Origin of the sequence: Halomonas sp. CSM-2 (genome assembly GCF_002119345.1) — a bacterium.
GTDB lineage: Bacteria > Pseudomonadota > Gammaproteobacteria > Pseudomonadales > Halomonadaceae > Vreelandella > Vreelandella janggokensis.
In genome coordinates this window covers 57672-115342 of sequence record NZ_NBYR01000015.1, presented here as the reverse complement: position 1 = coordinate 115342, position 57671 = coordinate 57672, and the positions used below count along the sequence as shown (strand labels likewise).

Genomic DNA, 57671 nt, shown 5'->3' with positions numbered 1-57671 from the left:
CGCGGCGATCATCGCAAGGGTAAGGTATTTGATCCACATTGCTCCCCGCGGGCTCATGTTGACCTTTACCGCCAGCCAGGCGCCGGTCATGCTGCCCACCGCCAGCAGAAGCCCGTAGCTCCAGCGCACCTGGTCAAACCACATGAACATCGCCAGGGCAGGGAGGCTATAGACGAGAATGATCAGCACCTTGAAAACATTGACCTGAGCCAGGTCGATTTTCAGCATGCGGTACAGCACGATGATGAACAGCACGCCCACGCCGACCTGAATAAAGCCGCCGTAAATACCGATCACGAACATGGCCAGATAAATCAGCGGGGTCAGCCGGTCCTTGGTGAGCGGGCGGGTATCCAGTTTGGGCTGTGGCAGCAGCATCACCAGGGCCGAGGCGGCCATGACGGCAATCAGGATCGCCTCGAACAGCGCATCGCTAACCTGCAGGGCGAGCCACGCCCCCACCAGCGAGCCGACAACGGCAGGCACCGAAAGGCGCAAGCTCAGACCGATATGCGAGGCGCCTGCGCGTCTGAAATTGCTGATCGCGGACACGCTCTGCAGCACAATGGCGACACGGTTAGTGCCGTTGGCTACCTGGGTGGGCAAGCCAAGAAACATTAGTAGCGGCAGTGCCAGCATCGAACCGCCTGCCGAGAGCACGTTGATAAACCCGGCGATAATACCGATGCCCACCAGCGCAGCGGCCTCCCAGAGCATCATGGGCGGCACCTGCCAGGGGCATAGTGTCGATAGAGCATGGGGGTCTCCTTGCCTGAAATTTCGATAAGCCATTGATCATATAAGCATCGCCAACTAAACGCACGCAGACGACTTTTCGGCTTGGCCAAGCGTTGAAGCAAGGTTTGCCTTAACGCCAAGTTATTGGCATCAAACGGCGATTGCATGCTAATTTCACTGGGACCGCTTCCATTCGACCGGAAGCTGGATGTATGACCTCCCTATCGTCAACCATACCTATAAGTCCAAACAGGACGGAGGAAACGCTTATGCGAACTCTATCTAAAGCTGCTGCCGCTTCACTCCTGGCCGTTGCGCTGCCTGCCAGCGCCCAGCAACTGTCTATCGCCACGGGCGGTACCGGTGGCGTTTACTACCCCATCGGCGGCGGTTTCGCCGAGATGATCAACGAGCATATTGAAGGTGCTCAGGCCACCGCCGAAGTGACCGGTGCGTCGGTCGAAAACATGGGGCTGATCATGCGCGGTGACGCCGATATGGCCCTGGCCCTGGCCGACACCGTTTATCAGGCCTATACAGGTACCGGCGACTTTGAAGGCCGCCAGATCGAGAATACCCGTGCGCTGGCGTCGGTATACCCGAATGCCGTGCAGCTGGTCACCCTGGCCGACTCAGACATTGAATCGCTGGCCGATCTTGAAGGCAAGCGGGTTTCCGTGGGTGCACCCGGTAGCGGTACCGAGCTGAATGCGCGCGCCGTACTGGAAGCCAACGGCCTGAGCTATGAAGACTTCACGCCCCAGCGGCTGAACTTCAACGAAACCGCTGACGCCATTCGCGATGGCGATATCGACGCGGGTTTCTGGAGCGTTGGGCCTCCCACCAGTTCCATCATGAACCTGGCCACTACGCGTGACATCCGTATCATCGGCCTTTCCGATGAGGAAGTCGCCAACGCGCGGGAAGCAGTGGAAGTGTTCGCGCCCTACCAGCTCCAGGAAGGTCTCTACGAAGGCATGGACGAAACGGTCCAGACCATCGGCATTCCCAACGTACTGGTGGTCAACTCGGATATGGACGAAGAGCTGGCGTATCAGTTAACCCAGTTGCTGTTCGAGAATACCGACGAACTGATCGCGGTTCATCCGGCGGCGAACGATACCACCGTCGAGTTCACCATGGAGTCCACGCCGGTACCTCTGCATCCGGGCGCCATTCGCTACTTTGAAGAAGTCGACGCCGAGATTCCGGATCGTCTACGTCCCTGATTCTTGCGCAGGCGATCATTATGCAACCATTACGACGCCTGCCTTGGACACTGACGGTAAGGTTAGTCCCGGCCTTTGTGCTGGGGCTAACCGGTTCACCATTAGCCGGAGCGGAGTCCACCTCTGCTCCGGCTAATGCGTCTGAGCTCCTGGTAGTGACCGATGAGCAGGGCGAGCAGCTCTTCCAAACGCCAATGCCCGAGGGCTCGCGCTGGTGCCTGAAATGGCAGCATTCGGTGGAGAAGTTTACGGTCCTGGACTGTTACCGAAATCACGCGGGGGTGATGGAACTGGAACGCAGCCACCAACCTGACTTTGCCGCTGGCCTGGGGCACATTTACGGCCGTGGCGAGCAGGTTTCCGATGGTCAGGGCGGATATTGGATCGAGCACATCGACGAGCCCGTTCCAGGGAATCAGTATGTATTGCGTGTCGGCGCACCTGCCGTTAACCACCGCCTGGTCTGGCAGCGCAATGGACAGGCACACAGCTTCAGCCTGAGCCGCCGGGCAGCCGGCGAGCGGGTAACGCTGGGCCTGACCGAGGCAGCTGACGCCAACGCGAAAAACTAATCAGCCAGATATATCGTCTGACGAGGACTCCATGAGTGAATCAAAACAACCTTCGGTGGTAATGCCCGGCGGCAATGTGGTCCAGCCACGTGCTGTGTTGTGGTGCATTACCATCGTGGCGGTAGGGCTCTCACTGTTTCAACTTTACTCAGCGGGCATCCAGCCGTTGGGCCTGTTTTATCAGCGCAGCATTCACCTGGCGTTGATCATGATGCTGGCCTTTTTGATGTTCCCGGTGTTTGGCGGAGGGCGTCCCAGGGGCATTGTTGGCTGGGGGCTTGATGCGGTGTTTTTTACCGGTGCGTTGATTACTGGCGGCTATCTGGTGCTGTATCTCGATGAGATCATCAATCGGGCTGGTTTCTGGTCCCAGACCGATATCATGGTGGCCTGCATCGCCACGGTAACCGTGCTGGAGGCGAGCCGCCGAGCGGTAGGCCTGAGTATGACCATGATCGGGCTGATTGCGATTCTTTACGCGATGGCAGGGCCACGCGGTGATCTGGCCTGGCTGGGGGAGTGGCTGCCTGGCATCTTGGGGCATCGGGGCTATAGCTTTGACCGTATTGCGGGTCAGCTCTATCTTGGCCAGGAGGGTATTTTCGGTCTGCCGCTGGGCGTGGCCGCGACCTATATCTTTATTTTCGTGCTGTTTGGCGCTTTTCTGGAAAGTACCGGTGCCGGCAAGTTTTTTATCGACATGGCTTACGCGGCGACGGGCCGCCAGCGGGGCGGGCCCGCTAAAGCGGCGGTCTTGGCCTCCGCGGGTATGGGCTCCATTTCTGGGAGTGCAATCGCCAATGTGGTGACCACCGGCGCCTTTACCATTCCGCTCATGAAGCGCCTGGGTTATAAGCCCAAGCAGGCCGGTGGTATCGAGGCGGCTGCTTCCACAGGGGGGCAGATCATGCCGCCGCTGATGGGGGCAGGGGCGTTCTTGATTGCTGAATATACCAATACGCCGTACCTGGAAATCGTCAAGATCAGTATCCTGCCCGCGATCATGTACTTTGCAACGGTTTACCTGTTCGTGCATATCATCGCGCTTAAGCAAGGCATGCAGGGTATGGCCAGAAGCGAGCTGCCCCAGATGCGCCAGGTGATGAAGGATGGCTGGCACTTCCTGCTGCCGCTGGGCGTTCTGGTATGGCTGCTGGCGATGAGCATGTCACCCAGTCGCGTCGGCTTTTATGCGGTCGTCACCATGGTGGCGGTGGCCGTGTTGCGTTATGTGTTGTGGTTCTTCTTTGTGGCCCCTCGCCAGGGTGAAACCGTGACGGCCCACAGCATCAAGGAGATGGCCGCTGCGGGTTTCAAGAAACTTGTGGAAGGTCTGGAGTTGGGGGCGCGCAATGCCGTCGCCGTCTCCATGGCGTGTGCCGTTGCGGGGATCATCGTGGGCATTGTCGGGCTTACCGGCCTGGGGCTTAAGTTCTCGTCGATGATGATGGCGTTTTCAGGCGGCAACATTGTGCTCGCACTCATCATGGTTCTGCTGGCAAGCCTGGTCCTGGGGATGGGGCTGCCGGTCACCGCCAGCTATATCGTGCTGATCGTGCTGGTCGGCCCGGCGCTGACGACAGAGTTCGGGATTCCGCTGCTGGTTGCACACCTGGTGGTGTTCTGGTATTCCCAGGACTCTAATGTGACGCCGCCCATTGCCCTTGCGGGTTTTGCCGGGGCCGCCATTGCGGGCAGCAAGCCCATGGAAACCAGTTTCCAGTCGTGGAAGTTCGCCAAGGGACTGTATCTGATTCCGCTGTTCATGGTGTTTAACCCGGAGATCATCGTGGGCGGTCCAGTGCCGCTGGTGATCTGGAACGCGGTGATCGCCTTGCTGGCGCTCTGCGCCTTTGCCGCTGCGTTGGAAGGTTACCTGTTCACCCGCATGGGGTGGCTGTCACGTGTGGCGATCGCGGTAGCTATCGTCGGCGTGTTCTACCCCAACCTGATGGCGGAAGTTGCCGGGGTGGTCGTCATGAGCGCGGCGATTATCGCCAACTGGCTGGCCAGTCGCCGGGAGTCTGCTGTCGCGGCCTAGCCTGCTAACGGCCCGATCGATGCAGTGAAAAACCGCCGCATAAAAAAGGCCTGGCATATCGCCAGGCCTTTTGCGTGGAGTGGGGTTGGCTAGAAAATCGATTCCGCCGTGCCGGAGCCTTGTGAGCCACTGGCCTCTTCCAGTTCACGGCTGATCTGTCTGTTTTGGTAGTCAGGCAGGTGATCCTCATGGAACAGCTCAACGATACCGCCAGACTGGTCGTCGCGCAGGCGACGGCCGCTATCCGGATCAATGCGCGCGGTAATGACCGTATCCGGGCGCTCAGGCAACGCTGGGGGCGTTCCTTCCAGGGCTTGCCCCATAAAGTCGATCCAGATAGGTAATGCTGCCTGGGAACCATACTCGGAGATGGTCTCGTTGCTGTCCTTGCCTACCCAGACGGTGGTGACCAGCTTGTCGTTAAAGCCTGCAAACCAGGCATCACGCTGGCTGTTGGTGGTGCCGGTTTTGCCGACGATATCGTCGCGCTCAAGGCTCAGCGCGGCGCGTCCGGTGCCTCTCTCGATCACGTCACGCATCATGTCGCGGAGAATGTACACTGCAGCGGGGTCGGCGACGCGTTTCGCCACAGGGTAGTCGTGGCCGTTTATCTCCACCGTCTCCTGACCGTCTTCACATTCACGGCAGGCCACTTGCGGGTTTGCCTCGTCGATGGTTTCCTCTTCTTCGTCACCTTGGCGAGCGACCCGTTCGATAAACCAGGGCGAGACCTGGAAGCCGCCGTTGGCCAGCACCGAATAGGCATTGGTCATTTCCATCGGTGTCAGCGTTGCGCTGCCCAGTGCCAGCGAAAGACCGTTAGGCAGACGCCCTTCGGCAAAGCCAAAGCCTTTCAAGTATTCAAGCGTGTAGTTGATGCCCATGCTTTGCAGAACGCGGATGGTCACCAGATTGCGTGAGCGGGCCAGCGCCGGGCGAAGGCGCATGGGGCCCTGGAAGTCGCGGCTCGAATTCACCGGGCGCCAGAGCTCGTTGCTGCCGTCATCCATCACCACGGGGGCATCATTGACCACGCTGGCCGCGTTCATCTCGCCGTCTTCAAGGGCGGCAAGGTAGATAAACGGCTTGAAGATGGAACCGGCCTGGCGCTGGGCCTGAATGGCGCGATTGAATTTACTGGCGTTGAAGTCAAAGCCGCCCTGAAGCGCACGAATTGCCCCGGTGCGTGGGTCTTGGGCGACCAGCGAGCCTTCTGCATCGGGTAGTTGCGATAAGCGAAGCTGACCCTCTTCATTTTCAACCACACGGATCATATCGCCACGCACCGCGATCTCCTGCGCCGAGCTGGGTTGGGCACCGCGGCTGCGCGGGCTGAGATAAGGTTGGGCCCAGCTCAAGCCTTCCCAAGGTATCTGGCGTAGTTCGCCGTCAACCAGAACCTCCATTTCCTGGCCGCTGCTCTCGACGACAATCGCTGGCTCCAGCAAGCCATAGCGAGGCGTGCGGTCCAGGACCTGAAGCCAGTTGCTGACATCGCCGTCAATGCCTTCGATTTCAGTTTGGCTTCGCGCGGCCGCCTGGCGGGCGGTTTGGCGAATTTCCGGTGACTCGGCAAGCTCTTCTTCCAGGCCCCGGGTTTCGGTCTCTTCCTGGGCTTCAACCAGGCTTGCGGCAATGTCGCGTTCCTCGGGCCCGCGCCAGCCGTGGCGCCGGTCGTAGGCAATCAAGCCGTTGGCCAGAGTGCGGCGGGCGGTGGGCTGCAACTCGCTGTCGATGGTCGTGTAAATGCGGTAGCCACCGGTATAGGCATCGTCTCCGAAGCGATCGACGGCGTATTGGCGGGCCATTTCGGCCACGTAGGACGCATCCACTTCCGGCACGGTGGAATGCCGCTCTGCGGTCACCGGCGCTTGAACGGCTTCACGATAGGTCTCTTCGTCGATGTGGCCCAGCTCGCGCATGCGGAACAGAATCCAGTTGCGGCGAATCAGCGAACGTTCAGAGTTGGCCAGGGGGTTAAACGCCGAGGGGGCTTTGGGCAGGCCAGCGATCATGGCGGTTTCGGCCAGCGTCAGTTCATCCAGGGGTCTGTCGTAATAGGTGTCGGCCGCCGCGGCAATCCCGTACGCCCGGTTACCCAGGAAGATTTTGTTTACATAAAGTTCAAAAATTTCTTGTTTGTTTAACACCTGTTCCATCTGCAGGGCGAGCAGTATTTCGCGGATTTTACGCGTGAAGGTTTGGTCCAGCGTCAGCAGATAATTGCGCGCCACCTGCATGGTAATGGTGGAGCCGCCGGACTGGATGGTTCCCCCGCTCTGCATCAGTTCCAGGGAGGCGCGCGCCAGGCCGCGCGGGTCCACGCCCTGGTGGTCGAAGAAACTGGCGTCTTCGGCGGCGGTCAGTGCGTTGATCATCTCATCGGGGATTGCCTCGAAGTCAATTTCGATGCGTCGTTCTTCGCCAAACTCCCCGATCAGGCGCCCGTCGCGGGTCAGGATGCGCAAGGGGGTGTGCAATTCAAAGTTTTGCAACTGACGAACGTCCGGAAGGCCCGGAGCGAAATAGATAGCGGCGCCGACCAGGGCAAGAACGACGGCACCGGTGAGCGAGACCAGAATGCCCAACAGCGACACAATAAGGGTGCGGAGAAACGTCATGAATGGAAAGTACCCGTGGGATGAATAAAAAAGAGACGGTATCTAAACGACCGTATCACGCAACTGGCTGCCATTATAGGAAGCCAAGGCGGCCGCCACCAGTGTTGATGTGCCATCATGCGGCGTGAGTGTGACTCGGCTTAAAATCATGTAACCTCGAGCAACGCGATAGGCAAGCGACTCCGGACCCATAATGCGCTTACTCAAACCTCGTAACGGGTTGATCGGCGTCGATATTACCTCGGCGACTGTCAAGCTGCTTGAACTCAAGAACGCTCATCAGAACTTTCAGGTGCAAAGCTACGCCGTGCGTCCGCTTCGTGAAGGGGCGGTAGTGGAAAGACGCATCCGTGATATCGACGACGTCGCCCAGGTTCTCAGTCGCGCGGTAGAACATGCCAGCCCGTCAACGCGTAAAGCGGCGGTGGCCGTACCTGCGAGCGCGGCGATCACCAAAACGCTCAGCTTTCCGCGATCACTCAGTGAAGACGATATTGAAGCCCGCATCATCGCCGAGTCAGACCGGCATATTCCGTTTCCGTTCAATGAGGTGGCGTTTGATTTTGAGTGCCTGGGGCCATCGCCATTTGACGATGACCGTCAGCAGGTGGTGCTGGTGGCCTGCCGCCAGCAGGATGTAAGCCAGTTAACCGAGACCCTCGAGCGCGCCGGGCTCGAGCCCGCCGCCGTTGAAGTTGAAACCTTTGCCATGGAGCGATCGTTTGAAGTGCTGCGCCGCCAGCTTCATGTTCAGGACGACCCCGACGCCTGCGTCGGCCTGGTGGATATCGGGGCCAATATGAACGCTTTTCACGTCGTGCGCGGTGGGCACATCGTCTACAGCCGTGACACGGTCTTTGGTGGCCGCCAACTGACCGATGCCATCCGCGACCGTTACCAATTAAGTATGGAGGAGGCCGGTTTTGCCAAAAAACGCGGCGGCCTGCCCGATGACTATCCAGACAGCGTGCTTAACCCGTTTTTGGAAACGGTCGTACAGCAGGTGGGCCGCTCACTCCAGCTTTACTACACCGCAGGGCGTCAACATGAGGTCCAGCATATTGTTCTGGCCGGTGGGTCGAGCGTAATTCCTGGCTTGGCAGAGCGTATCGCTGAAGATAGTGGCATGAACGTGACGATCGCCAACCCCTTCCAGGCCATGGCGGTCAACAAGCGCCTGGATGTCGAAGCGCTCACCAACGATGCCCCGGCGATGCTGACTGCAGGCGGCCTGGCCATGAGGGTTGGGCAATGAGCATCACCATCAACCTGTTACCCTGGCGTGAGGAGCAGCGCGAACGGCGCACGCGGCGTTTTTACTACTTTATGGTGCTGATGTTGTTGTTAGGCGTCGCACTCGGCTGGGGCATCGCCAAGTTTTATTCAATGCAACTGGTTGCCCAGCAACAGCGCAATGCGTTTATTGAGGCTCAAACCCGCGAGCTGACAGCGGATATTGGCAACCTGGAGCGCTATAAGGCGGACGCCCTGCGGCTCGGTGAGCAACTGGTGTTGTTCCAAACGCTGCAAACACAGCGGGCCAGCACCGTTGAGCTGTTCAATGCACTCGCTAGCAGCGTCGCCAGCGGTGTGGTCTACCAGCAGGTGTCGCGCAACGGTGCCCAGGTCAGCATCGAAGGGGTCGCGGCCAGCGAACGGCAGGTGTCCGAGCAGTTACGCCGAGTGGCTGACAGTCGGGCGTTTGGCGTGCCATCGCTATCGGAAGTCGAGAGTGACGCTGAGGGTGGCGGCCGACAGTTCCGTTTCGATGTTGAGCAACCCTCACTGTCGGCTTCCGCCGAGGAGCAGCCATGATCTGGAAGCGGGCGCGTTGGGCGCAGGAATGGCAACAGCTGCGCGATGTCGATTGGCGAGACCTGGATGTGAAAGAAGCCGGTGGCTGGCCATTGCTGCTCAAAGCGCTTTGCGGTGGGCTGGCCTTGCTGGTGGCTGTATTGATAATGGAATGGTTGATTATCGGCGAGCGGCGCGCCGAGTTGGCCAGTGCGCAGCAGCAAGAATCGCGCTTGCTTGGCGACTACCGTCGGCAGTCAGGTGAAGCGGCTCAATTGCCCAAGATACGCGAGCAGCTTGCCACGCTGGAAGACCAAATGGCGCGTGTGCGCGCCATCCTGCCCACCGGTGCGGAGATTCCATCGTTGCTCGATAGTATCAGCGATGCCGCGGTGGATAACCGGCTGACAATCGAAACCATTCGTCTGCGTCCCACGGTTACCCAGCCCCACTATGTGGAGCAGCCGCTGGATATACAGGTACGCGGCGACTTTCATCAGATTGCCCGTTTCGCCGCCGACATTGCCTCGTTATCCCGGCTTGTGACCCAGCACGACTTCACGTTGGCGCCCGTCGATACCACTGGGGACAGCCTGCGGCTTTCCTTGCTGGCGCGCACCTACCGAGATCGGGAGGAGGCTCCATGACGTCGTGGGTTCGCCGAGGGTTAGTCGCTGGATGGCTAGCGGGGTTTCTCCTGTTGACGGGCTGCGCGGATCCAGCGCTGTCGCAACTGGAGGCAACCCTTGACGATATACGGCAAACCTCCAGCAGTGAGCCGGTCATGGTGATTCCCTATGTGCCGCTTTACCCTGCACAACGCTATCAGCACAGCGAGGCGCGCAGCCCCTTTTTGCCGCCACAATCGACACAGGACAGGGCGTACGGGGCGGCGGGTGAAAATGGCCCCGACCCGCAACGACCTGCCGAACCACTGGAGCGCTTTTCACTGCAAGAGCTTCAGCTGGTTGGCACGATACGCATGGACGGTCGGCGAGTGGCCATGATTGCGACACCTGAGGGTGAGGTGGTTAACGTCAGGGAAGGTCATTATATGGGCACAAATTATGGTCGCATTGTTGCCATATCAGCTCAGGAGATTGAGATTCGCGAACGCGTCTACACCCAGCAAAATGGCTGGCAGACACGTCCTGCTTCGCTCACTATTGTCGATGAGCGCTAAATGATGACGGGCATGCGCATCACGCAGCGACCCAAAGCAAGTGGATGGAGACCCATGGCAAACACCTTGGTAAGCCGTTTTCGGCAAAGCATGCTGGCCGCAATGATGCTACTTCCCGGTTGGGCGGTGGCGTCGGTGCTCACCGATCTCGAGGTGCGTGAAACGCAAGGCGGTGACGTGGCGTTGGAGTTGCGTTTCAGCGGTGAGGTGCCTGAGCTCAATGGCTACCCGCTGACGAACCCGCCGCGTTTGGCACTGGATCTGGCGGATACCCAAAACGGCCTGACCGAGCGTCGGACACGCGTTGACCTGGGGGGCGTTGAGGGCATTACCGCGCTGGAAGGCAGTGGTCGCACGCGCCTTGTGCTGGACCTGGAGGCGCCTCGCCAGTTTCGTTCATCGGTGTCCGGTGACCGGCTGACCGTGACCCTGGCGGCCGCTGGGGCATCGAATGAGCTGCCTGTCGAACGCCTTGAAACAGCGCAGGGGCCCCAGGTGCAGGATATTGACTTTCAACGCGGTGAAAGTGGTGCAGGGCGCTTGTTGGTGACCTTTGATCGCGACAGCGTCAGCCCCAAGGTGCGCGAGGGTGGACGTAATGAGGTGATTGTCGAACTCGGGCAGGTGACGGTGCCCGACGCCCTCAATCAGGTCTATGACGTGACGGATTTTGCCACGCCGATCTCGCGTATCACGCCGCGCCGCGGGCAACGCGGCAGTGAGCTGGTGCTCACCACCGATGGCCCCTATGCCATGGTGTCATCGCAGTCAGGCGATCAGTTGACGGTGGAAGTCCAGCCTGTCAGCGAAGTCCCGCAGCAGGCGCGTGTGGATCAAGGCGAGGAATATACTGGCGAGCGGTTGAGTCTTAACTTTCAGGATATTGAAGTGCGCGCCGTGCTTGCCACGCTCGCCGATTTTACCGGCTTGAACCTGGTGGCCAGCGATAGCGTCAGCGGACGGGTAACGCTCAATCTTAACGATGTGCCCTGGGACCAGGCGCTGGACCTGATCCTCCAGAGCCAGGGGCTTTCCAGTCGTGAAAAGGGCAATGTGATTGTGGTGGCGCCGGCGAGCGAACTGGCTGAACTAGAGCGCCAGGAACTGGAAGCCCGCAATCAGCAGGAAACGCTGGCACCGCTTATAACAGAGTTTATTGAAGTGAAGTACGCCCGTGCCGAAGACCTGTCGCAACTGCTGCGTGGCGGTGAAGGTTTCGGTCTGCTCACCGAGCGAGGCCGCGTCAGCGTTGACCAACGCACCAACACGCTGCTGGTTCAGGACACCCCGGATCAAGTGCGCGAAATCGTGCGCACGCTGGACCGCCTGGATGTAGCCGTTCGCCAGGTGCAGATTGAAGCCCGCATCGTGATCGCCCGTGATACGGCTTCCCGCGAGCTGGGCATCAACTGGGGGGCGTCCAGCACCCGCGGATTTCAGGATAGCGGTGACGGCACATTCGAACGCCGCGATATCAATCCCGATGGGCTAAACCGCGCTCGCGGCGGGCTGGCGGTTGATTTTGGCGATACCTCCGACGCCGGTGCCGGGTTCAGCTTTGGCTACCTGGCCGGTGATGTATTGCTCGATCTTGAGCTGCGCGCCCTGGAAAGTGAGGGCAAGAGCCAGACCATTTCACAGCCCAAGATCATTACCGCCAATCAGCGCACCGCTACCATCAGCCAGGGCGAGGAGCGTGCCTTCCAGAGTGTTGACGGTAACGATAATCCGGATACCGAGTTCAAGGAGGCCGAGCTATCGCTTGAGGTCACCCCGCAGATTACGCCGGATAACCGCATCATCATGGATCTGTTGATTCGCAATGACAGCTTCCGGGAGTCCGAGTTTGGGGGGGAACCGCCGATAGACACCAATGAAATCGAGACCCAGGTACTGGTCGATAATGGGCAAACCGTGGTGCTGGGCGGTATTTTAACCACCGAGGAGCTGCGTCAAGTCGCCAAAACACCGCTGCTCGGCGATATTCCCTTGCTGGGTCGACTGTTTCGCTATACCGAAGAGAGCAATGAAAAGGTAGAGTTGTTAGTCTTTATTACACCACGACTTCTTGATGATGGCTTAACGGTTCGCTAATGCAGGATTTACCCAACCTTTTTCTGATTGGCCCCATGGGGGCTGGCAAAAGCACGATTGGTCGACTGCTGGCAGCCGAACTATCGCGCGACTTTTTTGATAGCGACCACGCCATTCAAGCGCGCTGCGGGGCCGATATCCCGTGGATTTTTGATGTGGAAGGCGAGCAGGGCTTTCGCCAGCGTGAGATTCACATGATCGACGAGCTGACCCAACGCCATCCCGTGGTTGTGGCGACCGGCGGTGGCGCGGTGCTGCGCGAGGAAAACCGCCGCGCGCTCCGCGAGCGGGGCACGGTAGTGTACCTGTTGACCACTGTCGATCAGCAGCTCCGGCGCACGGCGAAAGACCGCAACCGCCCGCTGTTGCAGTGTGCTGACCGCGAGAAGGTGCTGAACGATATGTTCGCCGCCCGTGACCCGCTTTATCGCGCCACGTCGGATATTACCGTGCGTACCGACCGGCGCAGCCCGCGCGCGGTGGTCAATGAAATTGTGCGTCGCGTCCGGCGCCTGGTCGACCCTCTTGAATCCATAAATTCGTCAAACAAGGTATCCCCATGACCGCAGTTGACGGCGTACAGCGTACGCTTGAGGTGGCGCTCGGCGAGCGCAGCTATCCGATCCTTATTGGTACAGGGCTTGTAGGCAGGCCCGATATGCTGACGCCGTATCTGGCTGGCCAGCAGGTAATGGTAGTCACCAATGAAACCATTGCCCCGCTGTATCTGGAACGTCTCTGCGATAGCCTGCCGGATGATCTGGAGGTGCGCACGCTAGTGCTGCCCGATGGCGAACAGTACAAGACCATCGAGCAGGTAGAGCGTATCTGGAGTGCGCTGTTGGAAGCGGGGTTTAACCGTCGCTGCACCCTGATAGCGCTGGGCGGTGGGGTCATTGGCGACATGGTCGGCTACGCGGCCGCCGCCTACCAGCGTGGCGTGGCGTTCATCCAGGTGCCGACCACGCTGCTGTCCCAGGTGGACTCCTCGGTGGGCGGCAAAACCGGCGTCAATCACCCGCTGGGTAAGAACATGATCGGCGCCTTCTGGCAACCCAAGGCCGTGCTGGTCGATATCGACACGCTCACCACGCTGCACGCGAGGGAGTTGTCAGCGGGACTCGCGGAGGTGATCAAATACGGTTTCATCCGTGATGAAACCTTCCTGGCCTGGCTGGAAGCCAACATGACGGCTTTACGCCGCGTGGAGCCCGAGGTGATTGCCGAGGCCATCGCCCGAAGCTGCCTGATAAAAGCGGATATCGTCGCTGAGGATGAAACCGAGCAGGGCGTTCGCGCGCTGCTCAACCTGGGCCACACCTTTGGCCACGCCATTGAAGCGCACCAGGGCTATGGTAACTGGTTGCACGGCGAAGCCGTAGGCGCGGGGATGGCCATGGCCGCGACGCTCTCCCATGAGCTGGGCTGGATTTCGGCGGCGGATCGCGAACGCAGCCTGGCGGTGATCAAGAGCGCCGACTTGCCTGTTCATGCACCGGCAAGCATGTCGAGTGACGACTTTCTTGCACGCATGCGGCTGGACAAGAAGAATATCGATACCCGCTTGCGCCTGGTGCTGCTTGAGGCGTTGGGCAGTGCCTGCGTCAGCGATGCGGTGCCGCCTGACCAATTAAAAACCCTGCTCGATCAATATCCACGACGCTAGCTGCTGATTTCCCGTTGTATTGCACCTAAAAACACCCCGCTTCGACTAAGCGGGGTGTTTTTAGGTGTGCGCAATAAAGGTTTCTGTTTTAGCTAATCCGCATGCCTTATGCAGTATCGGCATGGCTAAAAAGCGCCTTATTAGACTAAAGTCTAGTCATTGGGGTGTTTCGTTAAAATAGCGTTTTCCTGCGCTGCAAGTGGTTGAAGGATATCGTTTTTTTAATTGATCGGTTGTGCAACTACAGGATTTGGAAAGGGTTTTGAAGGCTCAGGAGGTGAGGAAAGATTGCGCAAAGCGGCTGCAAATCGCTATGCTGACCGGCCATTTTCCAATGGTAGCGAAGGCAAAAGCCGCCCTCCAACAGGCCGGTTATCACCACTAAAAAAATCAACAACCCGCCTTTTTATCACAACCCCGCTACCAAAAAAACACGCTGACTAGAGGCACGCCCATGAATAGAGGTCTTCACCAGCCCGGCGAGTTTCGCGACAACTGCGGCTTTGGCCTGATTGCCCATATGGAAGGGCAGGCCAGCCACGACCTGTTGAAAACCGCGATCGAGTCCCTTACCTGCATGACGCACCGGGGGGGGATCGCCGCTGACGGTAAAACCGGCGATGGCTGCGGGCTGTTGCTTAAAATGCCCACTCACTTCATGCAGGCGGTGGCCAAGGACGCCTTGGGCGTTGAGCTGGGCGAGCGTTTTGCCGTTGGGGTTGTGTTCCTGCCCGATGATGACAAGCGGGCTGCACGTGGACGCGATGCACTTGAAGACGCGCTCAAGGCACGCGGCCTGAACGTGATCGGCTGGCGCGATGTGCCCACCGACGCCAGCGTGTGCGGGCCGATGTCGCTCGATTGCCTGCCGCGTATCAGGCAGGTCTTTGTGCAGCCGGGTAGCGGTGAGCACTTTGATGTTGACCTTTTCATGGCGCGCCGTCATGCCGAACAGGCGATGCGCGACGACGAAGACTTTTATGTTGCTTCGCTGTCGTCCGAAGTGGTGTCGTATAAAGGGCTGGTAATGCCCGAAGATCTGCCGGCTTTCTATACAGACCTCAACGACCCGCGCCTGGAAACGGCCATTTGCGTCTTCCACCAGCGTTTCTCGACCAATACCGCACCGCGCTGGCCGCTTGCCCAACCGTTCCGCCTGCTGGCGCACAACGGCGAGATCAACACCATTCAAGCCAACCGCGGTTGGGCGAACTCGCGTAAAGCGAACTTCGTTAACGAGCGCCTGCCGGATATCGCCGAACTGGATGAAATCGTCAATACCACCGGTTCAGACTCCTCCAGCATGGATAACATGCTGGAAGTGCTGCTGACCGGTGGCATGGAACTACACCGCGCAGTGCGCATGATGGTGCCGCCAGCCTGGCAGAACGTCGAAACCATGGACGCCGAGTTGCGCGGCTTCTATGAATACAACTCCATGCATATGGAGCCGTGGGACGGCCCGGCAGGCGTGGTGATGACCGACGGGCGCCAGGCAGTGTGTATGCTCGACCGTAACGGCCTGCGTCCTGCGCGCTGGGTGATTACCAAGAATGGCTATATCACCCTGGCGTCGGAAATCGGCACCTACGGCTACAAGCCGGAAGACGTGGTGGCCAAAGGGCGTGTGGGACCCGGCCAGATGCTGGCGGTGGATACCCATACCGGTGAGGTGCTGCATACCGAGGACATCGACAATCGGCTGAAGTCGGCGTATCCGTACAAGCGCTGGCTGAAGCAGGAAGCCAACTACCTGGAATCGGCGCTGACCGAGTTGGCGCGTTTCCAGAACATGGATGGTAATGCACTGAACGTGCAGCAGAAGATGTTCCAGGTCAGCTTTGAAGAGCGCGACCAGGTGCTGCGTCCGTTGGCTGAAAGCGGTCAGGAGGCGGTAGGTTCAATGGGCGATGATACGCCCATGGCGGTGCTGTCCAGCCGTCCGCGGCTGCTGACGGATTACTTCCGCCAGAAGTTTGCCCAGGTGACCAACCCGGCCATCGATCCGCTACGTGAAGCGATCGTCATGTCGCTGGAAACCTGTTGTGGCGCCGAGCTGAATGTTTTCAAAGCGACCCCGGAACATGCCCACCGGCTGATCTTGACCACGCCGGTGCTGTCGCCGCGCAAATTTACCGCCCTGGTCAGTCAGGATGATCCGGCATTTGCCAGTCATACCCTGTCGCTGGGCTATGACCCCGAGCAGCAGTCGCTCAAACAAGCACTGACGGCGCTTTGCCAGGAAGCCGAAACGCAGGTGCGGGCCGGTAAAGTCCTGCTGGTGTTGACGGATGCCGACTTGCCCAAAGGCATGCTGCCGATTCAGGCAGTCCTGGCGGTAGGGGCGGTTCATACCCATCTGGGCCGGCTTGCCCTGCGCCCCAACGCCAATATTGTGGTCGAGACCGGCTACGCCAGGGATGCCCACCAGATGGCCGTGCTGTTCGGCGTGGGCGCGACGGCTGTCTACCCTTGGCTTGCCTATCAGGTGATGGCGGATATGCACCGCACCGGCGAACTGACCGGCAACCCGGCAGACGCGCGGGAAAACTACCGTAAAGGCCTGCAGAAGGGGCTGTTCAAGATCCTCTCCAAGATGGGCATCTCGACGCTGGCGTCTTACCGCGGTTCGATGCTGTTTGAAGCTGTCGGCCTCGACGACGACATCATGCAGATGTGCTTCCCGGGCATGGCGTCGCGCATCCAGGGCACTGGCTTTGCCGAGCTGCAAATGCAGCAGGCATTGCTGGCCAAAGACGCCTGGATTCCCCGCAAGGGCATCACCCAGGGCGGCTTGTTCAAGTACGTTCATAACCACGAGTATCACGCCTATAACCCTGACGTGGTGATGACGCTTCAGGCCGCTGTCCAGGAAGGCAGCTACGCCAAGTGGAAGAAATTCGCCCAGCTGGTCAACGAGCGGCCGGTGGCGACAATCCGCGACCTGCTGGCCCTCAAGCCTGCTGAAACGCCGGTTCCGCTGGATGACGTCGAGCCGGTTGAAGACCTGCTGCCGCGCTTTGACAGCGCGGGCATGTCGCTGGGGGCGCTGTCGCCGGAGGCCCACGAAGCACTTGCCCAGGCGATGAACGAGGAAGGTGGCCGCTCCAACTCCGGCGAGGGCGGCGAAGACCCGGCGCGCTACGGCACGATTCGCAGCTCGAAAATCAAGCAGATTGCCTCTGGCCGTTTTGGGGTGACGCCTCACTACCTGGTCAATGCGGAAGTCCTGCAGATCAAGGTCGCCCAGGGCGCCAAGCCCGGTGAGGGTGGTCAGTTGCCTGGCGGCAAGGTCAATCAGCTGATTGCGCGGCTGCGCTACTCGGTGCCCGGCGTGACGCTGATTTCGCCGCCGCCGCACCACGACATCTACTCGATCGAAGACCTGGCGCAGTTGATTTTTGACCTCAAGCAGGTCAATCCGGACGCCCAGGTATCGGTCAAGCTGGTGTCCGAGCCGGGTATCGGCACTATCGCGACAGGGGTTGCCAAGGCCTACGCGGACCTGATTACCGTGTCCGGCTATGATGGTGGTACGGCCGCAAGTCCCCTGACCTCGATCAAGCACGCCGGGTCACCCTGGGAGCTGGGGCTGCCGGAAGTCCATCAGGCGCTGCGTATCAACAGTTTGCGTGACAAGATCCGCCTGCAGACCGACGGCGGTCTGAAGACCGGCTTGGACGTGGTCAAGGCGGCGATCCTTGGCGCGGAAAGCTTCGGTTTCGGTACCGCGCCGATGGTCGCGCTGGGCTGTAAATACCTGCGCATCTGTCACCTGAACAACTGTGCCACCGGTGTCGCCACCCAGGATGACTTCCTGCGCGGCGAGCACTTCCGCGGTACCGTGGACATGGTCAAGAACTATTTCCGCTTTATCGCCGAAGAAGTGCGTGAGTTGATGGCCATGCTGGGTGTGACCAAACTCACCGATCTGATCGGCCGTACCGACCTGCTCGACGTGCTGGAAGGCAATACCGCCTCCCAGCGCAAGCTGGATTTGACGCCGCTGCTGACCAACGACTTCGTGCCCGCGGATGCGCCCCAGTTCTGCAAGGTGAGCCGTAACGTGCCCCACGATCCGGGTGCCAAAAACCAGGAAGTGTTGGCGGCACTGAAAGACGCCATAGAAAACCAGTCGGGTGGCGAGTTTGATTTCACCATTACCAACTGTGACCGTAGTGTCGCCGCGCTGACATCCGGCGCGATTGCCAAGCGCTACGGTGAAGAAGGCCTGGAAAACGCGCCGATCACCGCGCGCTTTACCGGCGTTGCCGGGCAGAGCTTCGGGGTGTGGAACGCCCGTGGCCTGAACCTGTATCTCGAAGGCGATGCCAACGACTACGTGGGTAAAGGCATGAACGGTGGCAGTATTGTGATTGTGCCGCCGAAAGTCAGTGAATTTGAAAGCCACAAAACGGCGATTATCGGCAACACTTGCCTGTATGGCGCGACCGGCGGCAAGCTGTTTGCGGCGGGTACGGCGGGTGAGCGTTTCGGGGTACGTAACTCCGGGGCGACGGCCGTTATCGAAGGCGCGGGCGACCACTGTTGCGAATACATGACCGGTGGCCTGGTCTGCGTCCTTGGTGAGACCGGGGTGAACTTCGGCGCCGGCATGACAGGCGGGTTTGCCTACGTGCTGGATGAAGAGCGCACCTTTGTAGACAAGTACAACCATGAACTGGTTGAGATTCACCGTGTTAACACCGAAGCGATGGAGGCGTATCGACGCCACCTGCGCGAAATGATTGAGGCCTACGTAGCAGCGACAGGATCAGCGCGTGGGGCGGCTATTTTGGAAGACTTCAGCGACTACGCGCGTCACTTCTGGCTGGTAAAGCCCAAGGCCGCAAGCCTGGGTAGCCTGCTGGATCAGTCTCGGCGTCAGCCGGAATAACCGTTTTATGCCCCTATCGCTGACAGGAGAGAGATCATGGCCAACCGTTTGAATAACGATTTCCAGTTTGTGGATGTGGGTCGTCAGGACCCGCAGAAAAAAGATGCGCGTAAGCGTTCCAAAGAATTTGCTGAAATCTACGAGCCCTACAAGCCCACCGACGCGGCCAGCCAGGCACACCGCTGTCTGCACTGTGGCAATCCTTACTGCGAGTGGAAGTGCCCGGTACACAACTACATACCCAACTGGCTGCAGCTGGTGGTGGAAGGCAATATTATCGAGGCCGCCGAGCTTTCGCACAAAACCAACTCGCTGCCCGAAGTGTGTGGTCGTGTGTGCCCCCAGGACCGTCTGTGCGAGGGCGACTGCACGCTCAACGATGGCTTTGGCGCGGTGACCATTGGATCGATCGAGAAGTACATTACCGATACGGCCTTTGCCATGGGCTGGCGTCCGGATATGTCGCAGGTGACCTGGACGGACAAGAAAGTGGCGATTGTGGGGGCAGGACCTGCAGGCCTTGGCTGCGCCGATATCCTGGCACGCAATGGTGTCAAGCCGGTGGTGTTCGACAAATACCCTGAAATCGGCGGCTTGCTGACGTTCGGTATTCCCGAGTTCAAGCTGGAAAAGAACGTCATGGAGCGTCGCCGTGCGGTCTTTGAAGAGATGGGCGTCGAGTTTCGGCTGAATACCGAGATCGGTACCGACGTTGAGTTTGAAACGCTGCTCCAGGACTACGATGCCGTTTTCCTGGGTATGGGCACTTACAAGTATATGGAAGGAGGCTTCCCGGGCGAAGATCTGCCGGGTGTTTATAAAGCGCTCGACTTCCTGATTGCCAACGTCAATCGCTGCCTGGGCTTTGAAAAAGATCCCAACGATTACATCTCAATGGAAGGCAAGCGCGTGGTGGTCCTGGGCGGTGGTGATACCGCAATGGACTGCAACCGCACCTCGATTCGTCAGGGAGCGGCGAGCGTGACCTGCGCCTATCGCCGTGATGAAGGCAACATGCCGGGGTCACGTAAGGAAGTTGCCAATGCCCGGGAAGAGGGCGTCGAGTTTCTGTTCAACCGTCAGCCGGTCGCCGTGGTCGGTGACGACAAGGTCGAAGGCGTGAAGGTGGTGCGTACGCGTCTGGGCGAGCCGGATGAAAACGGTCGCCAGCGCCCTGAAGTAGTGCCGGGCTCGGAAGAAATTGTTCCCGCCGATGCGGTGGTTGTTGCCTTCGGTTTCCAGGCAAGCCCCGCGCCCTGGTTCGACCCGGCCAATATCCAGGTCGATGAGCGCGACCGTGTCACCGCGCCGGAGCACGGCCAATACGCCTTCCAGACCAGCAACGAGAAAATCTTTGCCGGCGGCGATATGGTGCGCGGCTCTGACCTGGTGGTCACCGCCATCTACGAAGGCCGTCAGGCAGCGGAAGGCATGCTGGATTATCTGGGCGTTTAATTCGGATTCCAGCATCGGACTTGTCGGGCGATCGGGCTGTCTACGGGAAATCCTCTTCGGTGCCTCGATGATTGCTGATCGCCCAATGAATTGGGCTCCTTGTGTCTCTCAAGAGGGAATGATTAGCTACCATTCTCTCTGGCCAGAAGGGTAACCCGTTGGGCTCCTGATGGGCATTGACCCTGCTTCGTAGATGGGCCCTTTCTGGTTTCTTATCTCGTAAATTTGGACGGTATCCAAAGCCCTTCGCACGACGAAAGAGGCTGTACGAACAAGGCGAGACAACGAGATGGCATATATCGGTATTGATGTTAGCAAACAGAAACTTGATTGCCTGTGGGTGCGCGATCTGAGCAAGGGGAAAGTCAAAACGAAAGTTTTCCCCAACCGCCATCAGGACTACCCAGGTTTGCTCGACTGGCTTGTCAGGCAAACCGGCGAAGACATCGACAACCTGCATGTCTTTCTGGAAGCCACCAGTATCTATCATGAACCCTTAGCATACTGGTTGCATGACATGGGCGTCACCGTGTACGTACTGAATCCTGCCCAGGTGCGCCATCACGCCAAGGGGATGGGCGTTCGCAGTAAGACTGACCGCAAAGACAGCATGATGCTTGCCCGTTATGGGATTGAACGGAACCCTCAACCGTGGCAACCAGAGCCAACGGAGGTGAGAGAGCTCAAGCGCCTTATCAACCGGTTAGAGGCCGTAGAAGACGACCTGCAGCGCGAGCGTAACCGCCTGGAGAAGGCYGAATTCAACACCGAYACTCAAGCRAGCGAATCCATTAGCTATATGCTGGTCGCCCTTGAGCGAGAAGTACAGCGGCTCCAGCAGGCGATCGCTGACCATTTCGAGGCGCACCCGCCGCTTAAACAGGATCGCAAACTACTCGAGAGTATCCCCGGCATCGGAAACGTCCTATCAGCTCGTCTGGTGGCTACGCTACGCAGTCGAGACTTCCGCAGTGCTCGCCAGGCAGCCGCCTTCCTGGGCCTCGTGCCAATACTGAAAGAATCAGGCTCATCGGTGAAGTTACGGTCCCACCTTTCCAAGACAGGGGCGCCCGGCATCCGCCGGAAGCTTTATATGGCCGCCGTCGTATCGACCCGATGTAATCCTGATATCAGCGAGCAATTTGCACGACTCAAAGCCCGTGGCAAGCCAACGTTGTCGGCGCTGGGGGCGGCTATGCGCAAATTGGTACACATCGCTTTTGGSGTGTTGAAGTCACAAAGCGAATATCGGCCGCAAGGGACATAAAGCCCCTTGCAGTTGGTATCGAGAGAAGGTATCTACGACCCCCTCACCGCGGGCTTGGTGGCACGATGGTTGCTGACCACGCGATGAATTGCGCTCAGATCACCGTGCACTTTGCTGGGTGGGCGTCTTAGGCTTTGAGGACGTAGCGAAGGGTTTCGACGACTTGGTCGGTGGTGGTGCACCAGGCTTGAGCGCCTGCGTCGACTTCTTTTAGGGGGTGGACGATGTCTTCGCTATGCAGGGTGATGTAGGGCTTGGCGAGGGCGGCGCAGTAGCCTGCGTCGAAGGCGGCGTTCCATTGCTTGTATTTGTCGCCGAAGCGTACGACGACCAGGTCGGCCTGTTCGATCATGGTGCGGGTGCGGATGGCGTTGACCTTGGACGACTGGTGGTCGCGCCAGAAGCCATTGTCGGGTTTGCCGAGGTGGTCACCGGCGGCGTCTGAGGCGTCGTGGTCGGTCACCGGGGCGGTGAAGACGATATCCAGGCCTGCCGCGTCGGCGCCGCGCTGAATTTCGTCGCGCCAGTCGGTGTGGATCTCGCCGGATAGATAAACGTAAAAGCTCATGGTCGCTCCTGATAACGCAGCCGTTTAGTCGATACAGTTATTTTATGGAAAAACATTCCATATTGATACCGGCGTTATATCAGCGGCTGTTTGGCCAGCAGGTAGATATCCATGATCCAGCCGTGTTGTTCGCGCAGGTTGGCGCGGCGTTGGATGATCTCGTCGCCGACCTCGCTTAGCCAGCCTTTGATCAGGCACTGTTTTTCCATGCCCAGGTAGGCGCCCCACCAGATGTAGGTATCGTCGGCGGGCAACGCGGTAAACGCCCCGCCGCTGTCGAGCATGACGGCGACGGTGGCGGCATCGCTTGGCCAGCCGCGTTCGCGCAGGCGGCGGCCGGTGGTGATCTGGATGGGCTCGGCGAGCGCGTTCAGCGGTATGCGGTGTTCGGCGGTGAGTACCTGCAGGCTAGTGATGCCTGGCACCACCTCGACGTCGACCTCTCGCCCGGCCGCAGACAGGCGTTCAGCGATGCGCAGGCTGCTGTCGTAAAGCGAGGGGTCGCCCCAGATCAGCATGCCGACCCGCCCGCCTTCGGGCAGGTGGTGTGCCATCAGCGACGCCCACATCTCGGCAATGGCGTGGTGCCATTCATCGACGGCACCCAGGTAATCGCCCCGCTCGCCTCGCTTAGGCAAATCGAACTCGACGATTTGAGCCTGCTCGGGCTCGCGCAGCAGGGTCTGGCACAGCAGGCGGCGCAGGTCGACCAGGTCGCTTTTGGCTTCGCCTTTGCGCGGCAGCAGGATCAGGTCGGCGTCGTTGAGGGCGCGCACGGCGGCAAGCGTGACGTGGTCTGGGTTGCCCGTGCCGATGCCGATCAGCGAAAGCGTCGTCATCCGTCCCGGCCCTCCTCGTCTGGCAGGTTGGCAAACGGCGAGTCCGCGGACTGTGGCCGAAAACGGCGGTCGTAGCCCACGGCGTACAGCGCGCTTTCCTGGAAGTCCTGGCTCTCGAGCACCGGCCCCACCAGAATCAACGCCGTGCGTTGCAGCGTGTTGGCGGCCAACGCCTCAATGGTGGATAGGCGCCCTCTGATGATTTTTTCATCGGGCCAGCTGGCTCGCCACACAATGGCCACGGGGCAGTCACCGCCGTAGTACGGCATAAGCGACGCCACCACGCTTGCGAGGTTATGAATCGACAGGTGAATCGCCAGTGTCGCGCCGGTTTGGGCAAAGTTGGCCAGGGTTTCGTTGTCCGGCATGGCGCTGGCGCGCCCGGAGGTACGCGTCAGCACTACCGATTGCGCCACGCCCGGCAGGGTCAGCTCCTGGCCCAAGCTGGCCGCAGCGGCGGCAAAGGCGGGCACGCCGGGGGTGATGGTGTAGGGAATCTCGAGGGCACGCAGGCGGCGGGTCTGCTCCCCCACCGCTGACCATACCGATACATCCCCAGAGTGCAGCCGCACGACATCCTGCTCAGCCGCGTGGGCGGCCTGGATTTCCTGGATGATCTCGTTCAGCGACAGCGGCGCGGTGTTGACGATGCGCGCGCCTGGCGGGCAATGCTCAAGCAGTTCTTGCGGCACCAGCGAACCTGCGTAGAGGCACACCGGGCTCGCGGCAATCAGGTCGCGGCCGCGCAGCGTAATCAGGTCCGGGGCGCCTGGCCCGGCGCCGATGAAATGAACGGTCATTCTGTGATTCCTTCTGGTACTTCTGACAACGCCAGGGCGGCGGTGGCCTGCCTATCCGCTGAGATTATCCGGGGCCCTAGCAGCGTTGCCCCTGGGCCCGCCGCTAGTAGCGCCACGGCCTCAGCCACGCTGCCCGTACCGCGGGCCTGTAAACTTTGCGCGGAATGAGTCAGCGTTGTCACCGTCGGCAGCTCGGCGTCCGCTACGGTGATGACTTCGATGTTGCGCAGTCGTCCTAGCTCTTCGACTAGTGGCAGCATGGAGCGAGCCGCTGCCAGCTTATCGATAGCGCCAGCGCCGCATTGGTAAATAGCCCCGTACTGCTCGGCAAGCTGATCCAGCGCCTGACCAAGGGAGGCAAGCGTGGCCTCGCGGCGAAAGCCAAATCCGGCGACATGCAGCGTCTGCGCCTTCATCGAACGCCCCGCCACTGCACGATGGGGTAGCTGGCTTTCCAGCCGCGGCGGGTGCCGATGGGGGCAGCGTTGGCAAGTTCCAGGCGCATCAGTTCGCCACCTGCTTTTTGTTGCCATTGCGCCAGCAACGCTTCGGATTCAAGTGTCACCGCATTAGCGACGACGCGCACCCCTTCGGGCAGGCGCTGCCATAGGTCGTCCAACAGCGCTTGGGATAGCCCGCCGCCGATAAATACCGCATCGGGCAGCGGCGTATCGTTCAGTACGTCCGGCGCGCTGCCTTCTTTTACTTCAAGGCAATCAACGCCCAGGTTCTCTGCGTTGCTGCGCGCTCTTGCTGCCCGTTCTGCGTTTTGCTCAAAGCCCACCGCCTGATTATCCGGGTGAGCGAGCAGCCACTCAATGGCAATCGAGCCCGAGCCGGTGCCGATATCCCATAGCCGCTCGCCGGGCTTGGGCGCCAGCGCGGCCAGGGTCATGGCGCGAATGGCTTGTTTGGTGATCTGGCCGTCGTGCTCGAAAAAGCTATCAGGTAACCCAGGCGTCAGCGGCAATGCGGGCCCTTCGCCTGCAACCTCAAGCGCTACCGCGACCGGATGCGTGATGTCATCGGGAAGCGTCGCCGCTGCCGGAAAGGCACGCACCCGTTCGTGCTCGCCGCCCAGGGCTTCCAGCACCGTTAGTTTTGAGTCTGCAAAGCCGAATTGGCAGACCCACTGGGCAAGCTCCGCTACCGCGTCACCGTCGCGTACCAACACCAGCACGCGCCTGCCGGGATGCAGGTAAGGGCGAACGCGGGTTAACGGCTTGGCGTGCAGGCCCAGGCAGGTACAGTCCTGAAGCGGCCAGCCCAGGCGGGAAGACACCAGGCTGAACGTGGAGGGCGACGGCAGTGCCTGCCATTCCTGGGGATCAAGGTGGCTAACGATGGAGGTGCCCGCGCCAAACCAGAAGGGGTCGCCGGAGGCCAGCATCACCACGCGGCGGCCGCGCTCGGCGAGTAGCTGGGGGATGCCGTCGGCAAACGGCACCGGCCATTCACGCAGCTTATCTTTCAGATCGGCTTGCAGGTCGGCGTTCAAGTCAGTGCTCAGGGGGGCGAGCAAGCGCAGGTGTCGGCGGGCGCCAAACACGACTTCGGCACGCGCTAACGCCTCGCGGCTTGCCGCCGTGAGACCCTGTGTGCCACTCTCCCCCCAGCCTATTATCGTCAGCCAGGGAACCTCGTTACCGTTAACCACTATGAACATCCTGATTCTTGGCGGAACCTCAGAGGCCAGCGCCCTGGCCAGCCTGCTGGCCGAGCGTTCTATCCCGGCCATCTATAGTTATGCGGGGCGGGTCAGCACCCCCAAGGCGCAACCCTTGCCGACGCGTGTTGGCGGTTTTGGCGGCGTGGCTGGCCTGGTCGACTACCTTAAGCAAGCGGGCATCACCCACCTGATTGACGCGACCCACCCTTTCGCCGAGCAGATGAGCCGCCACGCGCTGGCCGCTGCCGCGCAATGCGATATTCCCCTGATGGCATTCACCCGCCCGGCCTGGCAACCCCAGCCCGGCGATCACTGGACGCACGCTGCCAGCATCGACGAGGCAGTGGACCAGTTGGACGGCCCGCCCCAGCGCATCATGCTGGCCATCGGGCGCCAACACCTGGAAGCCTTTGCCGCGATGCCCCAGCATCACTATGTACTGCGGCTGGTCGATCACCCCGAGCAGCCGATACCGCTGCCCCACCAGACTATCACCGTCGCGCGCGGCCCGTTTACCACGTCGGGCGATCTGGCCTTGCTCAAGGACCACGCCGTTGAGCGTCTGGTGTGCAAAAACGCCGGCGGCGACGGCGCGGTGTCCAAACTCACCGCCGCCCGCACGCTCGGCCTGCCGGTGGTGATGATCGAGCGGCCTAGGCTGCCCTCACGCCGGGAATGTCACGCCCTAGATGACGTGCTGGCCTGGCTTTTGGCGCCCACCGAGCGAGGGGTATAAACCCAGGGTTCGCTCGGTTCATGGCCGCTTCTTTCAATGCGCCGCGTCTGGCTGGAACCCACGATGACCAGGGTGCGCATGTCTGCCATCTCCGGCGTCGCCTCGCCCAGGGTGGTCACGCGAATCGACTCATCCGGAGTCGAGACAGCGCGGGCAAAAATGATCAGCCTTTCCGGCCCGCAGGCGTCAAGCAGCACCTCCAGGGTACGCACAAAGCCTTCTGGCCGCGCCCTGGAGCGCGGGTTGTAGAACGCCATGGCAAAGTCGGCCTCGGCGGCCAGGCGCAGGCGCTTTTCAATCAGCGCCCAGGGCTTGAGGTTGTCGGATAGATTAATGCAGCAGAAGTCGTGCCCCAGCGGCGCGCCGACGCTGGCACTGGCGGCCAGCATGGCGGAAATCCCCGGCAGTACCTGAACGTCCAGCGAGCGCCACTGGGCATCGCCTGCTTCCAAGGCTTCAAACACCGCCGAGGCCATGGCAAACACGCCCGGATCGCCGGAGGACACCACCGCCACGCGACGACCATCGGCGGCCATCGTCAGCGCCTGCTCGGCCCGCTGGATTTCTTCCCGGTTGTCCGAGCCGTGGCGCACAAGCCCGGCCCTGGGCGCGACCCGCTCAACGTAGGGCACATAGCCCACCACATCGGTGGCCTCGGCGAGCACCGCCGACACCTCGGGAGTTACCAGTGTGTCGCTGCCCGGCCCCAAGCCGACGATTTTCAGCCAGCCGCTCATGGGCGCCTCCCATGGCCATGAATCAGCACAATCGAGAAGTAGGGCACGCTCTCGCCCACGTCCTTGAAGGGCTGGACCCGTTCCTGGCGCATGGCGGCGTATTCGATCAGCCAGGCTTCGTCCTCGCGCCCGGCGTGGGCAAGCGCCCGGCGCAGTTTGTCCAGGTTGCGGCCGATTTTCATCACCACCAGAGCGTCGGTCTCGGCAATGCGTTCGGCCAGGGACGACTCCGGCAGCGTGGCCATGACCACCGTGAGGATATCGTCGCCCCAGGTGATCGGCTGGCCGGTGGCGGTCCAGGCCGCCGACATCCCGGTGATCCCCGGCACCACGGAGACCGGCACGTGGTCCAGTAGCCGGGTATAAAGATGCATGAAGGAGCCGTAGAAGAACGGGTCGCCTTCGCAAAGTACCACCACATCACGCCCAGCCTCAGCCAGCTCGATCAGCAGCGCCACGCTGCGTTGGTAAAAATTGGCCAGCAACTCGTTATAACGCGGGTCGTCGAAGGGGATTTCCGTGGTCACCGGGTATTCCATGGCAAGCTCGGTGACCTCGGGGGCCAGCATGCCCTCGACGATGCTGCGCGCATGCCCGGTACGCCCCTTCTTGCGAAAGTAGGCCACGTGCGAGGCGCCGCGGATCAGGCGGTCGGCGCGCACGCTCATCAAGTCCTGGCTTCCCGGGCCAAGGCCGACCCCGTAGATGATTCCCTGGGTCATTCTGTTCGGTCCGCAATGGCATTGAGGGCGGCGACGGTCACGGCACTGCCACCCAGACGCCCTTGCACCGTGCAGCAGGGGCTCACCTGGCTCTCCCAAAGCGCCTGTTTGGATTCCGCCGCGCCGACAAAGCCCACCGGGCAGCCAATAATCGCGGCGGGCCGCGGGCAGTCAGGGTCTTCGAGCATATTGAGCAGATGAAACAACGCCGTGGGCGCGTTGCCAATCGCCACCACCGCGCCTTCCAGGTGCGGGCGCCAGAGTTCAAGCGCCGCCGCCGAGCGGGTGTTGGCCATCTCTTTAGCCAGTGCGGGCGTGCGCTCGTCATTCAGCGTGCAGATAATCGGGTTATCCGCGGGCAGGCGTTTACGCGTGATGCCTTCTGACACCATGCGGGCATCACATAAAATCGGTGCGCCGGCTTCGAGCGCTTTGCGGGCGTGGCTGATCACATCGCCTGCAAAATGTATCGAGGCGGCAAGCTCTACCAGACCGGCGGCATGAATCATGCGCACGGCAATCGGCTCTTCATCGCGAGAAAACCGCCCCAGGTCTGCTTCACGGCGAATAGTGGCAAAGGACTCCCGGTAAATCGCCGGGCCGTCGGTTTCATAAATGTGGGGCACCTAAACTCTCCAAATAAGCGATTACCTCAGTCTCCGTGAGGTTTGTCTTGACCGGCGTGCTATCGGCACGGCCGTTAATTATAAGGTCAAATCTACCGGCCTGGCCGACCACACACACGTCGGCCGGTGAGCGCCGGGCGCAGCCCTTGGCGCAGCCGGATACATGCACCGAGCCTTGGGTAACCCCACGCAGTCGCTCGGCAAGCGGCAGGGTGGCAACGCTGGCCTGCTCGCAATAAGGCGCACCGGGGCAAGCATCAATCCGCAGGCGGGCGTCCTGTTCGTCGCTGATCAACCCGTCGATGGCCTCGGCGCTGGCGCCTGCGACCCAGACACGCCGCCAGGGCGTCACCTGCAGGGCGTTAACGTCGGCAGGCGTCACCGCAGCCCTCAGCACCTTGGCGGGCACCCGCCCAAACGGCAGGCCATACACCGCGCCGTGTTCGTGCTTGCCCAGAGGCAATTGGCTGCCCGTTGCAGCGGGCCGTGCGTTGGCCGGGGCCCAGTCAGGCAGCGGCACATGATGGCGCCGCATGCGTTTGCTGTCCCAACCGCCACTGTCGACAAACCATGCCACCAAGCGGATAAGCTGTGCCACGGCGGCGTCAATCGAGCGCACTGCGGTGCCCAACGAATAACCGTCGGCGCGCACCAGCAGGCCGCCCGACTCGGCGCGCTCGACACGAAAGTCCGCCGAGGCATCGCCCAGTACCGGCGCCTTGCCCGCATCAATGGCGGTCCCGACCTTGGCGGGCACCACCGGCAATTCTTGCCAGCGGTCGTCAAGCGCGCTGGCGATTTTATGGGTATCGTCTCCCGCTTGCCAGCCGGGGGCCAATAGAATTTGCGGGCGACGCTCCGCTTCCGGGTCGGCGTCAATCAATTCGTGGGCGACCAGGGTCTCCATCAGGGCTGGCCAGCTCGCCTCGGTGACGCCGCGCAATTGCAGATTGGCGCGGCTGGTCAGTTCAATCAAGCCGCTGCCGTAGGCCTCCGCCGCGTCGCACAGCGCCAGTACCTGACCACGCTCAAGCTGGCCCAGCCGTGGGCGCACGCGCACCAGTAAGCCATCGCCGGTTGCCATCGGCTGCCAGGCACCGGGGCACCAGCCCTTGATGCGAGGCTCAGCCGACATCCGCCGCGACCTCCTTGGCCTCGTCCATTTCCAGCAGCAGGTCTTTCAACGCGTCGCCCTGCTCACCGGGCGCCTGCCACATGCCGCGCTGGGCGGCTTCGAGCAGGCGTTCGGCCATTTCTTCCAGCGCCGAGGGGTTATGCTCGCGCAGGAACTGTTGGTTGGCGTCGTCCAGCACAAGGGTGTCGGTCACCTGGGCGTACTGGTAGTCGGCGACTAGGTCGGTGGTGGCATCGTAGGCGAATAGATAATCGACCGTGGCGGCCATTTCGAAGCCGCCTTTATAGCCATGCTCGCGCATGGCGTTGATCCACTTGGGATTGAGCACCCGCGAGCGAATCACCTTGGCCAGCTCTTCTTTCAGCGTGCGAATCTTGGGCTGGGCGGGGTTGGCGTGGTCGGCGTGGTAGATCACCGGGGCTTGCCCGCTCAGCGACCGGCTGGCGTTGGCCATGCCGCCCTGGAAGGCGTAGTAGCTGTTGGAATCCAGGATATCGTGCTCGCGGTTATCCTGATTCTGCATCACCGCTTCCAGGCCTTTAAGCTGCTGCTCGAAGGCCTCCGGAGCGGCAGTGCCAGACTCGGCAAACTGCCCGTAGGCGTAGGCGCCGTTGTCCAGGTAGGCCTGTGCCAGGTCATCGGCATTTTCCCAGGCGCCGTTGTCGATCAGCCGGTTGAGGCCGGTGCCGTACTCCCCCGGCTTGCTGCCAAAGATCCGATAGCCCGCCTGCTGGGCGGCCATTTCGGGGTTCAGCCCCTGGTTTTCCAGCACCTGCTGGCGGGCCATCACCGCATCACGAATGGTGTTGCTGTTGCCCGGTTCGGCGTAGCTGGCAACCGCTTGTACCGCCGCATCGAACAGCCGGATCACGTTGGGAAACGCATCGCGGAAGAAGCCGGAAACCCGCAACGTGACATCCACCCGCGGGCGGTTGAGCAGCATCGAGGGAATCACCTCGATATCGATCACCCGCTGGGAGCCCAGCGACCAGATGGGGCGCACGCCCATCAGCGCAAAGGCCTGGGCAATGTCATCGCCCCCGGTGCGCATGGTGGCGGTGCCCCAGATGGAGAGCCCCAGGCAGCGGGGATAGTCGCCGTTATCCTGCAGGTAGCGCTCGACAAACGCCTGGGCGGATTTTTCGCCCAGCGTCCAGGCAGCGGGCGATGGAATCGAGCGGTTGTCCACGCTGAAGAAATTGCGCCCGGTGGGCAGCGTGTCCAGCCGCCCACGGCTGGGGGCGCCACTCGGCCCCGGCGGCACAAACAGGCCATCCAGGCCTTCCAGCAGCGAGCTGATTTCCAGCTCGGCACTCTGCTGAAGCGCGACCCAAAGCTGGTCCCGGGCGTAGCGCAGCTGCTCGGCGGTGGCAGGATAATTGGCGGCCAACACCTCCAGACTGCCCGGCGCGACCACGTACGCCTCGACGAGCTGGTGGGCCAGCGCCTCCAGCCGCTCGCGGGTGTCGTTGCCGCTGCGCCAGGCGGCGCTATCCAGCTCGCGCAGCACGTTCGGCCGAGGCCCGTTCCAGGGGTCGGCGTCGGCCATCAGTGGGTCAAAGGGCGCTTGGCCTTCGCCCTGCAGGGCCAGGTCATCGGCCAGGTTATGCAGCAAGCCGCGCTGGGCAATACTCTCGCCCCTCGGCAAGCGCAGCAGCGCCACCAGAGTGCCGACCACTTTATCCTGGGGCGGTAGCGTGCCGAGCACGTGCAAGCCGTGACGAATCTGCGATTCCTTGATGTCGCATAGGAAGGTATCCAGCTCGTTCAGGATCAGCGCTTCGTCCTGGCTGTCGACCGCTTTGGTCAGCTCCTGGTCGATGCCGGTCTCGCGCAGGTGATCGAGAATCTGCTCGCGGATTAACGCTTCGCGCCGGGGGTCCATATCCAGCGCCTGGTAATATTCGTCGGTGAGCGCTTCCAGCCTGGCCATGTCGCCATACAGCTCGGCGCGGGCCAGGGGTGGCATCAGGTGGTCGATAATCACCGCCTGGCTGCGCCGCTTGGCCTGGGCGCCCTCGCCCGGGTCGTTGACGATAAACGGGTAGAAATGCGGCACCGGGCCGAGCGCGATATCCGGCCAGCAGTCGGCGCTCAAGGCGCTGCTTTTGCCCGGCAGCCATTCAAGGTTGCCGTGCTTGCCCACGTGAATCACCGCTTCCACCTGGTAGTGCTCGCGCAGCCAGAAGTAGAACGCCAGATAGCTGTGCGGCGGCGCCAGCTGCATATCGTGGTAGGACTGGGTCAGGTCCTCGATAAAGTCGCGCTCGGGCTGGATACCCACGAAGGTCTCCCCCAGCCGGATACCCGAGATCATCAGCCGCCCCTGACGGCATTTAGGGTCATCAGCGGGCGCGCCCCAGCGCGTCCATACCGTTTCCTGAAGTTCGGCGGGCAGGGTTTGAAACCAGGCCAGGTAGTCGTCAACGCTGATGCTTTGCCAGCACATGCGCTGGTCGATGACATCGCGGTCATTGGTCACCGCCCCCTGCAGCAGGCGGATCAGGTCATCGCCACTGTCGGGCAGGTCGCTGACCGGGTAACCCGCTGTTTGCAGCGCGGTTAATATCTGCAACGTTGAGGCCGGAGTATCCAGCCCCACGCCGTTGCCAATCCGGCCATCGCGATTGGGGTAATTGGCCAGCACCAGCGCCAGCCGTTTGGCGTGATTGGGGGTGGAGCGCAGGTGGCAGAACCGCCGCGCCAGTTTGGCGACAAACTCAGCGCGCTCCGGGTGCAGGGCGTGGTGGGTCACCGACAGCTGGCTGCGTTCGTTATACAGCGCTTCAGCCTTGAACCCCACGGCACGGGTGATCACCCGGCCGTCCATTTCGGGCAGTACAATCTGCATCGCCACATCCCGGCTTCTCAGCCCGGCGGCCGAGGCCTGCCAATCCTCCATGGTGCTGCTGGAAAGAATCGCCTGCAGGATCACCGGCTGGCCGACGAACACGCTCTCGGGAATCGCCCCGCCCAGCGGGTAGGTGTCGTCGGAATTGCGGTTGATCGAGAAGCTGGTGGTGTTGACCACCAGCATGGCGCCGGTCTGCTCGATCAGGTGATTGATAAACGCAATGCAGTCGGCCTCTTTCAAGGAGGCAACGGCGATGGCGAGTGGCTCGAGTCCCTGCCCTTTAAGCGCTTCGATCATGCCGTCGACGACCAGGGTATTGGCGCCCTGCAGGTGGCTGCGGTAGAACAGCAGCAGGCACACCGGCCGTTCCGGCTGCTGGTTGGCCCGCCATTCGCTCAGGCTCATCACCTGGCGCCCCGTCTGGCTTGCGGCATCGCTTGGCGCATAGATCACCGCCGCGGGCACCACCTTGGGTTCCTTCCAGGTGGTGGGCAACGCCAGGCACTCGCTGCCCAGGTAGCGCAGCAGCTGCTCGGCGTTATCCACGCCGCCTTCGCGCAGGTAGCGCCATACCCGATAGGCGCTGTCATAGTCGACGCTCGAGGCTTCCAGCAGCGCATCGTCCGGGGCGTCGCAGCCGGGCACCAGAATCAACTGGCGGCCGGGCTTGGCATTCCGCCAGGCCAGCAGGCGTTCGTAGCCGTATTGCCAGTAAGCCTGGCCGCCCAGCATCGACACGACCACCAGCTGCGCCTTTTCCAGCACCCGATCCTCGTAGAGGTCGTAGGCGGCGGGCTTGACCAGGTTCATCCAGTTGGCCAGACGCACCGACGGATAGCGCTCGCCCAGGCGATCGATCGCCTGGGCCAGGGCCGAGAGGTTGCTGTCGGCGGCCGAGAGAATCACGACATCCGCGGGGCTTTGTTGAAGATCGACAATGCCATCATCATCAACAAAGCCACCGGGTTTGGCGGCAAAAAGATGCATTAGGCGGCTGTTGTTACCTCTGCTTCGGCAAGCGCTTCACGCAGCGCGCCGCTGTCCAGCGACTTGCCAATGATGACCAGTTGGGTTTGACGCGTTTCACCTTCCGCCCAGAGGCGGTCGAAGTAGCCATCCAGACGCTCACCAACGGCCTGGATCACCCGGCGCATCGGCTTGCCGGGAATCGCCGCGAAGCCTTTGGCGCGGTAGATTTCCTGGGTTTTGACAATGTGCTGCAGCTTGGCCGCCAGCAGGTCGCCGTCGACTTCGCCCAGGCTGATCACGCAGGAATCAAAGTTGTCGTGGGCATGGTCGTGATGCGCGCCCTCAGCGTGATGCTTGTCGTGGTGATTGGTGATCAGGTCAATACTCGCTTCGCTGGCCGCCCCGATGCCCATCAGGGCTTCGAGCTGTACGGTGTTGGTGGCCAGGGTTTGGTCGACAAACAGGTACTTCACCGATTCCGGCACACGCGCCTGAATCAACGCCTCTACCCGCGCCTTGTCGTCCGGGCTGAGCAGGTCCGTCTTGCTGACCAGCACCAGATCGGCGGCGCTTAGCTGGTCGTCAAGCAGCTCCTGCAGGCTGGGGTCGTGATCCAGGCTTTCGTCGGCCTGACGTTGGGCTTCTACCTTGGCAACATCGCTGGCATAGCGGCCAGAGGCCACGGCGGGGCCATCGATCACCGTAATGATGGCATCGACGGTGCAGTGCTGGCGCACCTCCGGCCAGTTGAAGGCCTGCACCAGCGGCTTGGGCAGCGCCAGGCCGCTGGTTTCGATCAGAATATGGTCGATATCGTCGCGGCGGGCGACCAGCTTTTTCATCACCGGTAGAAATTCCTCTTCTACGGTGCAGCAGATACAGCCGTTGGCCAGTTCGAAAATGCCGCTGTCGTCGCCTTCCACCGCCTGACCGTCTTCGCAGTCGAGGGCACAGCCGCGCAGCAGGCTTGAGTCGATGTCCTGCTCGCCGAATTCATTGACGATCACGGCAATTCGCTTGCCGGTGACCTGGCGCAGAATGCTTGCCAGCAGGGTGGTTTTACCGCTGCCCAAAAAGCCGGTGACCACGGTGGCGGGTATCTTATTTAACTGCATGGGTCTCGTCCTCAGAATCGATAGGCTGACGCGCTGGCGACGCTTTGCCGCTAAACAGCAGCGCGATCGAGGCAGGGTTGTTGGCAAAAAACAGGTGCAAGTAGGTGGCCGTCAATCCACGCTCACGAAAAATGGCCTCCCCCGGCGCGGGGTGGCGCTGGCGTTCGCCATGGGCGATGGGCTCAGGCGTTCCCTCGGCCATCGAACGGTGGTGGGCATGGCCGCGCACCGGGCCTTCGGGCAACGCGGCGGTTTGCATCCCCTGGCAGCCCCGACGCCCGCGCATCGCGCCCTGCCCTGGTAGCAGGCCCAGCATGGTGTGGGTGGTGTCGTCGTAGTCGGTCAGGGTTTCCAGGCAATAAAGCAGCCCGCCGCACTCGGCAAGAATCGGTTTGTCGTCGGCAAAAAACTGCCTGATCGCCGCGTGCATGGCCGCATTCGCCGCCAGGGTCGCGGCGTGAATTTCCGGGTAGCCCCCGGGTAGCCACAGCGCATCGCAGCTGGGCAAGGCGCTGTCGGTAAGCGGCGAGAAAAAGCGCAGCTTGGCGCCCATCTGTTCGAGCAGGTCCAGGTTGGCCTGGTAAATAAAGCTGAACGCGGCGTCTTTGGCTACACCAATGGTAAGCCCGGCAAGCGACGGTAACGACGCCGTGGCGACTTCTGGCGCGGCGTAAAACGTCACCGGCGGCAGAGCGAGTAGCGTTTGCGGCAGGTTTTCCGCCTCGATAACACGGGCGCCCTTTTCAAAGCGTTCTTCCAGGTCGTCACGAATCTCGTCGGCCTGCACCAGTCCTAGATGGCGTTCGGGCAGTGAAAGCTCCGGGTTACGCGCAATGGCAGCCAGCAGCGGGATGTCTGTCGGCAGGGTTGTCTCGATCAGCTCGCGGTGGCGCTCGGAGCCGCAACTGTTGGCGATAAGCCCGACAATGCGGATATCGTCGCGAAAGCCCGCAAGGCCCGCAAGCAGCGCGCCCGCGGTCTGCGCCATGCCTTTGACGTCCATCACCACCACCATGGGCAAGCCAAACCGGGCGGCCAGGTCGGCACTGGAAGGCTCGCCGTCAAACAGCCCCATGGCGCCTTCGACCAAGATCATGTCCGCCGTCTGGGCGGCTTCATAAAAGCGTTGGCGGCAGTAGGCGTCGCCCGCCATCCACAGGTCCAGTTGATCCACCGGCTGGCCAGCGGCCTGGGCCAATACCTGGGGGTCCAGGTAGTCGGGGCCAGTTTTAAACACGCGCACCACCTTGCCCTGGTTGCGCAGCGCCCTGGCCAGCGCGGCGGTAAAGGTGGTCTTGCCCTGCCCGGAAGAAGGCGCGGCAATAAACAGCGCCGGGCAGCTTGCAGTGGGTGTGCTCATCAGTATTCGATCCCCGCCTGGGCTTTAACACCGCCACGAAAGGCGTGACGCTCGTCCTGCACCGTGCTGATGGTGTCGGCGATTTCCTGAAGCGGCGTCGCCATGGTGCGCCCGGTAATGATCACATTTTGATGCGCGGGACGTTGGTTAAGCGCTTCGACCACCGGCAGCGGGTCGAGATAGCCGTACTTGAACATGTAGCTCATTTCATCGAGGACGATGAGGTGGTAGTCGGGGTTCTCGAGCAGACCCTTGGCCACCGCCCAGGCCGACTGGGCAGCTTCAATATCGCGCTCGCGGTCCTGGGTTTCCCAGGTAAACCCCTGACCCATGATGTGCCAGTCAAGGTTGGGCTGGTCGCGGAAAAACAGGTATTCGCCGGTTTCACGGCGGCCCTTGATAAACTGGATCACCGCGCAGCGCTGCCCGTGACCCAGCGCCCGCGCCATGGTGCCAAGCGCCGAGCTGCTTTTGCCCTTGCCGTTGCCTTTCAGCAGGATCAACACGCCGCGCTCTTCCGTGGCGCGGCTGATGCGCTCGTCGACCACGTCCTTTTTGCGCTGCATGCGGTGGGTATGGCGATCGTCAGTCATGGCGTTTCCTGTCCAGAAAAAGGTGTCGCGTAGCGCGCCCCCAGTTGCTGGGCGATGCGTGCGCCCTGGCCGCGCTTGATTTTCGATGACTCGGTATCCAGCAGGATGCAGTCGCCCAGCGGGCCAAGGTCGGCGACGGATTCGCGGGTACGGCCGTCGGTAATCAGATAGGTGCGGATGTGCAGCCCGGGCTCGCGGCGCTGCCACTGATGGATCAGACGTTTGGCCTCGATCACCGCCTCGCGCAGCGGCGTGCCGCCGCCGCCGGTGGCGGCCTCCAGCGCCGCCTCTACACGCTTGGGTGCACGTTGCCGGGAGAGCAGAGGCACCACGCCGCCGTTGCCGAACCCGACGACGGCGACCTGTTCGCGTGCCGCGTAGGCCTGGCGCACCAGCGCTTCCACAAGCCCCTTTGCCTGGCCCAGCAGGCGCTGCCCCAGGGTGGAGCCGGAGGTATCCAGCAGTACCAGGTGCGCCCTTGGCTGCCCGGCCTGTGTCTTGCGCATTTTAAGCGTTCGCCAGGGCCACTGCCCGCGGTTGGCGATCAGGGTGCCAAAGCCGTCCAGACGGGACGTTTCAGTCCGCGAGCGTCCCTTGCCTGATACCTGCCCTTTTTCACCGGACGCCGAAGTCATCGCCGTTTTCGCCTGACCAACACCGTTTGGCGTATTCGCCAGTTCAGGCACTGCCTGCTGAATGGTTGACTGAGCCTGGGGCGGCATGGCGCCCCACTGACCCTGTTCGCCGCGCTGCTCGGATGATCCGCTGGTCGACGTATTAGTCGTTGATGACGAACCGCCCTCGCCTCCCGAAGGTGGTGCCTTCGGCGGCGAAGACGGCGGGGTTTGCTCGGGCGATTGGGTGCGCCGATGGTCCAGCACCCACGGCTCGACGGTATCGATATCCTGCTGCGCCACTTCGCTTGCACCGCGCCAGGCGGAGTGGGCACGAGCGGCGCGGTGCCAGGTGACGTCGGCTCGCAACCCTTCCACACCGGCGGTTTCACAGCGCGAGGCGATGGTGTGATACACCCATGACGGGGTAATGACATCCACCAGATGGCGCTGGGCCTGATGAATCCGCTCGGTCAGTGCGGCCTGGGCCTCCTCGAAGCCACGGGCCGCCCCCGCAGGGTCGCGGTCAAAGGCTTCGCGCTGCTGGACGATGGCGATACGTTCTTCCACGCTGATGCTCGCGGCCTGGTCGATACACAGCCCAAAACGATCCAGCAACTGCGGGCGTAGCTCGCCTTCATCCGGGTTCATGGTGCCAATCAGGCTGAAGCGCGCCGGGTGGGAGTGGCTGATACCGTCGCGCTCGACGATGTTCGTTCCGCTGGCGGCCACATCCAGCAGCAAATCGACCAGTGTATCCGGCAGCAGATTGACCTCGTCCACATACAGCACGCCGCCATCGGCTTTAGCGAGCAGCCCGGCATGAAAGGTGGCTTCGCCATTGGCCAGCACCTTTTGCAGATCCAGACTGCCGACCAGCCTGTCTTCACTGGCGCCCAGGGGCAGAGTCACAAAAGGAGCACGCTGCCCGTCGCTATCGCCAGGTAAAATAGCGGCCAGAGCCCTTGCCAAGGTCGACTTGGCGCTACCTCTTGGCCCACTAACCAGCACCCCACCGATACGCGGATTAATGGCATTAAGGATCAGCGCGGTTTTCAGCGCTTCCTGGCCCACCACCGCCGCAAAGGGAAACTCACTCACCGGCACCTCCCGTGCTGGCCAAGCCGGTCAGCCGGTCAACATCCGCCAGTTGATTTGATGGCTGCGAGACTTGAATATGATTCATGGCAATTAGCTGAGGGATAATAAAACCATTCATAAAGAAGTGGGAATATAAAAGGTGTTCAGTATAGAGGAAGGCATGGCGGCGAGGCCAATTTGTTACAAGCTATTAACTTTGCGAAGGCGTATATCAGCTGACGCTAAGAATCCCGCTGGATTTTTACACGTCTTCTAAATGTAATGTTATAACATTGCTTTTATGATAAGGTCTCATAAGATCCTTAGGCTTTGTGTTGTTCGTTATCCCCCTGCCACCTAGAATAGCCAGTGTCGGTGTTCCCCACGGAACTTAATAGAGAATCCGCCGCGGCTTGCCGCGAAACGGAACTGCCCCCGCAACTGTAGGCGGCGAGCGATGCTTTTTGATGCCACTGGACACATTGTCTGGGAAGGCGAGCTAGCCATGACCCGTCAGTCAGGAGAACTGCCGATATATTGCTTACATCGAGCGAAGTGGCTCGGCCAGTGTTTTCTGGCCGAATGCGGAGCTCATCATGCACGGGAGTGTACATGATGTTGAGATTGACCACGGCCATCGCCGCGAGCGCTGTTGGCCTTGCCCAGGCGGCTTACGCCTCCACCGACTACCCGCTTACGCTAACCAATTGCGGTGTAGAGATCAGCGTGGCGTCGCCCCCGGAGCGAACGGTGACGGTAGGCCAGTCAGCCACGGAGATCCTCTATTCGCTGGGGCTCGCTGATCGAGTGAATGGCACCTCGGTGTGGTTCACCCCGGTCCTGCCCCAGTTTGCTGAGGTCAATGAAGCGATCGAGCGGATCGCCAACGACGACCCAAGCTTTGAGGCCGTGGTCAATAAACGGCCTGATCTGGTGGCGGTACAATACGAGTGGCACGTGGGCCCCACCGGCAGCGTCGCCACCCGGGAACAGTTTCATGAGCTGGGTATTAACACCTATATTATGCCCGCCGACTGCGACACCAAGGATAACTCTACTGGCGGCGATGGCACCCGCACCGCCGCCTTCTCGACGGACTCCATCTATAAAGGGATCACCGAGTTAGCCAAGATCTACGACGTTCAAGACGCTGGTGAGGCGTTAGTAGCAGAGCTGAACGACCGCGAACAGCGCGCTATCGACTTGGCGAGCAGCCTTGATTTACCGGAAGACTTGTCAGCGGCATTCTGGTTCTCATCGACAGACCTGGGGGTTAGCCCCTTTGTTGCGGGTCAGTTGGGCGCGCCGGGCTATATGATGGATAAGCTCGGTATGCGCAATGTGATCGAGTCCGATGAGGAGTGGCCCACGGTGGGCTGGGAGAGCATCGCCAGGGCTGACCCCGATGTGCTTGTTATCGCTCGCATGGATCGCCGTCGCTTTCCTGCCGACGACATTGAAGCCAAGCGTGAGTTTCTGCACAGTGACCCGGTTACCCGTGAAATGACGGCGGTTAAAAACAACCACATCATAGAGATGGATGCCCACGCCATGAGCGCCACGATGCGCACTATTTACGGCCTTGAAACACTGGCCGAGGCGCTAGCGACAATGGCATTTGACGAATGAGCATTGCGTTAACGCGTCTATCTACGGCAGGTTTTGCACTGCGCTGGCTATGGATCACGCCGCTGGTGCTCGTGGTGGCGCTGATCGCGGGCACAGCCATCGGCGAGACACCGATTCCCGTTGATACCATTCTCAAAGTGCTCGCCAATCAGCTACTGGGCGCGGATTATGCGGTTGACCGGATCGATGCAGGCATTATCTGGAACTACCGGCTTAGCCGCGCCGTGGTCGCTGCCTGTTGTGGTACTAGCCTGGCCCTGGCAGGGGTCGTGCTTCAGGCGCTGCTGCGCAACCCCTTGGCCGACCCCTACTTGATGGGCATTTCCGCTGGGGCCTCTACCGGCGCGGTGGCCGTTGCCGTCGCTGGCCTTGGCGCGGGCGCGCTTTCGCTCTCCCTGGGTGCCTTTGTGGGCGCCCTTCTCGCCTTTGGTATCGTGGTGATGCTCGCCCATGCGGCCAACAGCGGCGTGGGGGGTGGCCGCGGCGTTCAGGCAGCGGGAGCGATTATTCTGGCGGGCATCGCCGGCTCACAGCTGTTCAATGCGCTGACCGCTTTTATCATTACCAAGTCGGCGAGCGCCGAGCAGGCCCGGGGCATCATGTTCTGGCTGATGGGTAATCTTTCTGGTGTGCGCTGGGCCGATGTGACCTTGGCGGTGCCTGCCGCGCTGTTTGGGGTACTGGTTTGCCTATGGCACCGCCGCTCCCTGGATGCCTTTACCTTCGGTGCCGACAGCGCCGCCTCCATGGGCATCGCGGTGCGCCCGGTGCGTGGCATGCTGATTATCGCCATGGCGCTGGTCACGGCGGTGATGGTGTCTATTGTGGGGGCGATTGGCTTTGTTGGGCTGGTAATTCCCCATGCCATGCGTTTTATCGTAGGCAGCCAACACACGCGATTGGTTCCAGCCACGGCGCTTGCTGGGGCGGTCTTTTTGATTGGCTCAGATATTCTTTCGCGCACTCTGATCCCCGGCCAAGTGCTACCGATCGGGGTGATTACTTCGCTGATTGGCGCACCTGCCTTTGCGCTCATTCTCGTGCGCGGCAAGAGGTCGTAATGCAGTTAACCGCTCAAAAACTCGATTGGTCAGTGCATGGCACGCCTCTACTGATTGACATTAACCTTACCGTCGAGCCCGGCCAGACCTTTGGACTGGTGGGGCCGAACGGCTCGGGCAAGACGTCGCTACTTCGCCTGTTGGCAGGCTTGAACAAACCCAAAGCAGGACAGGTGCTAATGGAAAGCCAGCCCCTGCACAACCTCAAGCAACGGGCGATTGCTCAGTCTATTGCCTTAGTCGAGCAGCAGGCCGATACCACCGATAGAATTAGCGTGCGTGACGTAGTGGCGCTGGGCCGGACGCCCTTTCTTACCGCATTGCGCCCCTGGTCAACTGAAGATAATGCCATCGTGGTTCAGGCGCTGGTCGATGTCGATATGGCGCATATGGCCGACCGGCTTTGGCACACGCTTTCCGGCGGTGAGCGCCAGCGCGTGCATATTGCCCGCGCACTGGCGCAGCAACCCAAGATTCTGCTGCTCGATGAGCCCACCAACCATCTGGATATCCGCCACCAGCTGTCGATCCTTGAGCTGGTAAGGCAGCTTCCGGTTACGGTGATTATCTCGCTGCACGACCTGAACCACGCCATGGAGTGTGACCGCATCGGTGTAATGGACGGCGGCCGCCTGGTGGATAGCGGCCCGCCTAAAGAGGTACTGACGGCATTCCGGCTACGCCAGACCTTTGGTGTCTACGCCGATATCTTCGCCGACCCCATCGACGGCAGCCAGATGATGCGTTTTCGCAATGCTATTTAGTCATGACGCGCACAGCCAGGTGATCAATAAGCGGGGCTAGCCGTTGTTTGCTAAGGTGATGTGGTGCTTTCCATTAACCAGGGGATACCTATGCGACTTCTATTCACCGGTGGCAGTGGCAAGGCGGGCCGCCATGCGACCGCCTATCTTCGCGACCAGGGTCACCGCGTCACCAACCTGGACTGGGCAACATCCGACGTGCCCGGCATTACCACTCTGAAGACAGACCTCACCGATGCTGGCCAGGTGTTCAACGCCTGCCACGCCTACGCCGGAATGGACGAGCTGGAACCGGGCACCGGCGTGCCGCGCTACGATGCCATTGTCCACTTTGCGGCGATACCCGCCATCCTGCACCGGCCGGACAACGAGATGTATCGCATCAACACCTTGAGCACTTACAACGTACTGGATGCCGCCACCAAGCTGGGTATTCCCAAGGTGATTTTTGCCTCCAGCGAGACGACCTACGGCGTATGTTTTGCCGACGGCGAGGTGCAACCGGATTACCTGCCGGTCGATGAAGAGCATCCCACCGTGCCTCAGGACAGCTACGCCATGAGCAAGGTGGTCAACGAAGTCACTGCGCGCTCCTTCCAGGCACGCTCGGGTATCGATATCTACGGCCTGCGCATCAATAACGTTATCGAGCCCTACGAGTACCGCCAGCATTTCCCGACCTACATGGACAACCCGGCGCTGCGCCGTCGTAACATCTTCGCCTACATCGACGCCCGCGACCTGGGCCAGATGGTCGATTGCTGTCTGAAAATGGATGGCCTGGGCTACCAGGTGTTCAACGTCGCCAATGACGATCTATCGGTGGGGCTAACAAACGCCCAGGTGATTGAACGCTTCTACTCAGGGGTACCGACCAAGCGGGAAATGGGCGAGCACGAGACCTTCTATAGCATTGAGAAAGCGCGTCGTCTGGTCGGTTTTACACCGCGCCATTCCTGGCGGGATGAGCTGGAGAAGTAAGGGTGCCGTGAACTAGCGACGTTGATTTGTCTAGCCAACAAGGAGACGACCATGGCCGATTCCCCGGTAGCGGGTGTGCCTCGATGGCTGAAGCTGGCCTTTTCGTTGTGGGTCCTGATCTGGGCGCCGAGCTATGCAGTGCTGCTGGGCCCCCAGAATTTCTTCTGGCTGTGCAACGTGGCAAATTTCCTGTTGCTGGTGGCGCTTTGGACGGAGCATCGTACCCTGATGTCGATGCAGTGGCTGGCGGTGGCGCTGGTCGGTAGCCTGTGGACGCTTGACGTCGCGACGGCGGCGTTCACCGGCGTCCACCCCATCGGTGGCACCGAGTACATGTTCAACCCCGAGCACCCACCCATGACGCGGGCCATGTCGCTTTATCACGTTGTACTCCCGCTGGTGGCAGGCATCGGCGTGGCGAAACTGGGCTACGCGCGCCGCGCCCTGCTGTGGCAGACCCTGCTGACCTGGATCGTGGTGCCGTTGTCCTACCTGCTCACTGACGCCGAGCGTAATATCAACTGGGTACACGGCCCCTTTGGCCAACCCCAAGACAGCCTCGACCCTTGGTTGTATCTGCTCCTGCTAACCTTGATATGGCCGGTAGCCGTCTACCTGCCACTGCACCTGGTGATGGTTGGCGGGCAGCGTTGGCGGAGTCGCTACGAATGAGACACATCAGAAAGCTATCAACGTTAAAATCTCAGCCTTTACTTGGCAGAACTGGGGTTCGAGCAGTTAATTGTTCTATTAATTTATCGCGGTCATCTTTACTTAGCATACCGATGTAGAGTGTTCGCCTTTTAATTTCGCCACTATGCATATAAAGAACCTTCAGCTTACTACCACCAACCTTCTCAAAGCTTTCTACACTACTATAACAAATCTTTAACGACGGCGAAATAGGTGTTTTCTTAAACTCAAAATGATCTTCATAAACCTTAAAAACCTTATGAAAATGATAAAGTATACCGAAAGCTATCGCGACAGCACCCACCGCCACTAGGAAAAAGCGCATCTCCATTGAAAGTGCTGTCATCATCAGAGAGTAGGCAATAATGATGATCCCACCAATTGGTTGAACTAACCTATCGATCGGCTTAGCCCTAAATGCACTAGAAAACTCCATTGCAACCGCCCCTTTTACCATTGAATTGATTTTACTTAGTTACTTCACTGTACAACCTAATGACAGCAGCCTTTCCACCAGGCTGTGAAGACTGGCGCTTACCTGATTTTATTTTCGACCTTTCCTTAAAAATAGAACTAGTCCAAAAGCTATTGCAACATGAAGAGCTCTGGTTAGCGCTGTGTAATGAGGAGGTATAATAACCTTTTCATCATAGCGCACCTTCATTTCTTTTAATATTTTATCGTCTTCATTTTTTTTGACACGCTGATTCTCCCAGTTCTAGGAGATGGCGATATTATATAGCCATACTCTTAGTTTGTCCCGTTGTCCTGGATCCGGCGGCTCCATAATAGCCGCGACTCAATGATGGTGTCCCGCTCAGGGTTCGCCTCTTCCCGCTGCTGACGCTTGGTGGGGGTATAGACCGTGTCGGCGTAGTAATCGCCAAAGTTCTCTTTAACGGACATTAAGCCTTTACTTGATCCAGTAGTCATCAGCGGTTTTCCCACGCAGAGGAAAGTCCTTCGGGCTCATGCTCCTTGTGTGTTCCATGCCCGTTACCGCCAGGGAAGGCCGCCAGCGGCCTTCCGAAAGAACGTATTGATAATGCTTGCTGTGGTGTCGTTAATCGCCGTCGCGTTTATTGAGCCTCGTCATTCAAAGCCAAGGCCGCGGGCGTCAAGAACATCGCTATTGTCAGACCCGCCAGTGTGGTCAGTATTTTTGGTCGTTTCGTTAATAACATTAGGGCCCAAAGAACTTCATTGGAAAATAGGAGAGAGGTGGTTCGCGGTTGAGCCATTCGTCCATCATGCGCTCACCTTCTTCGCGCTGTTCCGGGGTTACCTCATCACTGTCGCCGAAGTAGCTTAGTGCGTTCTCGACATGTATGTTCGGCGCTTCTTCATTAACGGCAAGAAGAATGGCCCAGCCTTTAGCGGGATCTCTCTCCGTCTGGCACATGCCGTTTTTCTCTTCATCAGGCTCTATATAGCAATAAGCAAGCCATTGCCTAGCATTGACATGCCCTGCCTCAGAAGCCCTCACCATCCACTGCCAAGCCTCATCATCATGCCCCTGGTCGTGTAGAAAACGCGCTAGGCCACTCATGGCACGTGGATAACCCGCTTCCGCTGCTCTACGATATAACTGCTCTGCTGCGTTTAGTCGCTCAGTATCGTCTGGATAGCCTGCTCGACCATCGTGGATTCGCCCTGCCAACTTGAATTGTGCTTCTACGCTTCCTGCTTCAGCCGCTTTTTCCAGCCAATACTGAGGCTCAGCGTCGTACCCTTGGGTGGCATAAAGGGGGTAGAGCGCAAACATTGCATTTGTGTTGCCTGCCTCAGCTAGAGGCAGGGCATCTGCGATTGCTGCTTCGACCCAGTCATCACCATTGTCTGGACATAATTGTTGCTTTTCACATGCATTTTGTAAGCGCAACATGGAGTAGAGTTCGCCCTGCTGCGCGGCGCGGTAGTGCCACTCCTGCGAGTAGCTCGCTTCTCCAAGATAAAACATTGCATCTATGTCGCCCGCTTCTGCCGCTATTTCTAAATAAGGAATGCTCTCTTCGCGCTGAAGGGCGGCGGTCTCAATGACCAAGTGCAACACCTAACCTATCAGGTAGGGTATTGCCATGACTCACTGTTATCGCCATCTTTCTGCTGAAGATCGAGCTGCCATCATGCTGATGCAGGCTCACCACTCGATTCGCGCTATCGCCCGTCAGTTAGGACGTGCACCCAGTACTATTTCACGAGAACTGGTGCGCCATACTGTCAAGCCTGACGGGGCGTATGACGCCAGCCTCGCTGGACATAGAGCCCGACTGACCCGCTGTCGGCCTCGCCGTTGCCCAAAGTTACCTCTCGATGGTGAGCTTTTTGAGCTGGTGGTCTACCTGCTGCGCAAGTACTGGTCACCAGAGCAAATAGCCCGCACACTGAAGCGTATGTTTCCTGATAACACTGACCGCCACGCCTCGCACGAAGCCATCTACAATGCGCTCTACCTCATGCCGCGCGGCTCGCTCAAGAAGGAGCTGATTGCCTGTTTGCGCCAGGGTAACGGTAAACGACGCCCTCGCAGCCGTGGCAAGGATAGGCGGCAACAGATTCCTGATCTGGTGAGCATCCACCTGCGGCCACCTGAGATTGAAGACCGCCTGATGCCTGGCCACTGGGAGGGGGATCTCATCATTGGCGCTAACAATCGTTCTGCCGTTGGTACATTGGTGGAGCGCACGACGCGTTTAGTGATCCTGGCGAAAGTGGATGGCACCACGGCTACAGCGGCGGCTGTTGGCTTCAGCGACAAGCTCAATGAGGTGCCGCGCGCTCTACGCCTGTCCATGACCTATGACCAGGGCAAAGAGATGGTGAAGCATGCCGAGATCACTCAGAAGACGGGGACAGCGATCTACTTTGCCGACCCGCATAGCCCATGGCAGCGGGGTTCCAATGAGAACACCAACGGGCTGTTGAGACAGTACCTGCCGAAGGGCACGGACCTGTCGGTCTTCAGCCAGGAAGAGCTCGACGAGATCGCCGACTCACTCAATACACGGCCGCGCAAGACACTGGACTGGCGCACGCCGCTGGAAGTCTACGCCGAGGTACTCAAGAAATCCGTCGCCGGACCGAGCGCGCTTCAATAGTGTTGCACTTGGAACTTGAGGCCGCCTAGGTTAATCGCCAAGTTATACAGACAAAAATTGCTCACAAAAAAACGCCGCCCTAAAGGCGGCGTTTTTATGAAGCCATCACTAACAGGATATTAGTCTTGGCCCATTTGCTGCTTAATCAAGTCACCGATCGTGGTAGCACCACCTGCTGCTTCCGGCTCTTGTTCACGCAGTTTCTTGAGGTTCTGACGCGTGTCATCTTGCTCTTTCGCTTTCACCGACAGATTAATCTGACGGCTCTTGCGATCAACACTCACGATGCGTGCTTCGACACTATCGCCCTCACTGAGAACGTTACGTGCATCTTCAACGCGATCAGCCGCGATTTCAGACGCCTTGAGCACGGCCACTACATCGGTAGCCAGCTCAACGTGAGCTTCTTTGGCGTCTACTTCAACGACACGACCAGTGACGATGCTGCCCTTGTCGTTGACCGACAGATATTCAGCAACCGGATCAGAATCCATTTGCTTGATACCCAGTGAAATGCGCTCGCGCTCAGGGTCGATAGACAGGATGACCGCTTCGGCTTCGTCGCCTTTCTTGAAGTTACGAACCGCTTCTTCGCCAGTATCGGTCCAGGAGATGTCGGACAGGTGAACCAACCCGTCGATACCGCCTTCCAGGCCGATGAAGATACCAAAGTCCGTGATTGACTTGATGGTACCCGAGACGCGATCGCCCTTGTTGTACTCGGCATTAAAGGTTTCCCAGGGATTAGCAGTGCATTGCTTGATACCCAGAGAAATACGACGACGCTCTTCGTCGATATCCAATACCATGACATCAACATCATCGCCCACTTGAACCACTTTGGACGGATGGATGTTCTTGTTGGTCCAGTCCATTTCAGAAACGTGAACCAGGCCTTCAACGCCTTCTTCCAGTTCAGCAAAGCAGCCGTAATCGGTCAGGTTGGTGACCACAGCATGAACCTTGGTACCTTCCGGATAGCGCTCTTTAATACGAACCCACGGATCTTCGCCAAGCTGCTTGAGACCCAGAGAAACGCGATTGCGCTCACGGTCAAACTTAAGCACTTTCACGTTGACTTCGTCGCCGACAGCCACGATTTCAGACGGATGCTTGATGCGCTTCCATGCCATGTCAGTGATGTGCAGCAGGCCATCAACGCCACCCAGATCAACGAAGGCACCGTAATCAGTCAGGTTCTTGACGATACCCTTGATTTGCTGACCTTCCTGAAGCGTGGCCAGCAGCGCTTCACGTTCCGCACTGTTTTCTGCTTCCAGAACCGCACGACGTGAAACCACGACGTTGTTGCGTTTCGGGTCGAGCTTGATGACCTTGAAGTCCAGCTCTTTGTGCTCCAGGTGCGCGGTATCGCGAACCGGGCGAACGTCGACAAGAGAGCCCGGCAGGAAGGCACGGATAGAGTCGACATCGACGGTGAAGCCGCCTTTGACCTTACCGTTGATCACGCCTTTGACGACTTCATCTTTCTCGAAGGCGGCTTCCAGAATCTTCCAAGCTTCTGCGCGCTTGGCTTTTTCACGGGATAGACGCGTCTCACCGAAGCCATCTTCAACGGCTTCAAGTGCAACGTGAACATCGTCACCGATCGCAATGTTCAGTTCGCCGTTCTCGTCGCGGAATTGCGCCGCGGGGATCTGACCTTCAGATTTCAGACCGGCGTTGACGGTAACCCAGTCACCGTCAATATCGACAACCTGGGCCGCGACGATAGCGCCTGGCTCCATGTTAATGTCGTTAAGAGACTGTTCAAACAGTTCAGCAAAGCTTTCGCTCATGGTGTTCCTACGTGATCAACGTTGTTGAGGCATAAATGCCTTCTCCGTACCACCAGCGAGCACGGGCCTAATGTCACTCTGCTTTTGGAGGTGTTAGCGCTGGTTAAACCTGACCGGGCTCCCAATGTGAGTTTTACGCCCTGCCATGTCATGACACCTATCCAAAAACGCCGCAAGGGAGAGTCAATTTCCGGAGACCAGGCCTTGTTGGGCCAGTAGCTCGGTCAACTGATCAACCACTTCCGGTATGCTCAGGCGCGTGGTATCAAGCGTGATGGCATCATCTGCCGGCTTGAGTGGCGCCACGTCGCGATGCATATCGCGTGCATCGCGTGCCTGAATCTCCTTTAGAAGACTCGAAAGACTAGCATCCACGCCTGCTTCCTGCAACTGCTGATGGCGACGGCGGGCCCGCTCCGATGCTGAGGCGGTCAGAAATATCTTCAGAGACGCGTCAGGAAAAACGATCGTTCCCATGTCTCGACCATCAGCCACCAGGCCAGGCGCCTGACAAAAATCGCGCTGGCGCTCCAGCAGCGCCTGACGTACAGCCGGAAGCGCCGCCACCTGAGAAGCACGCTCGCCAGCTTGTTCGGTGCGGATTGTACGGCTGACATCCTCGCCTTCCAGCAGGGTTCGTGGCTGACCATTTTCGACCGGAAAAGCGACATCCAATGCTTGGGCCAATTGTGCCAACGCCGCCTCGTCGTCAAGCGCCACCTGATGTTTGACAGCGGCCTGCGCCGTCAACCGATACAAGGCACCACTGTCCAACAGGTGCCAATTCAGGCGTTCGGCCATTAGCCCGCTGATCGTGCCTTTACCTGCGCCGCCGGGGCCATCAATGGTCAATACAGGGGTGATTTCAGTCATGCCCCCTCCACCGATAGCGTCATCCCCACGCGGGTTACCAGGTCCACGAAATCCGGGAAGGAGGTCGCCACATTGGCGCAATCATCGATTACGATATCGTCGCTTGCCCGCAGTCCAGCAATGGCGAAGGCCATTGCAATTCGGTGGTCACCCAGGCTATCGATCCGCCCGCCACCATAACTGGCCACTTGGTCGTCGCCATTACCAGTAATATCAATACCGTCAGCAACGACCGTATGCTCGACGCCCAGAATGGCCAGGCCATCAGCCATCGCCTGAATGCGATCAGACTCCTTGACGCGCAGCTCTTCGGCGCCGCGTAATCGCGTGGTGCCCTTGGCGTTGGCGGCGGCAATGAATAAGGCTGGAAATTCGTCTATCGCTAATGGCACTTGGTCGACAGGAATCTCAATACCGCTAAGCGGTGCGTAACGAATGCGAATATCCGCAACGGGCTCGCCACCCACTTCACGCTGATTTTCAAGGGCCAGGTTGGCCCCCATCAGGGTGAGAATATTAATCACGCCGATACGCGTCGGGTTGATGCCCACATGCTCAAGCGTTATGTCGGAACCTGGGGTAATGGCCGCGGCCACCAGGAAAAACGTCGCTGATGAAATATCCGACGGCACATCGATCGGCCCCGCTGTCAGCTTTCCGCCACCCTGCAGCCAACAGGTATCACCCTCACGGGACACCGGATAACCAAAGCCGTTGAGCATGCGCTCAGTGTGGTCGCGGGTAGGCGCTGGCTCACGCACGCGGGTTTCACCTTCAGCATAAAGGCCTGCCAGCAACAGGCAGGATTTCACCTGGGCACTGGCCATAGGCATGTCGTAATCAATGCCTTTTAAAGCGGCGCCGCCTCTGACATTCAGCGGGGGGCGTCCACCTTCTGCGGTATCGATGGTTGCCCCCATCAGGCGCAGCGGGTCAGCAACACGGGCCATTGGACGCTTGTTCAGCGACTCGTCGCCGGTCAATTCGCTGTCGAATGCCTGCCCGGCCAGCAAGCCTGCAAACAGTCGCATCGCGGTGCCCGAATTGCCCACATAAAGGGGGCCAGAAGGCGCTTTTAATCCATGCATGCCTACGCCATGGATGGTGACGCGCCCCTGGTGTGGCCCTTCAATGGCCACGCCCATTTCACGAAACGCCTGAAGCGTAGCAAGGCTGTCTTCTCCCTCAAGGAAACCTTTGACCTCGGTAACACCATCAGCCAGTGCCCCCAGCATGATTGAGCGATGTGACATGGATTTGTCACCGGGCACTCGCAGTCGACCCTGCGCCTGACCGCCTGGCCGCACCCGGTAAGTTACCTTACCTTCTGGTTGCATATGATATTCCGCCTGATAAGTGGTTTTGTTCAATAACGTATCGAAATAGTGGCGTGCATGGCTGGCCCGATCAAATGTCGCAATCAGGGCATCGCTATCGCCTTGCTCAACGGCCTTGCGCAATCGGGCAAGGCCCGCTTCAAAATCATCCAGCGACGACAGTACCGCCTGGCGATTGGCGATGAAGATATCGCGCCACATCACCGGGTCACTGCCCGCAATACGGGTGAAGTCACGAAATCCCCCGGCGGCGTAGCGAAAAATATCCAGCCGGTCATCCTGACGCGCCAGCGTGTCGACCAACGAAAATGCCAACAAGTGCGGCAAGTGGCTGGTACGCGCCAGTACATGGTCGTGGTGCTCAACGCTCATTTCCAGCACATCGGCACCGCAAGCCGCCCACAAAGCCGAAACCCGCGCCAAGGCCGCCTCATCAACGTCCGGCTCAGGGGTCAAGATCACCTTGTGATGCCGATAGAGATCGGGATTGGCTGCCGACACGCCACTTTTTTCTGAGCCGGCAATTGGATGACCCAACACCATATTGGCAGGCACGCCACCAAAAACGCGCTTGGCACAGGCGCGAATCGCCGCCTTGGTGCTGCCCACATCGGTAATCACCACATCAGGGGCAGCCTTGGGCAATGCGCCAGCCAGCGTTTTCATTACCGTTTCCATCGCCAGCACTGGGACGGCGAGCACGATAAGTGACGCATCAGCCACCTGGGCGCCAAGCTCGGTGCCGCCGCTGTCAATCAAGCCCATCTCGATACCACGGGCAATTTCATCGGGGTTGGGATCGCAACCGACTATCTGGCCCTCAAACCCGGCAAAACGCAGCGCCGAGGCCAGTGATCCGCCAATCAGGCCGAGCCCGACAATCAACAACCGCGACTCATCGACATCTGCCCCACCGGACATCTTCTCACCCGCTGGCGTCACAACACGCCCTGGGGGTAGGAACCCAGCACACGCAACTCGGCGGCTCGCAGTTGGACTTCTTCCAGCACAGCGGTGACCCGTGGCTCGTCGCGATGCCCCTTAAAGTCGATAAAGAAGACATAGTTCCAGACCCCGGTACGCGAAGGGCGCGTCTCCAGGCGGGTCATGTCGATTTGGTGACGATGAAACGGCTCGAGCAGATCATGGAGGGCCCCCGGCTGGTTGCGCATCGCCACCACAATCGACGTTTTATCTTCTCCCGACATGGGAATATCCTGGTTACCGATAATCAAAAACCGCGTGGAGTTATCCGGACGGTCTTCAATCTTTTCGGCGACACGCTCAAGATTGTAGAGTTTGGCGGCCATGTCGCCGGCAATCGCTGCACTGTGCCACTCGGTTTTCACCAATTTGGCGGCTTCGGCATTGGAAGCAACCGGCACTCTTTCCGCATGAGGAAAGTGGGCATCAAGCCACTTACGACACTGGGCAAAGGATTGAGGGTGGGAGTAAATACGCGAGACTTTATCCCGCCGGGTCGTTTCGCTGACCAGTAAGTGATGATGGATACGCAGGACCACTTCACCGCAAATGCGAATCGAGGAATCCATGAAGGTGTCGAGCGTATGATTGACCACCCCTTCCGTAGAGTTTTCTACCGGGACAACGCCATAGTTGACCGCTCCGGCTTCAACTTCGCGGAACACCTCATCAATGGCGGCCATCGGCAGGCTAATCGCGCTTTCCCCGAAATGCTTCAGCGCCGCCTGCTGGGTAAAGGTCCCCTCCGGGCCCAGGTAGGACACCTTGATGGGCTTTTCCAGTGCCAGGCAAGCGGACATAATCTCGCGAAACAAGCGCGCCATTTCCTCAGCATCCAGCGGGCCTTTATTTAACGCCATAATACGGCGTAGCACCTGGGCTTCGCGCTCGGGCCGATAGAATACCGCTTCCTCATCCTCGGCGAGCTTGATATGCGCGACCTGCTGAGCGCAGTCCGCCCGCTCGCTGATCAAGCGGAGAATATCATCATCCAATTGGTCAATACGCTGGCGCAGCGCGTCCAGATTGATCGACGTGTCGGCCATGGTGATTAGCCCCTTCGTTGTTCGAAATCTGCCATGAAGGCAATCAAAGCGTCCACCGCTTCCTCTGGCACGGCGTTGTACAGGCTGGCGCGCATGCCACCCACGCTGCGGTGCCCTTTCAGATTCAAGAGCCCCGCCTCATCGGCCTCTTTCAAGAAGGCGTTATCAAGCCTGGCGTCTTCCAGCACAAAAGGAACGTTCATGCGAGAGCGGTTATGACGTGCAATCGGATTGCTGTACAAGTCGCTGGCGTCAATGGCGGCATACAGTTTTTCAGCCTTGCGCTGGTTAATCGCATCCATCGCCGCCAGGCCACCGACATCCGTTTTCAACCACTGGAAAACAAGTCCCGCCAGATACCAGGCATAGGTCGGAGGCGTGTTGACCATGGACCCTGCCTCGGCAAGCAATTGATAGTCAAACAAAGAGGGAATGGTGGGCTGCGCGTTACCCAGCAGGTCGTCGCGCACGAGCACTAACGTCAATCCCGCCGGGCCAATGTTTTTCTGCGCGCCCGCATAAATCACCCCGAACTGACTGACGTCCCGCGGCCCGGAAAGGATGTTGGACGACATATCACAGACCAGCGGTACGCTGGTGCCATCGTTACGCTGCACGTGTGGCGTGTAATCAAATTCCAGCCCGCCAATCGTTTCATTGGAGGTATAGTGCAGATAAGCCGCGTCGTCACTGATCTTCAATGTGTCTGCCGCAGGCACCGCCGTATGGCCATTCGACTCACTACTTGCTGCCACATGACAGTCAAAACCAAGCCGCTTGGCCTCGTTGAACGCTTTCTTGCCCCAGATACCGGTTTGAATGAAGTTGCCTCGCCCCCCCTGACCCAAGAGGTTCATCGGCAGCATAGCAAACTGGAGGCTTGCGCCCCCCTGCAGAAACAGCACCTTGTAGTTACTGGGAACTCCCAGCAACTCACGTAAATCGGCTTCCGCCTGTTCGGCAATTGCCACAAACTCATCGCTGCGATGGCTCATTTCCATCACCGACAAGCCGCGGCCCTGGTAATCGAGCAGTTCATCCCGGGCCCGTGCCAATACCGCTTCAGGCAGTGCGGCAGGCCCCGCACAAAAATTATAACGACGTGTCATCGGCTCCGGCATCCTGTGCGTCATTATGGTTGGCGTCGTCTGTCTCCGCCTCTTCCAACGTCTCAAAATCGCCTTCTTCGGGCTCTTCGACACGCACGGTTTTAACCAGCTTTTCTTCTTTACCGAGACGAATCAGCATGACCCCCTGAGTATTACGCGACGTGGTCGAGACCTCTTCCACACGCGTGCGGACCAGCGTGCCGCGGTCGGTGATCAGCATCATTTCGTCACTGTCATAGACCTGCATGGCCGCTACCAGGGAACCGTTACGCTCACTGGTCTGCATGGCAATCACGCCCTGGCCGCCACGACCGCGAAGCGGGAAGGCTTCAAGACGGGTACGTTTTCCGTAACCGTTCTCGCTCGCGGTGAGAATATAGATATGACCGGCGTCGGATTGACCATCGACAGCACTGTCTGATGCATCGTCTTCACCGTCATCAATCTGCTGCGTCTTGGGAATGATCAAGCTGATCACTTCCGCCTTGTCTGCCAGGCGCATACCGCGAACACCACGAGCTGTCCGGCCCATCGCCCTTACATTACCTTCCTCGAAGCGGATTGCTTTGCCGTTGGAAGACAGCAGCATGGCGTGGTCGGAACCCGACGTAATCGCCGCGCCCACCAAGCGGTCACCTTCTTCCAGGTCAATCGCGATCAGGCCTACGCTGCGTGGACGGGAGAACTGCTCAAGGCTGGTGCGCTTGACCGTCCCTTGGGCGGTGGCAAACAAGATATAATGATCAGGGTCATAATCGCGCACCGGCAAGATGGCGTTGACCGCCTCACCTTCCTCGAGGGGCAGCATATTGACCAGCGGCTTGCCACGGGAGCCACGACTCGCGTTAGGCATTTCGTAGACTTTAAGCCAGTACACCTTGCCGCGATTGGAGAACAGCAGCACCGTGTCGTGGGTCGATGCCACCAGCAGGTGCTCGATCACGTCCTCGTCTTTCATGGCCGTGGCAGACTTGCCGCGACCACCGCGGCGCTGGGCCTGATAATCGGAAAGTGGCTGTGTCTTGGCGTAGCCTGAACGCGAGACCGTTACCACCATGTCTTCTTCAGCAATTAAATCTTCCATCGAAAGATCAAGGTGGCTGGCCTGGATTTCAGTGCGACGGTCATCACCAAACTGATCGCGCACGGCATGCAGCTCTTCACGGATCACTTCCATGAGGCGGTCCGGCGAGGCAAGAATTTCGGTCAGCTCGGCAATTTTTTCCAGGATGGAAAGGTACTCATCGAGCAGCTTTTCGGTTTCAAGGCCGGTCAACCGATGCAGACGCAGTTCCAGGATGGCTTGAGCCTGGGCCGGCGACAAGCGGTACTCGGTCGCGCTGGGATTAAGACCAAAGCCTTCGTCAAGGTCTTCAGGCTTGCACGAAGTGGCCCCGGCGCGCTCCAGCATGCTGGTCACCTGACCTGGCTGCCAGACATTCGCCAACAGCTTATCTTTCGCTTCGGACGCATTGGGCGATGCCTTGATGAGTTCAATGACTTCATCAATATTGGAAATCGCCACCGCCAGACCTTCCAGAATGTGACCGCGCTCACGGGCTTTCTTCAGTTCAAACAGCGTTCGACGGGTGACGACTTCACGACGGTGGCGGATAAACGCTTCAAGCATCTGCTTGAGGTTCAACGTGCGTGGCTGGCCGTTTTCAAGCGCCACCATGTTGATACCGAAGACATTCTGCAGCTGCGTCTGGGCGAAGAGGTTATTCACCACGACCTCACCGGACTCGCCCCGCTTGATTTCGATCACCACCCGCAGGCCGTCCTTGTCGGACTCATCGCGCAGTTCGGCGATGCCTTCGATCTTTTTCTCTTTGACCAGCTCGGCGATCTTCTCGATCAAGCGCGCCTTGTTAACCTGATAAGGCAACTCGGTAATGATGATGTGATCGCGACCGGTTTTATCATCATGCTCGATGGTGTGACAGGCGCGCACGTAAACACGCCCTCGCCCGGTACGATAGGCATCAAGAATGCCCGCACGGCCATTGATGATGCCACCGGTAGGGAAATCCGGCCCGGGAATATACTGCATCAGATCATCGACGCTGAGCGTATAGTCATCGATTAACGCCAGGCAGCCGTCGATCACCTCGCGCATATTGTGGGGCGGAATATTGGTCGCCATCCCCACGGCAATTCCCGAGGACCCATTGATCAACAGATTGGGAACCTTGGTGGGCAGAACGTCTGGGATGCGCTCGGTACCGTCATAGTTATCAACCCAGTCGACGGTATCTTTTTCCAGGTCGGCAAGTAGCTCGTGGGCCAAGCGTGCCATGCGCACTTCGGTGTAACGCATGGCGGCCGCATTGTCGCCATCTATCGAACCGAAATTGCCTTGACCGTCGACCAGCACATGGCGCATGGAGAAATGCTGTGCCATGCGAACAATGGTGTCGTATACCGCACTGTCACCGTGCGGGTGATATTTACCGATCACATCGCCGACGACACGCGCCGACTTCTTGTACGGTTTATTCCAGTCATTGTTCAGCTCATGCATGGCAAACAGCACACGCCGATGAACAGGTTTCAGGCCGTCACGCACATCAGGTAGCGCGCGGCCGATAATGACACTCATCGCATAGTCGAGGTACGACTGTTTGAGCTCGTCTTCAATATTGACGGGCAAGATTTCTCTGGCGATGTCACCCATGAAAGTCAGATCCTTTGCACTGCATTGGCACTGCGAGAGTTGAAAGCGCTTATAAATACGGCCTGAAAAGACACAGCATAGCGGCGCCCAAATAATTCCCCATCATACCACTGCATTTGCATCAAGGGCAGTCAGTCGCAATGCCGAGACGCTTCAATCGGCAAATATCGACTTGTCGACGGTTAACGCATCGAGTGTCTCGCGGACATTGCCGTCAATGGGGCTCGCCTTGTTGGCCTGCACGTCCAGCAATACAAAGGTAAGATCCGCCTGGGCCACCATACGGCCGTCCTTTTGGCGAATCTGATGGTGGCATACCGCACTTCGATCACCGACATCGATAATCCCCGTCACCACCACCAGGTCATCGCCTTGAACGGCAGCGGCTCGGTAATCAATATTTAAATTCACCACCACAAACGCCCGCCCGGCGGCGTGCAATTCTTTCATTAGCGCGGGATGTTCATCGAAAAATGCCCAGCGCCCTTCTTCCATGAATTCCAGGTAGCGGGCATTGTTGACATGGCCATAGCCATCCAGGTGATAGCCACGCACGCGCAGCTGGGTACTCGACACTGATTCGACTGACATAAGGGCTCCTCCATTGTTCGGGTTTATAACGATAGTGACTGACCGGCGTGACTTGGCCAGCGAGACCCCAATCAAACACAAGTTTGAAACACTCGCAACAATGAACCGCTTTGCGACGATGCTGGTAGGACAGCGCCGCTTTCGACATAATGTGCCACCTTTTACACAGGACAGGCGACATGTGGTTTAAACACCTGCACTTATATCGAATACACAGCGCTCCTGAACTAAATCATGAGGCGCTCAGTGAAGCACTGGATGCTCACGCAGCAGCACCTCTGGGTAATGCCGACGCCCGCCGCCTGGGCTGGACAGCGCCCGCCGGGCGCCTGGGCAGCGGCCAGCGCCTGCATGAAATCCAGGGGCATCGGCTGTTGTCGGCGCTGCGTCAGGAACGCCTTCTGCCGGCCTCGGTCGTCAAAGAGGATGTCGACGAACAGGTGGCAAGCATTGAGGCAAGTGAAGGCCGCAAGGTGACCCGCAAGGAAAAAACCGCTCTCAAGGAGCAAGTCACCGAGGAGCTGTTACCTCGCGCTTTTGTACGCAGTCAGAAAATTGATGTTTGGTGGGATACTCGACGCCAGCTAATCGGTGTTAATGCCAGTTCGCGGACCCGGGCGGAAGATATTCTCGACCTGCTGCGCGAATCCCTGGGCACCTTGAGCGTTACCCCGCTCGCCTCCCAGACGCTGCCCATGCGGGCAATGACGACCTGGCTTGGCGACCCCGCCAGTCGACCCGCTGACCTTCAACTGGGCGACCAGGTAGAACTGAAGGCCAAAGGCGACGATGGCGTACTGCGTGCCCGACAAGTCGACCTGGATAGCGACGAAATCCAGCAACTTCTCGAGAGTGGGCGACAAGCCAGTAAACTCGCCATTCACATCGAAGGTCGCCTAAGCTTGGTATTACACGATGACCTGGCGCTCAAGTCGCTACGCTTCGGTGATGCCCTGATTGAAGAAGCTGACCAAGCTGATGATGGCGACGACGCGCTCGCACGGCTTGAGACCGACTTTATTCTCATGGCGAATGCCCTGTCTGACGACATCGTG

Annotated in this window: 47 protein-coding genes and 1 riboswitch (2 of these 48 cut by a window edge); of the genes, 21 read left to right on the top strand and 26 right to left on the bottom strand. The window is 59.6% G+C overall.

Going from position 1 to position 57671, the window contains the following annotated elements:
• Positions 1-720: the 5' portion of a sulfite exporter TauE/SafE family protein gene (locus B7L15_RS14165; protein ID WP_085919598.1), read on the bottom strand. The gene continues 27 nt to the left of window position 1, outside the view; only the first 720 of its 747 coding nucleotides appear in the window; it begins with the start codon at positions 718-720; the stop codon falls past the left edge of the window.
• Positions 721-1007: 287 nt separating this feature from the next.
• Here B7L15_RS14165 and B7L15_RS14160 point away from each other — a divergent pair, with 287 nt between their 5' ends.
• From B7L15_RS14160 to B7L15_RS14150, 3 genes are read left to right on the top strand one after another with little or no spacing between them, the layout of a single operon-like run.
• Positions 1008-1967, top strand: a complete 960-nt coding sequence (locus B7L15_RS14160) for a TAXI family TRAP transporter solute-binding subunit (protein WP_085919597.1) — start codon at positions 1008-1010, stop codon at positions 1965-1967.
• A 20-nt stretch (positions 1968-1987) separates the two neighbouring features.
• Positions 1988-2539, top strand: a complete 552-nt coding sequence (locus B7L15_RS14155; protein ID WP_085919596.1) for a DUF1850 domain-containing protein — start codon at positions 1988-1990, stop codon at positions 2537-2539.
• A gap of 31 nt (positions 2540-2570) precedes the next feature.
• Positions 2571-4580 (top strand): TRAP transporter permease, encoded by a 2010-nt coding sequence (locus B7L15_RS14150; RefSeq protein WP_085919595.1) that lies wholly within the window; start codon positions 2571-2573, stop codon positions 4578-4580.
• A gap of 89 nt (positions 4581-4669) precedes the next feature.
• Here B7L15_RS14150 and B7L15_RS14145 read toward each other — a convergent pair whose 3' ends face one another.
• On the bottom strand, positions 4670-7201 hold the full coding sequence (locus B7L15_RS14145; RefSeq protein ID WP_085919594.1) for a penicillin-binding protein 1A: 2532 nt from the start codon (positions 7199-7201) through the stop codon (positions 4670-4672).
• A gap of 193 nt (positions 7202-7394) precedes the next feature.
• On the opposite strand from B7L15_RS14145, the gene pilM reads away from it, so the two are divergent.
• The 10 genes from pilM to B7L15_RS14095 all read left to right on the top strand — a co-directional run bounded on the left by pilM (position 7395) and on the right by B7L15_RS14095 (position 21557).
• Positions 7395-8456, top strand: coding sequence for a type IV pilus assembly protein PilM (gene pilM / locus B7L15_RS14140; RefSeq protein ID WP_085919593.1), 1062 nt, complete (start codon positions 7395-7397; stop codon positions 8454-8456).
• The gene (locus B7L15_RS14135; RefSeq protein WP_085919592.1) at positions 8453-9016 is read left to right on the top strand and encodes a PilN domain-containing protein; all 564 of its coding nucleotides are present in this window, start codon (positions 8453-8455) and stop codon (positions 9014-9016) included. The genes pilM and B7L15_RS14135 overlap by 4 nt, the downstream gene beginning before the upstream one ends.
• Positions 9013-9642 (top strand): type 4a pilus biogenesis protein PilO, encoded by a 630-nt coding sequence (locus tag B7L15_RS14130; RefSeq protein ID WP_085919591.1) that lies wholly within the window; start codon positions 9013-9015, stop codon positions 9640-9642. The genes B7L15_RS14135 and B7L15_RS14130 overlap by 4 nt, the downstream gene beginning before the upstream one ends.
• Positions 9639-10178, top strand: coding sequence for a pilus assembly protein PilP (locus B7L15_RS14125; RefSeq protein WP_085919590.1), 540 nt, complete (start codon positions 9639-9641; stop codon positions 10176-10178). Before B7L15_RS14130 ends, B7L15_RS14125 begins: the two co-directional genes overlap by 4 nt.
• 54 nt (positions 10179-10232) lie before the next feature.
• Positions 10233-12272: a type IV pilus secretin family protein gene (gene pilQ, locus B7L15_RS14120; RefSeq protein ID WP_085919589.1), complete on the top strand. Its 2040-nt coding sequence runs from the start codon at positions 10233-10235 to the stop codon at positions 12270-12272.
• On the top strand, positions 12272-12835 hold the full coding sequence (aroK, locus tag B7L15_RS14115) for a shikimate kinase AroK (RefSeq protein ID WP_066321297.1): 564 nt from the start codon (positions 12272-12274) through the stop codon (positions 12833-12835). The genes pilQ and aroK overlap by 1 nt, the downstream gene beginning before the upstream one ends.
• On the top strand, positions 12832-13938 hold the full coding sequence (aroB, locus tag B7L15_RS14110) for a 3-dehydroquinate synthase (protein WP_085919588.1): 1107 nt from the start codon (positions 12832-12834) through the stop codon (positions 13936-13938). Before aroK ends, aroB begins: the two co-directional genes overlap by 4 nt.
• Before the next feature lie 454 nt (positions 13939-14392).
• On the top strand, positions 14393-18835 hold the full coding sequence (gene gltB, locus B7L15_RS14105; RefSeq protein WP_085919587.1) for a glutamate synthase large subunit: 4443 nt from the start codon (positions 14393-14395) through the stop codon (positions 18833-18835).
• Positions 18836-18871: 36 nt separating this feature from the next.
• Entirely contained in the window at positions 18872-20290 is a 1419-nt protein-coding gene (locus B7L15_RS14100; protein WP_085919586.1) for an FAD-dependent oxidoreductase, read from the top strand.
• A 289-nt stretch (positions 20291-20579) separates the two neighbouring features.
• Entirely contained in the window at positions 20580-21557 is a 978-nt protein-coding gene (locus tag B7L15_RS14095) for an IS110 family transposase (RefSeq protein ID WP_085919585.1), read from the top strand.
• 127 nt (positions 21558-21684) lie between these two features.
• Here the strand turns inward: B7L15_RS14095 and B7L15_RS14090 are convergent, their stop codons facing one another.
• The 5 genes from B7L15_RS14090 to cbiE all read right to left on the bottom strand — a co-directional run bounded on the left by B7L15_RS14090 (position 21685) and on the right by cbiE (position 25430).
• Positions 21685-22125, bottom strand: a complete 441-nt coding sequence (locus B7L15_RS14090; protein WP_085919584.1) for a YtoQ family protein — start codon at positions 22123-22125, stop codon at positions 21685-21687.
• Between the two features lie 74 nt (positions 22126-22199).
• A complete protein-coding gene (gene cobF / locus B7L15_RS14085; protein WP_085919583.1) occupies positions 22200-22964 on the bottom strand; it encodes a precorrin-6A synthase (deacetylating) in 765 nt (254 codons plus the stop codon).
• Positions 22961-23764, bottom strand: a complete 804-nt coding sequence (cobM, locus tag B7L15_RS14080) for a precorrin-4 C(11)-methyltransferase (RefSeq protein WP_085919582.1) — start codon at positions 23762-23764, stop codon at positions 22961-22963. Before cobM ends, cobF begins: the two co-directional genes overlap by 4 nt.
• A complete protein-coding gene (locus B7L15_RS14075; RefSeq protein ID WP_085919581.1) occupies positions 23761-24180 on the bottom strand; it encodes a cobalamin biosynthesis protein in 420 nt (139 codons plus the stop codon). The genes cobM and B7L15_RS14075 overlap by 4 nt, the downstream gene beginning before the upstream one ends.
• Complete coding sequence (gene cbiE / locus B7L15_RS14070; protein ID WP_085919580.1) at positions 24177-25430, bottom strand: precorrin-6y C5,15-methyltransferase (decarboxylating) subunit CbiE; 1254 nt, start codon at positions 25428-25430, stop codon at positions 24177-24179. The genes B7L15_RS14075 and cbiE overlap by 4 nt, the downstream gene beginning before the upstream one ends.
• Between cbiE and B7L15_RS14065 the strand changes: the two genes are divergently transcribed.
• Positions 25423-26169, top strand: coding sequence for a cobalt-precorrin-6A reductase (locus B7L15_RS14065; protein WP_085919579.1), 747 nt, complete (start codon positions 25423-25425; stop codon positions 26167-26169). The genes cbiE and B7L15_RS14065 overlap by 8 nt on opposite strands.
• Here B7L15_RS14065 and cobJ read toward each other — a convergent pair.
• Genes cobJ through B7L15_RS14020 form a run of 9 tightly spaced genes read right to left on the bottom strand, consistent with a single transcriptional unit; the run spans position 26112 to position 37995 of the window.
• Positions 26112-26906, bottom strand: coding sequence for a precorrin-3B C(17)-methyltransferase (cobJ, locus tag B7L15_RS14060; RefSeq protein WP_085919578.1), 795 nt, complete (start codon positions 26904-26906; stop codon positions 26112-26114). The genes B7L15_RS14065 and cobJ overlap by 58 nt on opposite strands.
• On the bottom strand, positions 26903-27628 hold the full coding sequence (gene cobI, locus B7L15_RS14055; protein WP_085919577.1) for a precorrin-2 C(20)-methyltransferase: 726 nt from the start codon (positions 27626-27628) through the stop codon (positions 26903-26905). The genes cobJ and cobI overlap by 4 nt, the downstream gene beginning before the upstream one ends.
• Entirely contained in the window at positions 27625-28254 is a 630-nt protein-coding gene (locus tag B7L15_RS14050) for a precorrin-8X methylmutase (RefSeq protein ID WP_085919576.1), read from the bottom strand. Before B7L15_RS14050 ends, cobI begins: the two co-directional genes overlap by 4 nt.
• Positions 28238-29389, bottom strand: coding sequence for a cobalamin biosynthesis protein CobG (locus tag B7L15_RS14045; protein ID WP_085919575.1), 1152 nt, complete (start codon positions 29387-29389; stop codon positions 28238-28240). Before B7L15_RS14045 ends, B7L15_RS14050 begins: the two co-directional genes overlap by 17 nt.
• Complete coding sequence (gene cobN / locus B7L15_RS14040; RefSeq protein WP_085919574.1) at positions 29379-33230, bottom strand: cobaltochelatase subunit CobN; 3852 nt, start codon at positions 33228-33230, stop codon at positions 29379-29381. The genes B7L15_RS14045 and cobN overlap by 11 nt, the downstream gene beginning before the upstream one ends.
• Positions 33230-34327 (bottom strand): cobalamin biosynthesis protein CobW, encoded by a 1098-nt coding sequence (gene cobW / locus B7L15_RS14035; protein ID WP_085919573.1) that lies wholly within the window; start codon positions 34325-34327, stop codon positions 33230-33232. The genes cobN and cobW overlap by 1 nt, the downstream gene beginning before the upstream one ends.
• The gene (locus B7L15_RS14030; protein ID WP_085919572.1) at positions 34314-35687 is read right to left on the bottom strand and encodes a cobyrinate a,c-diamide synthase; all 1374 of its coding nucleotides are present in this window, start codon (positions 35685-35687) and stop codon (positions 34314-34316) included. The genes cobW and B7L15_RS14030 overlap by 14 nt, the downstream gene beginning before the upstream one ends.
• Complete coding sequence (gene cobO / locus B7L15_RS14025) at positions 35687-36280, bottom strand: cob(I)yrinic acid a,c-diamide adenosyltransferase (protein WP_074396058.1); 594 nt, start codon at positions 36278-36280, stop codon at positions 35687-35689. The genes B7L15_RS14030 and cobO overlap by 1 nt, the downstream gene beginning before the upstream one ends.
• The gene (locus tag B7L15_RS14020; RefSeq protein WP_085919571.1) at positions 36277-37995 is read right to left on the bottom strand and encodes an AAA family ATPase; all 1719 of its coding nucleotides are present in this window, start codon (positions 37993-37995) and stop codon (positions 36277-36279) included. Before B7L15_RS14020 ends, cobO begins: the two co-directional genes overlap by 4 nt.
• A gap of 336 nt (positions 37996-38331) precedes the next feature.
• Positions 38332-38522, top strand: a riboswitch (cobalamin riboswitch).
• 64 nt (positions 38523-38586) lie between these two features.
• On the opposite strand from B7L15_RS14020, the gene B7L15_RS14015 reads away from it, so the two are divergent.
• The 5 genes from B7L15_RS14015 (at position 38587) to B7L15_RS13995 (ending at position 43081) form a co-directional block, all read left to right on the top strand.
• On the top strand, positions 38587-39603 hold the full coding sequence (locus tag B7L15_RS14015) for an ABC transporter substrate-binding protein (protein ID WP_066319062.1): 1017 nt from the start codon (positions 38587-38589) through the stop codon (positions 39601-39603).
• A complete protein-coding gene (locus B7L15_RS14010; RefSeq protein ID WP_066319060.1) occupies positions 39600-40664 on the top strand; it encodes a FecCD family ABC transporter permease in 1065 nt (354 codons plus the stop codon). Before B7L15_RS14015 ends, B7L15_RS14010 begins: the two co-directional genes overlap by 4 nt.
• Positions 40664-41428, top strand: a complete 765-nt coding sequence (locus tag B7L15_RS14005) for an ABC transporter ATP-binding protein (protein WP_085919570.1) — start codon at positions 40664-40666, stop codon at positions 41426-41428. The genes B7L15_RS14010 and B7L15_RS14005 overlap by 1 nt, the downstream gene beginning before the upstream one ends.
• 90 nt (positions 41429-41518) lie before the next feature.
• A complete protein-coding gene (locus B7L15_RS14000; RefSeq protein ID WP_085919569.1) occupies positions 41519-42409 on the top strand; it encodes an NAD-dependent epimerase/dehydratase family protein in 891 nt (296 codons plus the stop codon).
• Between the two features lie 51 nt (positions 42410-42460).
• Positions 42461-43081 (top strand): hypothetical protein, encoded by a 621-nt coding sequence (locus B7L15_RS13995; RefSeq protein ID WP_085919568.1) that lies wholly within the window; start codon positions 42461-42463, stop codon positions 43079-43081.
• Positions 43082-43112: 31 nt separating this feature from the next.
• Here B7L15_RS13995 and B7L15_RS13990 read toward each other — a convergent pair whose 3' ends face one another.
• The 3 genes from B7L15_RS13990 to B7L15_RS13980 form a co-directional block, all read right to left on the bottom strand.
• Positions 43113-43538: a hypothetical protein gene (locus B7L15_RS13990; protein ID WP_085919567.1), complete on the bottom strand. Its 426-nt coding sequence runs from the start codon at positions 43536-43538 to the stop codon at positions 43113-43115.
• A gap of 314 nt (positions 43539-43852) precedes the next feature.
• Positions 43853-44008: a hypothetical protein gene (locus tag B7L15_RS19595; RefSeq protein ID WP_156524491.1), complete on the bottom strand. Its 156-nt coding sequence runs from the start codon at positions 44006-44008 to the stop codon at positions 43853-43855.
• Between the two features lie 277 nt (positions 44009-44285).
• Complete coding sequence (locus B7L15_RS13980) at positions 44286-45146, bottom strand: tetratricopeptide repeat protein (protein WP_085919565.1); 861 nt, start codon at positions 45144-45146, stop codon at positions 44286-44288.
• 34 nt (positions 45147-45180) lie between these two features.
• On the opposite strand from B7L15_RS13980, the gene B7L15_RS13975 reads away from it, so the two are divergent.
• Positions 45181-46200: an IS30 family transposase gene (locus B7L15_RS13975; protein ID WP_085918485.1), complete on the top strand. Its 1020-nt coding sequence runs from the start codon at positions 45181-45183 to the stop codon at positions 46198-46200.
• Between the two features lie 119 nt (positions 46201-46319).
• Here B7L15_RS13975 and rpsA read toward each other — a convergent pair whose 3' ends face one another.
• The 7 genes from rpsA to B7L15_RS13940 all read right to left on the bottom strand — a co-directional run bounded on the left by rpsA (position 46320) and on the right by B7L15_RS13940 (position 56616).
• Positions 46320-47999, bottom strand: coding sequence for a 30S ribosomal protein S1 (rpsA, locus tag B7L15_RS13970; RefSeq protein ID WP_066320448.1), 1680 nt, complete (start codon positions 47997-47999; stop codon positions 46320-46322).
• A 183-nt stretch (positions 48000-48182) separates the two neighbouring features.
• Entirely contained in the window at positions 48183-48872 is a 690-nt protein-coding gene (cmk, locus tag B7L15_RS13965) for a (d)CMP kinase (protein ID WP_085919564.1), read from the bottom strand.
• Positions 48869-51130 carry a bifunctional prephenate dehydrogenase/3-phosphoshikimate 1-carboxyvinyltransferase gene (locus tag B7L15_RS13960; protein ID WP_085919563.1) on the bottom strand — a complete coding sequence of 754 codons (2262 nt, stop codon included), beginning with the start codon at positions 51128-51130 and terminating at the stop codon, positions 48869-48871. The genes cmk and B7L15_RS13960 overlap by 4 nt, the downstream gene beginning before the upstream one ends.
• Before the next feature lie 17 nt (positions 51131-51147).
• The gene (gene pheA, locus B7L15_RS13955) at positions 51148-52239 is read right to left on the bottom strand and encodes a prephenate dehydratase (protein WP_085919562.1); all 1092 of its coding nucleotides are present in this window, start codon (positions 52237-52239) and stop codon (positions 51148-51150) included.
• Between the two features lie 5 nt (positions 52240-52244).
• Positions 52245-53348, bottom strand: a complete 1104-nt coding sequence (gene serC / locus B7L15_RS13950; RefSeq protein ID WP_085919561.1) for a 3-phosphoserine/phosphohydroxythreonine transaminase — start codon at positions 53346-53348, stop codon at positions 52245-52247.
• Positions 53332-56025: a DNA gyrase subunit A gene (gene gyrA, locus B7L15_RS13945; protein WP_085919560.1), complete on the bottom strand. Its 2694-nt coding sequence runs from the start codon at positions 56023-56025 to the stop codon at positions 53332-53334. Before gyrA ends, serC begins: the two co-directional genes overlap by 17 nt.
• 153 nt (positions 56026-56178) lie before the next feature.
• Positions 56179-56616: an acyl-CoA thioesterase gene (locus B7L15_RS13940; protein WP_085919559.1), complete on the bottom strand. Its 438-nt coding sequence runs from the start codon at positions 56614-56616 to the stop codon at positions 56179-56181.
• Between the two features lie 179 nt (positions 56617-56795).
• Between B7L15_RS13940 and B7L15_RS13935 the strand changes: the two genes are divergently transcribed.
• On the top strand, positions 56796-57671 hold the 5' portion of the coding sequence (locus B7L15_RS13935; RefSeq protein ID WP_085919558.1) for a recombination-associated protein RdgC. The gene runs 69 nt beyond the window's last position; only the first 876 of its 945 coding nucleotides appear in the window; its start codon is at positions 56796-56798; its stop codon lies beyond the right edge, outside the window.

Coding starts and splice junctions, on each gene's coding strand:
- B7L15_RS14100 (WP_085919586.1), top strand. CDS start 18,872: ATGGCCAACCGTTTGAATAACGATTTCCAGTTTGTGGATGTGGGTCGT.
- cobI (WP_085919577.1), bottom strand. CDS start 27,628: ATGACCCAGGGAATCATCTACGGGGTCGGCCTTGGCCCGGGAAGCCAG.
- B7L15_RS14135 (WP_085919592.1), top strand. CDS start 8,453: ATGAGCATCACCATCAACCTGTTACCCTGGCGTGAGGAGCAGCGCGAA.
- B7L15_RS14000 (WP_085919569.1), top strand. CDS start 41,519: ATGCGACTTCTATTCACCGGTGGCAGTGGCAAGGCGGGCCGCCATGCG.
- serC (WP_085919561.1), bottom strand. CDS start 53,348: ATGACACGTCGTTATAATTTTTGTGCGGGGCCTGCCGCACTGCCTGAA.
- B7L15_RS14005 (WP_085919570.1), top strand. CDS start 40,664: ATGCAGTTAACCGCTCAAAAACTCGATTGGTCAGTGCATGGCACGCCT.
- pilM (WP_085919593.1), top strand. CDS start 7,395: ATGCGCTTACTCAAACCTCGTAACGGGTTGATCGGCGTCGATATTACC.
- aroK (WP_066321297.1), top strand. CDS start 12,272: ATGCAGGATTTACCCAACCTTTTTCTGATTGGCCCCATGGGGGCTGGC.
- cobW (WP_085919573.1), bottom strand. CDS start 34,327: ATGCAGTTAAATAAGATACCCGCCACCGTGGTCACCGGCTTTTTGGGC.
- pheA (WP_085919562.1), bottom strand. CDS start 52,239: ATGGCCGACACGTCGATCAATCTGGACGCGCTGCGCCAGCGTATTGAC.
- B7L15_RS14065 (WP_085919579.1), top strand. CDS start 25,423: ATGAACATCCTGATTCTTGGCGGAACCTCAGAGGCCAGCGCCCTGGCC.
- cobJ (WP_085919578.1), bottom strand. CDS start 26,906: ATGAGCGGCTGGCTGAAAATCGTCGGCTTGGGGCCGGGCAGCGACACA.
- B7L15_RS14125 (WP_085919590.1), top strand. CDS start 9,639: ATGACGTCGTGGGTTCGCCGAGGGTTAGTCGCTGGATGGCTAGCGGGG.
- cbiE (WP_085919580.1), bottom strand. CDS start 25,430: ATGTTCATAGTGGTTAACGGTAACGAGGTTCCCTGGCTGACGATAATA.
- B7L15_RS14150 (WP_085919595.1), top strand. CDS start 2,571: ATGAGTGAATCAAAACAACCTTCGGTGGTAATGCCCGGCGGCAATGTG.
- B7L15_RS14010 (WP_066319060.1), top strand. CDS start 39,600: ATGAGCATTGCGTTAACGCGTCTATCTACGGCAGGTTTTGCACTGCGC.
- B7L15_RS13990 (WP_085919567.1), bottom strand. CDS start 43,538: ATGGAGTTTTCTAGTGCATTTAGGGCTAAGCCGATCGATAGGTTAGTT.
- B7L15_RS13975 (WP_085918485.1), top strand. CDS start 45,181: ATGACTCACTGTTATCGCCATCTTTCTGCTGAAGATCGAGCTGCCATC.
- B7L15_RS14090 (WP_085919584.1), bottom strand. CDS start 22,125: ATGAGCTTTTACGTTTATCTATCCGGCGAGATCCACACCGACTGGCGC.
- B7L15_RS14155 (WP_085919596.1), top strand. CDS start 1,988: ATGCAACCATTACGACGCCTGCCTTGGACACTGACGGTAAGGTTAGTC.
- B7L15_RS14130 (WP_085919591.1), top strand. CDS start 9,013: ATGATCTGGAAGCGGGCGCGTTGGGCGCAGGAATGGCAACAGCTGCGC.
- B7L15_RS14160 (WP_085919597.1), top strand. CDS start 1,008: ATGCGAACTCTATCTAAAGCTGCTGCCGCTTCACTCCTGGCCGTTGCG.
- B7L15_RS19595 (WP_156524491.1), bottom strand. CDS start 44,008: ATGTCCGTTAAAGAGAACTTTGGCGATTACTACGCCGACACGGTCTAT.
- cobN (WP_085919574.1), bottom strand. CDS start 33,230: ATGCATCTTTTTGCCGCCAAACCCGGTGGCTTTGTTGATGATGATGGC.
- pilQ (WP_085919589.1), top strand. CDS start 10,233: ATGGCAAACACCTTGGTAAGCCGTTTTCGGCAAAGCATGCTGGCCGCA.
- aroB (WP_085919588.1), top strand. CDS start 12,832: ATGACCGCAGTTGACGGCGTACAGCGTACGCTTGAGGTGGCGCTCGGC.
- B7L15_RS14045 (WP_085919575.1), bottom strand. CDS start 29,389: ATGTCGGCTGAGCCTCGCATCAAGGGCTGGTGCCCCGGTGCCTGGCAG.
- B7L15_RS13960 (WP_085919563.1), bottom strand. CDS start 51,130: ATGTCCGGTGGGGCAGATGTCGATGAGTCGCGGTTGTTGATTGTCGGG.
- B7L15_RS14015 (WP_066319062.1), top strand. CDS start 38,587: ATGATGTTGAGATTGACCACGGCCATCGCCGCGAGCGCTGTTGGCCTT.
- cobO (WP_074396058.1), bottom strand. CDS start 36,280: ATGACTGACGATCGCCATACCCACCGCATGCAGCGCAAAAAGGACGTG.
- B7L15_RS14030 (WP_085919572.1), bottom strand. CDS start 35,687: ATGAGCACACCCACTGCAAGCTGCCCGGCGCTGTTTATTGCCGCGCCT.
- B7L15_RS14145 (WP_085919594.1), bottom strand. CDS start 7,201: ATGACGTTTCTCCGCACCCTTATTGTGTCGCTGTTGGGCATTCTGGTC.
- gltB (WP_085919587.1), top strand. CDS start 14,393: ATGAATAGAGGTCTTCACCAGCCCGGCGAGTTTCGCGACAACTGCGGC.
- cobM (WP_085919582.1), bottom strand. CDS start 23,764: ATGACCGTTCATTTCATCGGCGCCGGGCCAGGCGCCCCGGACCTGATT.
- rpsA (WP_066320448.1), bottom strand. CDS start 47,999: ATGAGCGAAAGCTTTGCTGAACTGTTTGAACAGTCTCTTAACGACATT.
- B7L15_RS13940 (WP_085919559.1), bottom strand. CDS start 56,616: ATGTCAGTCGAATCAGTGTCGAGTACCCAGCTGCGCGTGCGTGGCTAT.
- cobF (WP_085919583.1), bottom strand. CDS start 22,964: ATGACGACGCTTTCGCTGATCGGCATCGGCACGGGCAACCCAGACCAC.
- B7L15_RS14075 (WP_085919581.1), bottom strand. CDS start 24,180: ATGAAGGCGCAGACGCTGCATGTCGCCGGATTTGGCTTTCGCCGCGAG.
- B7L15_RS13995 (WP_085919568.1), top strand. CDS start 42,461: ATGGCCGATTCCCCGGTAGCGGGTGTGCCTCGATGGCTGAAGCTGGCC.
- cmk (WP_085919564.1), bottom strand. CDS start 48,872: ATGACTGAAATCACCCCTGTATTGACCATTGATGGCCCCGGCGGCGCA.
- gyrA (WP_085919560.1), bottom strand. CDS start 56,025: ATGGGTGACATCGCCAGAGAAATCTTGCCCGTCAATATTGAAGACGAG.